The organism is Pseudoalteromonas sp. SG45-2 (assembly GCF_014164115.1).
In the GTDB taxonomy this organism is placed as follows: Bacteria; Pseudomonadota; Gammaproteobacteria; order Enterobacterales; family Alteromonadaceae; genus Pseudoalteromonas; species Pseudoalteromonas distincta.
In genome coordinates, this window is record NZ_JACJEO010000017.1 from 1 (window position 1) to 57,671 (window position 57,671).

At 38.5% G+C, this 57,671-nt stretch carries 47 protein-coding genes and 2 pseudogenes; 29 read left to right on the plus strand and 20 right to left on the minus strand.

The window, feature by feature from the left end; all coding sequences use genetic code 11:
* Positions 1 to 159: 159 nt before the first annotated feature.
* Entirely contained in the window at positions 160 to 612 is a 453-nt protein-coding gene (locus tag H5116_RS13150) for a hypothetical protein (RefSeq protein WP_182716359.1), read from the plus strand.
* 54 nt (positions 613 to 666) lie between these two features.
* Here the strand turns inward: H5116_RS13150 and glp are convergent, their stop codons facing one another.
* Positions 667 to 1,884 carry a gephyrin-like molybdotransferase Glp gene (glp, locus tag H5116_RS13155; protein WP_182716360.1) on the minus strand — a complete coding sequence of 406 codons (1,218 nt, stop codon included), beginning with the start codon at positions 1,882 to 1,884 and terminating at the stop codon, positions 667 to 669.
* Between the two features lie 96 nt (positions 1,885 to 1,980).
* Here glp and modA point away from each other — a divergent pair, with 96 nt between their 5' ends.
* From modA to H5116_RS13170, 3 genes are read left to right on the plus strand one after another with little or no spacing between them, the layout of a single operon-like run.
* Entirely contained in the window at positions 1,981 to 2,682 is a 702-nt protein-coding gene (gene modA, locus H5116_RS13160) for a molybdate ABC transporter substrate-binding protein (RefSeq protein WP_259398822.1), read from the plus strand.
* Positions 2,669 to 3,346 carry a molybdate ABC transporter permease subunit gene (gene modB, locus H5116_RS13165; protein ID WP_007375247.1) on the plus strand — a complete coding sequence of 226 codons (678 nt, stop codon included), beginning with the start codon at positions 2,669 to 2,671 and terminating at the stop codon, positions 3,344 to 3,346. The genes modA and modB overlap by 14 nt, the downstream gene beginning before the upstream one ends.
* Position 3,347: 1 nt before the next feature.
* Positions 3,348 to 4,376 (plus strand): ATP-binding cassette domain-containing protein, encoded by a 1,029-nt coding sequence (locus tag H5116_RS13170; RefSeq protein ID WP_182716362.1) that lies wholly within the window; start codon positions 3,348 to 3,350, stop codon positions 4,374 to 4,376.
* Here the strand turns inward: H5116_RS13170 and moeB are convergent, their stop codons facing one another.
* Positions 4,377 to 5,135 (minus strand): molybdopterin-synthase adenylyltransferase MoeB, encoded by a 759-nt coding sequence (moeB, locus tag H5116_RS13175; protein ID WP_182716363.1) that lies wholly within the window; start codon positions 5,133 to 5,135, stop codon positions 4,377 to 4,379.
* A 288-nt stretch (positions 5,136 to 5,423) separates the two neighbouring features.
* On the opposite strand from moeB, the gene H5116_RS13180 reads away from it, so the two are divergent.
* The 11 genes from H5116_RS13180 to moaE all read left to right on the plus strand — a co-directional run bounded on the left by H5116_RS13180 (position 5,424) and on the right by moaE (position 17,739).
* Positions 5,424 to 6,893 (plus strand): NarK family nitrate/nitrite MFS transporter, encoded by a 1,470-nt coding sequence (locus H5116_RS13180; RefSeq protein ID WP_024595623.1) that lies wholly within the window; start codon positions 5,424 to 5,426, stop codon positions 6,891 to 6,893.
* A 13-nt stretch (positions 6,894 to 6,906) separates the two neighbouring features.
* On the plus strand, positions 6,907 to 8,649 hold the full coding sequence (locus tag H5116_RS13185) for a bifunctional protein-serine/threonine kinase/phosphatase (RefSeq protein WP_024595624.1): 1,743 nt from the start codon (positions 6,907 to 6,909) through the stop codon (positions 8,647 to 8,649).
* A gap of 9 nt (positions 8,650 to 8,658) precedes the next feature.
* A complete protein-coding gene (locus H5116_RS13190) occupies positions 8,659 to 9,852 on the plus strand; it encodes an alginate export family protein (protein ID WP_182716364.1) in 1,194 nt (397 codons plus the stop codon).
* Between the two features lie 227 nt (positions 9,853 to 10,079).
* Positions 10,080 to 11,603, plus strand: a complete 1,524-nt coding sequence (locus H5116_RS13195) for an FAD-dependent oxidoreductase (protein WP_182716365.1) — start codon at positions 10,080 to 10,082, stop codon at positions 11,601 to 11,603.
* A 26-nt stretch (positions 11,604 to 11,629) separates the two neighbouring features.
* Positions 11,630 to 14,326, plus strand: a complete 2,697-nt coding sequence (locus H5116_RS13200) for a nitrate reductase (protein WP_182716366.1) — start codon at positions 11,630 to 11,632, stop codon at positions 14,324 to 14,326.
* 16 nt (positions 14,327 to 14,342) lie between these two features.
* Positions 14,343 to 15,314, plus strand: coding sequence for a GTP 3',8-cyclase MoaA (gene moaA, locus H5116_RS13205; protein WP_182716367.1), 972 nt, complete (start codon positions 14,343 to 14,345; stop codon positions 15,312 to 15,314).
* A 1-nt stretch (position 15,315) separates the two neighbouring features.
* Positions 15,316 to 15,996 (plus strand): molybdenum cofactor guanylyltransferase, encoded by a 681-nt coding sequence (locus H5116_RS13210; protein WP_182716368.1) that lies wholly within the window; start codon positions 15,316 to 15,318, stop codon positions 15,994 to 15,996.
* Entirely contained in the window at positions 15,993 to 16,532 is a 540-nt protein-coding gene (gene moaB, locus H5116_RS13215) for a molybdenum cofactor biosynthesis protein B (RefSeq protein WP_182716369.1), read from the plus strand. The genes H5116_RS13210 and moaB overlap by 4 nt, the downstream gene beginning before the upstream one ends.
* Before the next feature lies 1 nt (position 16,533).
* Positions 16,534 to 17,004: a cyclic pyranopterin monophosphate synthase MoaC gene (gene moaC, locus H5116_RS13220; protein WP_007375236.1), complete on the plus strand. Its 471-nt coding sequence runs from the start codon at positions 16,534 to 16,536 to the stop codon at positions 17,002 to 17,004.
* The gene (locus H5116_RS13225) at positions 16,982 to 17,281 is read left to right on the plus strand and encodes a MoaD/ThiS family protein (RefSeq protein ID WP_182716370.1); all 300 of its coding nucleotides are present in this window, start codon (positions 16,982 to 16,984) and stop codon (positions 17,279 to 17,281) included. The genes moaC and H5116_RS13225 overlap by 23 nt, the downstream gene beginning before the upstream one ends.
* Positions 17,281 to 17,739: a molybdopterin synthase catalytic subunit MoaE gene (moaE, locus tag H5116_RS13230; RefSeq protein ID WP_182716371.1), complete on the plus strand. Its 459-nt coding sequence runs from the start codon at positions 17,281 to 17,283 to the stop codon at positions 17,737 to 17,739. Before H5116_RS13225 ends, moaE begins: the two co-directional genes overlap by 1 nt.
* A 716-nt stretch (positions 17,740 to 18,455) precedes the next feature.
* Here moaE and H5116_RS13235 read toward each other — a convergent pair.
* Positions 18,456 to 19,616 (minus strand): putative zinc-binding metallopeptidase, encoded by a 1,161-nt coding sequence (locus H5116_RS13235; RefSeq protein ID WP_182711636.1) that lies wholly within the window; start codon positions 19,614 to 19,616, stop codon positions 18,456 to 18,458.
* Positions 19,617 to 19,685: 69 nt separating this feature from the next.
* Positions 19,686 to 20,459, minus strand: coding sequence for an SHOCT domain-containing protein (locus tag H5116_RS13240; protein WP_182716372.1), 774 nt, complete (start codon positions 20,457 to 20,459; stop codon positions 19,686 to 19,688).
* 1,020 nt (positions 20,460 to 21,479) lie between these two features.
* Between H5116_RS13240 and H5116_RS13245 the strand changes: the two genes are divergently transcribed.
* The 8 genes from H5116_RS13245 to H5116_RS13280 all read left to right on the plus strand — a co-directional run bounded on the left by H5116_RS13245 (position 21,480) and on the right by H5116_RS13280 (position 33,546).
* The gene (locus H5116_RS13245; RefSeq protein ID WP_182716373.1) at positions 21,480 to 24,791 is read left to right on the plus strand and encodes a DUF2126 domain-containing protein; all 3,312 of its coding nucleotides are present in this window, start codon (positions 21,480 to 21,482) and stop codon (positions 24,789 to 24,791) included.
* 112 nt (positions 24,792 to 24,903) lie between these two features.
* Positions 24,904 to 27,423: a circularly permuted type 2 ATP-grasp protein gene (locus H5116_RS13250; protein ID WP_182716374.1), complete on the plus strand. Its 2,520-nt coding sequence runs from the start codon at positions 24,904 to 24,906 to the stop codon at positions 27,421 to 27,423.
* On the plus strand, positions 27,420 to 28,298 hold the full coding sequence (locus tag H5116_RS13255) for a transglutaminase family protein (RefSeq protein WP_182716375.1): 879 nt from the start codon (positions 27,420 to 27,422) through the stop codon (positions 28,296 to 28,298). The genes H5116_RS13250 and H5116_RS13255 overlap by 4 nt, the downstream gene beginning before the upstream one ends.
* Positions 28,299 to 28,344: 46 nt before the next feature.
* Entirely contained in the window at positions 28,345 to 29,799 is a 1,455-nt protein-coding gene (locus tag H5116_RS13260) for a circularly permuted type 2 ATP-grasp protein (protein WP_024604870.1), read from the plus strand.
* Between the two features lies 1 nt (position 29,800).
* Positions 29,801 to 30,733, plus strand: coding sequence for an alpha-E domain-containing protein (locus H5116_RS13265; RefSeq protein ID WP_101216455.1), 933 nt, complete (start codon positions 29,801 to 29,803; stop codon positions 30,731 to 30,733).
* 123 nt (positions 30,734 to 30,856) lie between these two features.
* Positions 30,857 to 31,516 carry an MOSC domain-containing protein gene (locus H5116_RS13270; protein ID WP_024604871.1) on the plus strand — a complete coding sequence of 220 codons (660 nt, stop codon included), beginning with the start codon at positions 30,857 to 30,859 and terminating at the stop codon, positions 31,514 to 31,516.
* A gap of 129 nt (positions 31,517 to 31,645) precedes the next feature.
* Positions 31,646 to 33,100: an ATP-binding protein gene (locus tag H5116_RS13275; protein ID WP_182716376.1), complete on the plus strand. Its 1,455-nt coding sequence runs from the start codon at positions 31,646 to 31,648 to the stop codon at positions 33,098 to 33,100.
* A complete protein-coding gene (locus tag H5116_RS13280; RefSeq protein ID WP_024596059.1) occupies positions 33,097 to 33,546 on the plus strand; it encodes a response regulator in 450 nt (149 codons plus the stop codon). The genes H5116_RS13275 and H5116_RS13280 overlap by 4 nt, the downstream gene beginning before the upstream one ends.
* 146 nt (positions 33,547 to 33,692) lie before the next feature.
* Here H5116_RS13280 and H5116_RS13285 read toward each other — a convergent pair whose 3' ends face one another.
* The 6 genes from H5116_RS13285 to nirB all read right to left on the minus strand — a co-directional run bounded on the left by H5116_RS13285 (position 33,693) and on the right by nirB (position 42,268).
* Positions 33,693 to 35,417, minus strand: a complete 1,725-nt coding sequence (locus H5116_RS13285; RefSeq protein WP_182716377.1) for a GGDEF domain-containing response regulator — start codon at positions 35,415 to 35,417, stop codon at positions 33,693 to 33,695.
* Positions 35,418 to 35,475: 58 nt separating this feature from the next.
* On the minus strand, positions 35,476 to 36,669 hold the full coding sequence (locus H5116_RS13290) for an ATP-binding protein (RefSeq protein WP_182716378.1): 1,194 nt from the start codon (positions 36,667 to 36,669) through the stop codon (positions 35,476 to 35,478).
* Between the two features lie 275 nt (positions 36,670 to 36,944).
* Entirely contained in the window at positions 36,945 to 38,207 is a 1,263-nt protein-coding gene (locus tag H5116_RS13295; protein WP_182716379.1) for a nitrate- and nitrite sensing domain-containing protein, read from the minus strand.
* A gap of 274 nt (positions 38,208 to 38,481) precedes the next feature.
* A complete protein-coding gene (cobA, locus tag H5116_RS13300; RefSeq protein WP_182716380.1) occupies positions 38,482 to 39,345 on the minus strand; it encodes a uroporphyrinogen-III C-methyltransferase in 864 nt (287 codons plus the stop codon).
* 9 nt (positions 39,346 to 39,354) lie between these two features.
* Positions 39,355 to 39,708, minus strand: coding sequence for a nitrite reductase small subunit NirD (gene nirD / locus H5116_RS13305; protein WP_002959861.1), 354 nt, complete (start codon positions 39,706 to 39,708; stop codon positions 39,355 to 39,357).
* Positions 39,695 to 42,268, minus strand: coding sequence for a nitrite reductase large subunit NirB (nirB, locus tag H5116_RS13310; protein ID WP_182716381.1), 2,574 nt, complete (start codon positions 42,266 to 42,268; stop codon positions 39,695 to 39,697). The genes nirD and nirB overlap by 14 nt, the downstream gene beginning before the upstream one ends.
* A gap of 394 nt (positions 42,269 to 42,662) precedes the next feature.
* Between nirB and H5116_RS13315 the strand changes: the two genes are divergently transcribed.
* Entirely contained in the window at positions 42,663 to 42,893 is a 231-nt protein-coding gene (locus H5116_RS13315) for a hypothetical protein (RefSeq protein WP_182716408.1), read from the plus strand.
* 34 nt (positions 42,894 to 42,927) lie between these two features.
* On the opposite strand, the gene H5116_RS13320 is transcribed toward H5116_RS13315, so the two are convergent.
* The 3 genes from H5116_RS13320 to H5116_RS20380 form a co-directional block, all read right to left on the minus strand.
* A complete protein-coding gene (locus H5116_RS13320) occupies positions 42,928 to 43,779 on the minus strand; it encodes a universal stress protein (RefSeq protein WP_182716382.1) in 852 nt (283 codons plus the stop codon).
* A 10-nt stretch (positions 43,780 to 43,789) separates the two neighbouring features.
* A complete protein-coding gene (locus tag H5116_RS13325; RefSeq protein WP_182711647.1) occupies positions 43,790 to 45,280 on the minus strand; it encodes a SulP family inorganic anion transporter in 1,491 nt (496 codons plus the stop codon).
* Between the two features lie 271 nt (positions 45,281 to 45,551).
* Positions 45,552 to 45,920, minus strand: coding sequence for an NrtR DNA-binding winged helix domain-containing protein (locus H5116_RS20380; RefSeq protein ID WP_310735994.1), 369 nt, complete (start codon positions 45,918 to 45,920; stop codon positions 45,552 to 45,554).
* A 146-nt stretch (positions 45,921 to 46,066) separates the two neighbouring features.
* On the opposite strand from H5116_RS20380, the gene H5116_RS13335 reads away from it, so the two are divergent.
* A complete protein-coding gene (locus H5116_RS13335; protein ID WP_259398825.1) occupies positions 46,067 to 46,522 on the plus strand; it encodes a carbohydrate binding domain-containing protein in 456 nt (151 codons plus the stop codon).
* A gap of 185 nt (positions 46,523 to 46,707) precedes the next feature.
* On the opposite strand, the gene H5116_RS13340 is transcribed toward H5116_RS13335, so the two are convergent.
* Together H5116_RS13340 and H5116_RS13345 are read right to left on the minus strand one after the other, a co-directional pair.
* The gene (locus H5116_RS13340) at positions 46,708 to 47,661 is read right to left on the minus strand and encodes an MBL fold metallo-hydrolase (protein WP_182716383.1); all 954 of its coding nucleotides are present in this window, start codon (positions 47,659 to 47,661) and stop codon (positions 46,708 to 46,710) included.
* A gap of 278 nt (positions 47,662 to 47,939) precedes the next feature.
* Positions 47,940 to 48,272, minus strand: a complete 333-nt coding sequence (locus H5116_RS13345; RefSeq protein WP_240915869.1) for a DoxX family protein — start codon at positions 48,270 to 48,272, stop codon at positions 47,940 to 47,942.
* 164 nt (positions 48,273 to 48,436) lie between these two features.
* Here H5116_RS13345 and H5116_RS13350 point away from each other — a divergent pair, with 164 nt between their 5' ends.
* Positions 48,437 to 49,324: a LysR family transcriptional regulator gene (locus H5116_RS13350; RefSeq protein WP_182716384.1), complete on the plus strand. Its 888-nt coding sequence runs from the start codon at positions 48,437 to 48,439 to the stop codon at positions 49,322 to 49,324.
* 27 nt (positions 49,325 to 49,351) lie between these two features.
* Here H5116_RS13350 and H5116_RS13355 read toward each other — a convergent pair.
* The 4 genes and pseudogenes from H5116_RS13355 to H5116_RS13370 all read right to left on the minus strand — a co-directional run.
* A pseudogene (locus H5116_RS13355) lies at positions 49,352 to 49,504 on the minus strand (transaldolase family protein); the annotation flags it as partial.
* 36 nt (positions 49,505 to 49,540) lie between these two features.
* Positions 49,541 to 50,556 (minus strand): annotated as a pseudogene (locus H5116_RS13360) (xylose isomerase); the annotation flags it as partial.
* 282 nt (positions 50,557 to 50,838) lie between these two features.
* Positions 50,839 to 52,206: a TrkH family potassium uptake protein gene (locus tag H5116_RS13365; RefSeq protein WP_101163049.1), complete on the minus strand. Its 1,368-nt coding sequence runs from the start codon at positions 52,204 to 52,206 to the stop codon at positions 50,839 to 50,841.
* Positions 52,203 to 52,862, minus strand: a complete 660-nt coding sequence (locus H5116_RS13370; protein ID WP_024596486.1) for a TrkA family potassium uptake protein — start codon at positions 52,860 to 52,862, stop codon at positions 52,203 to 52,205. Before H5116_RS13370 ends, H5116_RS13365 begins: the two co-directional genes overlap by 4 nt.
* Positions 52,863 to 53,044: 182 nt before the next feature.
* Here H5116_RS13370 and H5116_RS13375 point away from each other — a divergent pair, with 182 nt between their 5' ends.
* Positions 53,045 to 54,349, plus strand: coding sequence for a DUF4118 domain-containing protein (locus H5116_RS13375; RefSeq protein WP_182716385.1), 1,305 nt, complete (start codon positions 53,045 to 53,047; stop codon positions 54,347 to 54,349).
* Positions 54,342 to 55,010 carry a response regulator gene (locus tag H5116_RS13380; RefSeq protein ID WP_101163047.1) on the plus strand — a complete coding sequence of 223 codons (669 nt, stop codon included), beginning with the start codon at positions 54,342 to 54,344 and terminating at the stop codon, positions 55,008 to 55,010. Before H5116_RS13375 ends, H5116_RS13380 begins: the two co-directional genes overlap by 8 nt.
* 47 nt (positions 55,011 to 55,057) lie before the next feature.
* On the opposite strand, the gene H5116_RS13385 is transcribed toward H5116_RS13380, so the two are convergent.
* Positions 55,058 to 55,285, minus strand: coding sequence for an MFS transporter (locus H5116_RS13385; protein WP_409074702.1), 228 nt, complete (start codon positions 55,283 to 55,285; stop codon positions 55,058 to 55,060).
* 326 nt (positions 55,286 to 55,611) lie between these two features.
* Between H5116_RS13385 and H5116_RS13390 the strand changes: the two genes are divergently transcribed.
* Positions 55,612 to 57,261 (plus strand): carboxylesterase/lipase family protein, encoded by a 1,650-nt coding sequence (locus H5116_RS13390; protein WP_182716386.1) that lies wholly within the window; start codon positions 55,612 to 55,614, stop codon positions 57,259 to 57,261.
* Positions 57,262 to 57,671 lie beyond the last annotated feature (410 nt).

The following is a 57,671-nucleotide window of genomic DNA, read 5'->3' on the forward strand; positions in this document are numbered from 1 at the left end:
ATCTTTGATCAATTTAACGAATTAAATTGCACTATAACGTCGTTAAAAATTTTTTATTTAGAACAACTAGATACAAAAATTTTTGCCTAGTTCTAGCGTAATTTTCTTAACGTTAAATAGACCCCATATATAAGCAGATTGGTATTAAAGAGATTTAAAATGAATAAAATTATTATTGGGTTTGCTTTTGCTATTTCATCATTTGGCGCATTTGCACAAAGCGCTGATGGTTGGCCAGAAGGCGGTGCAATGCATACTGGCAATATTTATAATTTAGAAGGCAATAGATACAAAACTAAAATTAGTAAAATGATGGATGAAATTTACCCGCAACTAACTGATGATTACCAAGTTGATGCAGTTAAAGCACAAATAAAAGCATGGGAGCAGTATATAGACGCTACATGTAACGTTGTTGGCATAGCAACCGGGGCAGGTGGCTCTTGGCCTTCAACGTATAGTGTTAAATGCGAAAGAAGCCTAAGTTATGATAGATACTTTGCGACTAAAAACGCGCTGAAGTGCGTTAATAGATTAAATAAAGAAGAGTTTGTAGGGCGTAGCGAAAAGTTAAATTGTTTAATTCAAACATTAAATATAAAAATATTTTAAGGTTTGCAGCAGTGCTACAGCTAAATTATACAGTTAGCTGTAGCACTTTAGGCTTTATAGCAACTCAATACTTACTGTTGCACCTTTTTCGATATTGCCGCTTTGTGCTGGCACTACAATTAGGCAGTTAGCTTTACTAAGCGACGAAAGTACACCCGAACCCTGTTTATTAAACGGGGCAACCACTAAGTCACCTTGCTCGTTAATTGTTGCAGTACCGCGTTGAAAGTCAGCTCTGCCAGGGCGCTTTTTAATAACGGATGTAGTAACCGCGTTAAAGCGCATTTTAGGATTTACTTCACCAAGCCCCGACAGCTTTTGCAGTGCAGGCTCTACTAACTGATTAAACGTAACAGCAGCCGACACAGGGTTACCTGGCAAGCCAAAAAAGTAACTGTTAGCTAGTTTACCAAAGGCAAAAGGTTTACCTGGTTTCATGGCTATTTTCCAAAAGTGAATTTCGCCAATTTCGTTGAGCACTTCTTTAGTAAAGTCGGCTTCACCAACCGATACACCGCCTGAGCTTATTACGGCATCGGCAAGTTCGTTCGCTTTCAAAAATGCATTAGTGATGAGTTCTTTGTCATCAGGGATTATTCCTAAATCGATCACGTCTATATTTTTTTGTTGCAGCGCACTAATAATAACAGCGCGGTTGCTTTCAAAAATAGCGCCTTGTTTAAGAGGCTGACCAGGTTCAATTAGCTCATCGCCTGTAGAAAGCACGGCTATTTTTAAGGTTCTTACCACGTCTATATTGGCAATCCCTAAAGATGCAAGTAATCCCACATCAACGGCTTTTAATTTATCGCCTGCTTTTAAAATAACATCGTCTATTGCAATATCTTCGCCAGCAAAACGTACGTTTTCATTTAGCTCTGGTTGCGCGGTAAACGTAATTTTATCGCCATCTACCGAGGCGTTTTCTTGCATTACAACGCCGTTAGCGCCAGGTGCAATGGCGGCGCCGGTCATTATTCTTACGCATTGACCAGGGGTAAGTGTTCCTTCAAAAATTTGCCCCGCAAACACACTACCTACTTGTGTGTAGGTTAAGCTTTTATCTGAAATACACAGCGCATAGCCATCCATTGCAGAGTTGTTATGAGCAGGTACGTTTATAGTTGACTTAACATCGCTTGCTAAAACGCGATCAACACTTTGCATTATAGAAATGGTTTCAACGTCTTTAACAGGCGTTATTGTGCCAAGTATATTTTGTATTGCAGTTTCAATTGGTAATAAACCGGGTGCATTGCAAACATCGTTCATATATATTGCTTACTTAAATCATTTTATTTTGAAACAATACTTATAATGTCAAAGCTTTACAATACATGGTTGGGTTATTTTTTGTGTGTGATATGCATGCTTTCGTGCAGCGTAAACGCAAAAGAAACGCTGCAAGTAGCCGTAGCGAGTAATTTTAAAACTGTATTGGAAACCCTACTAAAAAAATCCCCATTACCTAATGTTGACGTAAAAATATCAGCCGCTTCTAGCGGTGTTTTATATTCGCAAATAGTGCATGGCGCGCCATTTGATGTGTTTTTATCGGCCGACGATTTTCGCCCACAATCACTTATTAAAGAAGGCTATGCCGAGCAAAGCAGCTTAATCACTTACGCGTTAGGCGAACTTGCTTTGTGGCAACCCAAAGCTGAAAAAGTAAATGATAAAGTAGCCATTGCTAATCCGCGTTTTTCACCATACGGACGTGCCTCAGAGCACTACGCGAATAACCATTTTAAAAAACCAATAAATTATGTGTACGGGAATAATATTACGCATGCGTTTCAGTTTGTGCAAAGTGGTAATGTAGGAGTAGGGCTGGTGGCTGTTTCATCCCTAAAGGCGGCTTACCGTAACACGCAAGATCAAAAATATTTAGATTATACCGTGCTGCCTACCAATCAATATCCCGATATAATTCAACAAGGCGTTATTATTAGCTCGACTAAAAAACATGCTAGCGCTAAGCAACTTATGCAATTTTTAATGGCAGAAGCTACGCAGCAGCAGTTAATTGAATTAGGTTACAGAATAAAGGACAACAATGCTTCAAAGTGATTTAACCGCGCTGTGGTTAACTATAAAACTTGCCTTTATAACCGCAGTACTTCTTCTTATTTTTTGTATTCCTCTGGCTTACAAGCTCGCTGGCTATAACGGTAAATTTAAACCATTTTTAGAGGCATTAATTGCAATGCCTTTAGTGCTACCGCCTACGTTGTTAGGGTTTTATTTACTTGTTTTGTTTTCGCCTGATCACGCTTTTGGGCAGTTTTGGTTTTGGCTAACGGGTACGCAGCTTGCGTTTAGTTTTCAGGGCGTGGTTATTGGCTCGCTTTTTTATTCGCTGCCTTTTGTAATGCAGCCGCTTGTGGCTGGGTTTAAGCATATTAATCAAACCTATAACGAAGCTGCCATTGCGCTTGGATTAAGCCCATTTAAACGCTTTGTGCATTTAATTATTCCGCTTTTAAAACCCAGTATTGGTAGCGCATTTGCTTTAGGCTTTGCGCATACATTGGGTGAATTTGGTTTGGTATTAATGATTGGCGGTAATATTCAGGGGCAAACACAGGTGGTGTCTATTGCGCTTTATGACCATGTTGAATCGTTAAATTATACGGCGGCGCATCAGCTTTCACTTATTTTACTGGCTATTTCGTTTGCCTGTTTAGTGCTGTTATTTAAGTTTAATAAAAGCATTGTAGGGGTTAAGCAATAACATGATTAAGTTAAGCCTTTTTAAAGCACTCAATAATTTTGATTTAGATATAAACCTTGAGCTTGAGTCGTTTAATGTATTGGGTGTTTACGGTCCTTCAGGCTCCGGTAAGTCAACATTACTGCGTTGTATTAGTGGTTTAGAGCCTGCAAAAAGTGTTCATATTAATAATCAGCCAGTGCATGAGTTGCCAAGTGATAAACGCGGTATAACGCTTCAGTTGCAATCGTGCCCGTTGTTTCCTCATTTAGATGTGGCAGGTAATTTAGCGTTTACACAAAAACACTGCGAAAATAAGCAAACCAGCTTAACGCTTCAATACGTTGTTAAAACACTTGAATTACAAGATTTACTAAATCGTGATGTACAAAGCTTATCGGGTGGCGAGCGCCAGCGTGTAGTATTTGCGCGCACTTTGCTTGCCGGTCAAAAATTTATAATGCTTGATGAGCCTTTTAGTGCGCTTGATTGGTCATTGCGTTTTAAAACGCTCACTAAACTCAATGAGTTAGCCGTTAAGTTTAATATTAAATTTATAATAGTAAGTCACTCATTAAAAGAGCTGCTATTTTGCTGCGATACCCTTATTCAGCTTGATAAAGGTAAGGTGATAAACCAAGGTGCAAGTGCGCACGTTGCAAAGGCTATTTACGCAAACGACAGGCAAACACCGCTGAGCTTAATTAATTACGATGTGGTTAAATTTGATAAAGACTACGGGCTATATCAACTGCAATTACAGCAAAGTGAGCAACCGCTTTTTGTGCTTCCTGCACTTGTCGATAGCAGTAATAAGCTAATTATAGAAAGTGAGCAAATGTCGCTTAGTGTGTTAAAGCCTGAGCAAACAACGCACAGTAATGTTTTAAGGTCGGTATTAACTCAGGCTGAGCTTATTAATAATAAGTGGCAGTTAACGCTTAATGTAGATGGGCAAACTTTGTATTGCTTGGCTTCAAGACGAGTGTGGGACAAAAACGACTTTAAAGTGGGCGATGTGCTTTATACAACAATCAGTAATCTAGAATAACTAAATGCTGCACACTGCACATTGACTGTTTTTAGCTATTTTAAAACGATTAAATTCCATGCTTAAACCATCCACCAGCAATAAGTGCTCGCTTAAGCCACTTGGCAAACCAGCAAGCATTTTTAGCGCTTCAGTTGCCTGAATACTGCCTATTAGCCCCACAATAGGAGAAAGCACACCAGATTCGGAGCAGCTTTGTGTTTGTTCACTAAAAAATTGCGATAAACAACCATAACAATGGCTATTTTCATCCATAGTAAAACACGCGACTTGTCCTTCCATACGTATTGCAGAGCCAGACACAAGTGGAACTTTAGCTTTAAAACAAGTGCTATTAAGTGCGTTGCGCGTTGCTAGATTATCTGAGCAATCAATCACTATATCAATGTTATTAAATAGCTGTTCTGTAGAGGTATTTACATCAAAAAATGCTTCAATGGTGTTTATGTCTATTTCACTATTAAGTGCGTTAAGCTGTTTTTTTGCAGCACTGCATTTTGAGCTACCAATATCACTTTCTTTATACAGTATCTGCCTTTGCAGGTTGGTCACGTCTATTTCATCGTTATCAATTAAGGTGAGCGTGCCAACGCCTGATGCCGCTAAATATTGACTTACCGCACATCCAAGCCCACCCACACCAACAATTAATGCATGCGATTGCCATAGCTTCTCTTGTCCGTCTATATCAAGCTGCGGCAGCATAATGTGCCGAGAATAGCGTAGTTGCTGTAGGTACGTTAACGGTGCTTTTTGCATTTTTAAACATCTCATACTTTTTTTGAACAATACCAATTTGTTAAATCCTAGAGCAAGTAGTAACGCTTTTTATTTGCACTGTAACAGCCCATACCCCCTCACTCATATAGTGCAACTATAACGCATTAAAATAATAAATGCATATAACCAACTGAAATATATGGTTTTTAATTAGTGGCTCAGTAATTGCTCTATTGGGTTAACTAAAATTTAACAAAGTTTGGGCTGCTACTCATATAAAAGAGTGGGGCATTTATAAAACAATAATACGTTTACGAGGAAATAAACATGCAACCGAGTTCTGGATTTAACTTAATATCCTTTAAAGGAAAAATGAAAGTATTACATCTGAGTTGGATGGTCTTTTTTGTGTCATTTTTTGTATGGTTTAACCATGCTCCTTTATTAGGTGCAATTGCGGGCTCGCTTGGTATTACCATGGCACAAGTTAAAACATTACTAATTTTAAATGTAGCGTTAACTATTCCTGCCCGTGTTGTGGTGGGTATGCTGACCGATAAATTTGGTCCCCGGATTGTTTATGCCGCGCTACTTATTACCTGTAGTATTCCGTGTTTTATGTTTGCTATGGCAACCACATTTGAACAAGCCGCTATAGCGCGTTTTGCGCTAGGCTTTATTGGTGCTGGCTTTGTTGTGGGCATTCGTATGGTGAGTGAATGGTTTCCTGCTAACGAGCTGGGCATAGCAGAAGGTATTTATGGCGGCTGGGGTAACTTTGGTTCAGCAGCAGCGGCTATGTTATTGCCAATTATTGCACTTATGTTTGGTGGCGAAGATGGTTGGCGTTACGCAGTAGGTTTAACGGGTGTATTAAGCGTTATATTTGGTATTATTTGGTACTTAAATGTAACCGATACACCAAAAGGCGGTACATACTTTAAGCCTAAAAAAGTAGGCGCAATGGAAGTAACCAGTAAAGGCGACTTTGTATTACTTCTTATTATGAAAATCCCTATGTATGGTGCACTAGCATTACTTACTTGGAAGCTTTCACCAACCGGTGCTAACCTAATTTCGGCTAACTTTGTACTTGCCGTGTATGCTTTTTTAGTTCTGCTTTATATTTACGAAGTGTATAAAACCTTTGATGTAAATGGTCATATTTTTAAAGAGCCTGTACCTGAGTCGCATCGTTATGAGTTTAAGCAAGTGGCTGTTTTAAATATTTTATATTTCACAACCTTTGGTTCTGAACTTGCGGTTGTATCTATGTTACCGCTGTTTTTTATGGATGTATTTGCGCTTGATATGGTCTACGCGGGTATTTTAGCCTCTGCTTATGCATTTATGAACTTAGCATCTCGCCCTGGTGGCGGTTGGATTTCAGATAAATTAGGTCGTCGTATTACCCTTATTGTACTTACAACGGGTCTTGCTGTTGGTTATTTTGTAATGGGCTTGGTTGATGCATCTTGGCCTTTATGGCTTGCAGTTGTTGCGGCTATGGCGTGTTCGTTCTTTGTGCAAGCTGGTGAAGGCGCTGTATTTGCCGCAGTACCGCTAATTAAGCGTCGTTTAACTGGGCAAATAGCTGGAATGACAGGTGCTTACGGTAATGTAGGTGCAGTAGTGTACTTAACGGCATTGTCACTTGTTGATTATCAAACTTTCTTTTTCATTATTGCGGGTAGTGCATTACTTGGTCTAGCTGCACTGTTTTTTATGAGAGAACCAGATGGCCATATTACCGAAGTAAATGAAGACGGCACCGTTGAACTTATTTCAGTGACTTAAGGCATTATTGACTATGTTTGATGAAACACTCCACGCTAAATCGCTAAAAAATGAACTCAACGTTTCATTTGGCGGGCACAGTGCTAAAGGGTTAAAAGCAGAAAACCAAGATGCGTTTGCAGCTCTCAATACCAAAGCGCAAGAAAAAGAGTCTAAAGGCGTTATTGCTTGCTTAGCCGATGGGTGTTCATCAGCAAAAAATGCTAAACAAGCGTCTCAACTTTCGGTTACTCATTTTATAAATGAGTATTTAAATACCCCCGAAAGTTGGGCGGTTAAAAAGTCGGTGTCGAAGGTGTTAGCAAGTTTAAATCAGTGGCTTTATTCGCAATCGGTTAATTACAATCACTTAGGTCAGCGTCAAGCCGATTGGATGACGACTTTTACAGCACTTATTTTAAAGTCGGCAACGGGTTATATATTCCACTTAGGTGATACGCGTATTACTCGCTTGCGAGGAAATAAAATCGAGGCAATAACACGGGATCACAAAGTAAACGATACGCTAACGCGTGCTCTTGGCGCGCAACTTCATCAAGAAATAGATGTATACGAGGTTGACCTAAAAGCAGACGATATTTATATATTAACCTGCGATGGCGTACACGATGTGCTCCCAAGTAGTGATATAGCTAAATTAATTAACGAGTACACTAATTTAGAAAATGCAGCTAAAGCAATTACCGAACTTGCATTAGCACGAGGCAGTGACGACAACGTAAGTTGTTTACTGGTAAAAGTAGAAAATATTGCCGAGCAAAAGTTAGATGAACTTTACCATTCGCTAACACGACGAAAAATTCCACCTGCGCTTAATGTTGGGCAAAAAATTGATGACTACACGGTTATTCGTAAATTACATGCCAGTAGTCGCTCGCACATTTATTTAGTGCAACAAGCGCCCGATATACCGCCAGTGGTTTTAAAAGCACCTTCGGTTAATTTTGAAGACGATGTGCACTACCTTCAAGGCTTTATAAGAGAAGGCTGGGTAGGGCAACGCATAAACCATTTAAACGTGATGAAAGTGCTAAGTACGCAATCGCAGAGTCGTTTTTTGTATCATATTTGTGAGTACATGGACGGGCAAACACTCAGTGATTGGAAGCACGACGTGCCGCACCCAGAAATAACCCAAGTACGCAGTATTATTGAACAAATAGTACATGCACTAAGGGCGTTTCAGCGACTCGATATGGTACATCGTGATTTAAAACTCGATAACGTGATGATAGATGCGCACGGTAAAGTAACGCTAATAGATTACGGCACAGTAAGTGTTGCGGCTATGGACGAGTCGGTTAAACAAATTGCGGATGATTGCCCGCAAGGCACTGCCGACTACACCGCACCCGAAACACTTATTACTATGCACGCCGATTTTAAAAGTGATTTGTTTTCACTTGGCGTGATTGCATATGAGTTATTGTGCTCAAAATTGCCTTATAAACCACTGCCACTTAACCACGTAGCGCCAAAAGATTACAGCCATTGGCATTACACAAGTATTCGTAAATACAGAGCCGATATTCCGTTTTGGTTAGATCAAGCCCTTATGAAGGCGCTTGCCCCTAAACCTGAGCTCAGATACCAAGCTTTTTCTGAGTTTATAAACGATATCAACAAACCTAATCCTTATTTAGAAAGTACCGCTAATAAAAGTTCAATAATGAAACGCGATCCAGTTATGGTGTGGAAATGTATTTCGCTGTGTTTATTTATTGCTTTGGTATGTGTATTAATAATTAAAACTTAGAGAACCAAAATGCTTAATTACAAGAACAACTTACCTATTATTTTTATACTGGGTTGCTTCACTGCGCCTTTAATAAGCCAAGCTGCGCAAACTGATCTTGATTTTAGACTGCGTTTTGAAAGCGTTGATCAAGAAAATGCTCTAAAAGATGCAAGCGGCTTAACACTTAGAACCCGCTTAACGCATCAAACAGACGAGGTGAATGGTTTTTCAGCACTTATTGAAGTAGAAGACACTCGCAGCCTATTGGGCGTAGATGATTACAACAATACAGTGGGGAAAAACACTAATTATTCTGTTATTGCAGACCCAGAAAACACTGAGATAGACCAAGGCTTTGTTAAATATGTACGCGATGGTCTATCGCTAAAAGTAGGGCGCCAAATAATAGCTCTTGATGGGCAGCGTTTTGTTGGGCACGTAGGTTGGCGCCAAGACAGACAAACCTTTGATGCCGCGACCATTAATTACGCATTTAATAACATAAATTTACAGTACAGTTATTTAAATAAGCGTAACCGCATATTTGCTGACGATAAAGACATTAAATCGTCCGATCATTTAATTAATGCAAGCTTTAAAACAGACTACGGTAAAGTGGTTTTATACAGTTACTTATTAAGTGACGATGCACTACAAGATGACAGTTTAGATACTTATGGCGTTTCTTTTAACGGTAATAAAACCCTAAACGACATAAAATTTTATTACAAAGCGGAGTATGCAACGCAGTCTGCTTCAACAAGCGTGAGTGATTTTGATGCCGATTACTATGCACTTGAAGGCGCTGTCGATTTAAATGGGTTGGGCATAAAAACAGTAACATTAAAAGTTGGCATAGAGTCACTTGGCTCTGATAATGGCGATTACGGGTTTGCAACACCGCTTGCCACGTTACATAAATTTAATGGTTGGACAGATACGTTTTTAAATACACCCACACAAGGTTTGGACGACACTTACATAAGCTTAAACGGTAAAGCGTTTGACGGAAAATGGCTGGTGGCTTATCACAGTTTTGAAGCTAATGAGCAATCAAATGGGGTTGACGATTTAGGCAGTGAACTAAACGTACAATACGTTAAACCTATTAATAAACAATACGCAGTGGGTGTTAAATACGCTGATTACTCAGCGGGCGATACTGCTGCTAATAAAGTCGATACTCAAAAATTGTGGGTATGGATGAGCGCTAAATTTTAACCCTCTCTATCTTCTAATATTCACTTGTAATTTATAGCGACACACGATGGTGCAATTGCACCATCTTGTGGGACTTTATGCTTTTCACCTCTGCACCAATGTAGGCAACTTGCTGATTTTAAATGCTTATATATTTGGCTTACATATTGCTATAACAAACCTATAACAAATTATTCGATTTCAATTTTAGTCAATTACTAAAATAGGTATCACTTTAAGGTGGGTGAATGTTAAGCAAGCAGCGTGTTGTAGTGGTAGGAAACGGAATGGTCGGGCACCATTTTGTGCAGCAGCTAGTTTCTCAAAATCAAGCTGATGAGCAATTTGAAATTACGGTACTTAGCGGTGAAGACCGTTTAGCGTATGACCGTGTACAACTATCCTCTTTTTTTAAAGGCAAAACCGCAGACGACCTCGCACTTACATGTAATAAAACCTATGACGATTGGCAAGTACGCTTTCATACTCATTCTAAAGTGGTTGATATAAATCGTGATACGCAAACTGTAACGACCGCTAAAGGGGAATTGTTTGAATACGACAAACTTGTGCTTGCTACAGGTTCATTCCCATTTGTACCGCCTATACCGGGTAAAGATCGCGAGCATTGCCTTGTTTATCGCACCATTAACGATTTACACGCAATAAAAAATTCAGCCCACGGCAGCAAAGTAGGCGTGGTAATTGGTGGCGGTTTACTGGGGCTTGAAGCTGCAAACGCATTAAAGCAATTGGGTTTACATACTCACGTAATAGAATTTGCACCGCAACTTATGGGTGTACAAGTTGATGCTGGTGGCGGTCGGTTACTAAAAAACAAAATTACGGATTTGGGCGTTACTGTACATACAGCGGTAGCAACTGAGGAAATAGTAGAAGGTGAAAGTTGCCGTTATAAAATGTGTTTTAAAGGTGGCAAAACCCTTGAAACAGACATGATTGTATTTTCGGCGGGTATTCGCCCTTATGATAATTTAGCCCGCGAGTTTAATTTAGAGATAGGTGAGCGCGGCGGTATTGTAATTAATAACCACTGCCAAACGAGTGATAAAAACATATACGCTATTGGTGAATGTGCACTGTGGAATAATTTTATTTTTGGCTTAGTGGCACCCGGTTACGCCATGGCTAAAATAGCAGTTGGGCATATTTTACAAGATACGCAGCAAGGTACTTTGCAAAGTACTGGCTTAGACAATAAAGCCGATGAATTTAATGGTGCCGATATGAGCACCAAGCTTAAATTAATGGGTGTTGAAGTAGGCTCTATTGGCGATGCACATGCACGCAGCGAAGGCGCAATAAGCTATTACTTTGAAGACCAAGCCAATGGTATTTATAAAAAAATAGTCACTAACTCACAAAGTAATAAGCTGATTGGCGCGGTACTTGTTGGCGATACCAGCGATTACGACAATTTGCTGCAATATCATTTAAACGACATTGAACTTACCACCGCTCCCGAAGCGCTCATTATGCCCCTTGCCGGCGACATAGCAGAGCTAAGCGCCGATGACTTGCCTGATGACGCCATTATTTGCGCTTGTCATAAAGTAACTAAACACACTATTGAACAAACAGTCGCTAAAGGCTGCATAGATTTGGCAAGTGTGCAGCAAAGCACCAAAGCCAGTACAGGCTGTGGAGGGTGTGAAAAGCTCGTTCAAAACGTAATAAACAGCGCACTCGCTAAAGCAAGTAACACTATTAACGTAGTTACTATTAATGAGCCTGTAAAACAGCCTGCATAAATTAAAGCACACTAAAAGAGAGCAGTATGACAACCGCAAACACGTCACCAACTATAAATAAAACCAGTTTAAAACAAACAACATGTGCTTACTGTGGTGTAGGGTGCGGTGTTGATATTTCACTTTTTAATAATGTGCCAACCAAGCTTGAAGGCATGCGAGAGCATCCCGCAAACTTTGGTCGTTTATGTGTAAAAGGCACCCATTTGCTCGACACAACAGGCAGTGATAATCGCTTAACATCGCCCCTTATTAATAACCAAGCCGTTACGTGGGATGAAGCCACCGACCATGTTGCCAATAAATTTAACGACGTAATACAAAAGCACGGACCCGATGCTGTGGCTTTTTATGTATCGGGGCAGTTACTTACTGAGGATTACTACATCGCGAATAAATTAATGAAAGGCTACATAGGCTCAGGCAATATTGATACAAATTCGCGCCTGTGTATGTCATCTGCTGTGGCAGGTTACAAACGCGCTTTTGGTGAAGACGTAGTGCCGTGTACCTACGAGGATTTAGAGCAAACTGAGCTGCTTATTTTAATTGGCTCTAATGCCGCGTGGACTCATCCGGTTTTGTATCAGCGAATGGAGCGTGCAAAGCAGCTTAACCCAAATATGAAAGTGGTGGTTATTGATCCGCGCAAAACCGACACCGCTGAGCTTGCCGACACATTTTTAAATATAAAACCAGGCAGTGACGCTGCGCTTTATAACGGCTTGCTTAATTATTTAAATGAGCATAACCACCTCGATACGCAATTTATTGATCAGCACACAAACGGCTTTGAAAGCGCATTGCAAGAGGCACAAAAGTGGAACTGTGAGGCAGTTAGCGACTTTTGCGATATAGCAATTGAGCAAGTCACTGAGTTTTACGCGCTATTTGCTAACAGCCCAAGTGCGATTAGCTTTTATTCAATGGGTATAAATCAATCAAGCTCGGGTGTAGATAAATGCAACGCCATTATTAATGCACATTTAGCCTCAGGTAAATTACTTAAGCCAGGCAGTGGTCCGTTTTCGATTACGGGGCAACCTAATGCGATGGGCGGGCGCGAAGTAGGTGGTTTGGCTAATCAGTTAGCGGCGCATTTAGATATTGAAAACGAAGCGCATCAATCACTTGTACAACGTTTTTGGCTCTCGCCAACTATCGCTAAAAAAGCAGGCAGCAATGCCATTGATATGTTTGATGACATAGCCGCAGGCAAAATAAAAGCAGTGTGGATAATGGCAACAAACCCAATGGTGAGCTTGCCCAATAACGCCGCTATTAAAAAAGCATTAGAGAACTGCGAGCTGGTGGTTGTATCTGACTGTATTGCAAAAAGTGATACGTTAAAGTTTGCCGATGTTGCTTTTCCATCAACCGGATGGGGCGAAAAAAACGGCACAGTAACTAACTCAGAGCGCAGAATATCAAGGCAGCGCCCTTTAGTAGCGCCTTATTCGGGAGCTAAAAACGATTGGCAAATTATGTGCGAAGTCGCTAAAAAAATGGGCTTTGAAGGGTTTGATTTTACAGACCCAAGTGGCATTTTTGAAGAATGGGCACAATTAACCGACTTTGAAAATAACGGCAGCCGATTATTAAATCTCTCTGGTTTAGTTGGGCTCACAAAAAGCCAGTACGATAACTTAAAACCCATTATGTGGCCTGTTGTTAAAAATCAGCCTTATAAAAACGGTCAGGTTTTTACAGATAACCAATTTAGCACCGCTGATAAAAAGGCGCGTTTTATACCTATAACGCCGCAATTACCTGTGCAACAAACATCAAGTGATTATCCGTTTGTAATGAACTCGGGTCGTATACGTGACCAATGGCATACGATGAGCCGCACGGGTAAAAGCACTGCGCTTTCATCGCATATTACACGCCCGTACATTGAAATTAATCCGCTTGATGCCAGTAAATTAGCAATTAAACAAAACGATTTAATAAGCGCGATTGCCCAAACAGGGCAGGTTACCGCGCATGCCAAAGTAACCGATTCGGTGCGAAAAGGTGAATGCTTTATGCCTATTCATTGGAATAAGCAATTTGCATCATCCGCAACAGTAAGTGGGTTGTATCAATCGGTAGTTGACCCTCTATCTGGTCAGGCTGAGTGCAAACACGGTGCTGTTAATATAGTTAAAGCACCCTTTGTGCAATATATGCAGCTGTTTGCTAAAAACGAACTTGTTATAAACAGTGATTTTTGGCTCAAAGTTAATGCAAGCAATTGCTTTAATTACCAATTGGCGCTTAATGAACCACAAAGTGATTTACTGTATTACTGCCAAACCTTGACTGGTTTACAAGGGCAGTGGTCGGCTATGAATACGGCAAAAGCCATGCATGTGCAGTGTATTCAAAACGATCAATTAGCGTTCGTAGGTGTTATTTCTAATGAGCAAAAAGAAATATCACTTGAGTGGATAAACCATTTGTTTGCAGAGCCATTACTGACCTTTACACAGTTACAGTCTTTGCTTTATGCAACCCCAGATGAAGAATTTACTCAAGGCGTGCAAGTGTGTAGCTGCTTTAAAGTAAGAGAGCAGCCAATTATAAACGCCATTAAAAACGGTGCAAACACAGTCGAGCAATTGGGGTCTGAACTTAAATGTGGGACGAACTGTGGTTCGTGTAAAACGCAATTAAGCCAATTAATTAAGCAACATGCTACGCAAAAAGCGAACAGTATTAATGTTGCGGTTGAAATGTAAACAAACAAGGAAGCATATGCTTAATGATCAATTTGGTCGGCAGTTTAACTATTTGCGTCTCTCAATAACCGATGTATGTAATTTTAGTTGTAGTTATTGTTTACCAAACGGGTATCAGTGCGATACGCCGCGTAATTTTTTAAATAAAAACGAAATTAGCACGCTAGTAAATGCGTTTGCAGAGCTAGGTACTAAAAAAGTACGCATTACAGGTGGCGAACCGTGCTTGCGAAACGACGTAACCGATATTATAAAACTCTGTAAAAACACATCTGGCATAGAAAAAGTAGCCATTACTACCAACGGATTTAATTTATTAAAGAAAATTGATGAATTTGCAGAAGCTGGGCTTGATGCGCTTAATGTCAGTATTGATAGTTTAAATCCAAGTATGTTTAAACTCATAACAGGGCACGACAAACTTAACCTTATTTTAAAAGGAATAGAACGCGCGGTAGAGCTGGGCATAAAAGATATAAAAATAAATGCAGTGCTTGCAAAGCAGTTTAATAAAAACCAATTAAAGGATTTTTTAGCGTGGGTAAAACACCACAAAGTTACAGTGCGCTTTATAGAATTAATGGAAACCGGTGACGGCGCAACATTTTTTGAAGAAAACCACTTAAGTGGGCAAACGGTTAAAGCCCAATTACTCGACCAAGGTTGGTTACAAGTCGTTAGGGGGAAATTAAACGGACCCGCTGAGGAATTTTGTCATCCTGATTACGATGGTCGTATTGGTTTAATAATGCCTTACAGTAAAGACTTTTGTAAAAGTTGTAATCGCTTAAGGGTGTCAGCACTGGGTAAATTACACTTATGCTTGTTTGCCGAGCAAGGTATAGATTTACGCGAACTACTCAACGAGGACGATACTGCAGCGACCGTAAAGGCAATTCAAGCCGCTATGGGCAATAAAGAAATAAGCCATGAGCTAGATAAACGCTTAACAGGTGCGACAACTCACTTAGCCATGTTAGGTGGTTAATATGGAAGTAAAAGTTAAGCGAGATTTTACAGGTGTTGTGCTTGCTGGTGGTAAGTCATCAAGAATGGGCACAGACAAAGCCGATTTAGTTTTAAAAAATAAAACGCTATTGCACAATGCGTGTGATTTATTAAAAGACGTAGGCGCTAAAAACATACTAATAAGCCGCAACGTTACAAATCCAGTTAAATCATCGAGCCAATATTCTTCGAGCGATTATCCTTCAGAAAAGTACGTTAAAGATATATACCCAAATAGTGGACCCCTTGGCGGTATTTACTCAACATTAATAGCCACCGAGTATGACTTACTTATTACTGCGGTAGATATGCCTCTACTAACGAGTAGTTTGTTAAGCACAATTGTGCTGGCTTCTCAGTCAAATAAAGTACAAAGTGTGAGCAATCAATTAAATCAGTCACAAATACATGCTTGGCACTTTGAAAATGAACCACTACCGCTGTATATTCGTAATACAAGCAGTGTAAAAAATCATTTAAAACACATACTCACAAACGCAAACAGTCATAAGTCAATAAAACAGTTTACCCAAAGTATTGGTGTGCAAACGCTTTTATGTAATAAAACGCATGCATTAATAAACACCAATACGCCGGCGCAATTTAAAGCTGTAAATGAGCATTTTGACCAAAGCATTAATCAATTAAGAAGAACATTATGAGCCACACAACTGAGTCACAAATAGCATTAAACATTGCCGTAATGACGGTAAGCGATACACGCGATGCGATTACCGATACTTCTGGTCATTACTTAATTAAAGCGCTAACTGAAGCTGGTCATCACTTAGCTGATAAAGACATAGTTAAAGATGACATTTACCAAATGCGTGCAGTGGCATCGCAGTGGATAGCCGATGACACCATTCATGCTATTTTAGTGACTGGCGGTACAGGTTTTACTGAGCGCGATTCAACACCAGAGGCATTTGCGCCGCTGTTTGATAAAAGCGTAGACGGTTTTGGGGAGCTATTTAGGCACATATCGTACGGCGAAATTGGTAACTCTACTATTCAATCTCGTGCATTGGCAGGACTTGCTAATAACACCGTTATTTTTTGTATGCCAGGCTCTACAGGCGCATGTAAAACTGCGTGGACAGGCATAATAAAAGATCAACTTAACTCAATGCATAAACCGTGTAACTTTGTACCGCACATTACCATTGGTAAAAAGTGTGAATCGCGTGAGCAATAGTATGTTGAGTCACGTTGACGAAAACGGCCAAGCGAATATGGTTGATGTATCGCTCAAAGACGTAACCTTGCGCGATGCCTCAGCTGAAGCATTTATTAGCATGAGCAAGCTTGCCTTTGAACAAGTAATGCTTAATCAAAACAAAAAGGGTGATGTGTTAGGCGTGGCACGCATTGCAGGTATTCAAGGCGCTAAAAAATGCGCTGATTTAATTCCGCTTTGTCATCCGCTTGCACTTAGTAAAGTCGCTGTTGATTTTGAACTTGATGAAGCAAACAGCCAAATTAAAATAACCAGCTACTGCAAACTTGCAGGTAAAACGGGGGTTGAAATGGAAGCGTTAACAGCGGTATCTGTGGCTAGCCTTACTTTGTTTGATATGTGTAAAGCAGCCGACCCACTAATGGAAATTAGCGGCATGCGCGTTACTCAAAAAGCAGGGGGCAAAAATGGTAGTTGGCAACGCGATTAATCCAAACGATGCAATATCTAGCGCCGGGAAAGTAGAGTTATTGTTTTTTGGGCAACTAAAAGAGCGGTTAAAGTGCAGTAATTTAAGTCTTGAGATTACGCAGCCGCTTACTATTTCAGAGCTTAAATTAAAATTAGTGAGTCAATACCCGCACTGGCAACCGTGGCTGGAAGAGCGTGAGCTACTTGCAGCGCTTAACCAAACTATGTCATCAAGCGACGAAATAGTGAAAGCAGGGGATGAGCTTGCCTTTTTCCCGCCGGTTACAGGTGGCTAATGAGCATACATATTCAAGTACAAACCGATGATTTTAATGTAGGTGACGAGCATAATACGCTTTGTAGTAATAATAAAAGCGATGGCGCTGTTGTCACCTTCACAGGTTTGGTAAGAGAGTTCAGCAGTGGCGATAACGTTATTGCACTTGAGCTTGAACACTACCCTGGTATGACCGAGCAACTCCTTCAATCTATTGCAGAGCAAGCACAAACTCGCTGGCAACTGGCGCGAATATCTATTATTCACCGCGTTGGTTACTTAGCACTTGGCGAGCAAATTGTATTTGTAGGCGTAACGTCCCGCCATCGCCAAGCCGCGTTCGAAGGCGCACAATTTATAATGGATTATTTAAAAAACCACGCCACGTTTTGGAAAAAAGAGCACTTTAAAGACTCATCAAACTGGGTTGAGTTTAAACAAAGCGACAAACAAGCGCTGGGCAAGTGGCAAAAGTAGTTATAAATGTAATGTGTGAATAAAGATGCGTTCAAAATTTATCTCAAAAAGAGAGTCATTAGAGTCCGCTGCACTTTGGGTAGCGGCTCTATTAATTTTAGCTATTATGTTAGAGCTCATAACAGGCTGGTCTATAGGTGGAAAAAGCACTGCTGGTCACTCTATAAATATTGAGCCAGAACAGTTTTGGTTTGAAATAAAATTGCACTGCAGCTTAGTGTTATGGTTTATTTTTAGATCTTTTTTTACTTTTCCATTTTTTAGGGCGCAGTACAATAGCTTGCTTAGCTTCAGAGAAGAACACAAAATCATATCAAATATTCTTTTTTATATACTTACTCCCATTTTTGTAGTGTTTTTAATTTTAACTTTATTATTTATTAGCGACTTATAAATATTGTTCAGTTTCTTATTAAGAACGAGTGATTAAATTTATACGCTCTTACTATTAGCCATTTTTTACAGCCGTTCTATATTTACTTTTTGCCTTAGTTGGAACGTTAAGCCTTACTCATTTTACAGTGAAGTGTTTTAGGGGCATTTACATATCGTGATTATTTTATTGTCGCTTATAGCACCCAAAATTCTAAATTTAAAACTAATAGAATATAGTCTTTGAAAAGATCAACACGCCCTAATGTTTTCTGTCTCTTTAGCAGTTATTTTAATAGTTTACTGAGTAAAACAGTAAACTATCTTACTCAATTAATTACTTCTTATGTTAGTAAATCAGGCATTAAATTGAGCCTGTTATGGATAGCATGATGGATGAAAGATAACTTAGTTCGCACCGCTTGAGTAAGTACAAATGGGTAGGCATCGGCAAGTCCCATGCTGCGATTTAGCGAATTTAGAATGATCGAAAATTCCATCCAAGTATCTAAAATAGCATCAATCGATGTTTGTGAATTAAAGTAATATGCACTTTGTGGCAATCTAAGCTCGTCTGCTTCATCTAATTCAAACTCATTACCCGTTGTTGAGCCTGTAATTGAAAAGTTTTTGGCTGTTTCTAAAGTATCGATAATATGCATGTAATGCGCCCATGTTTCCGCCCAGTCTTCATAAGGGTGCATAGTAGCGTATTCACTGATAAAGGTTTCATGCCAGTTAGCTGGCGCGCCTTGCTTGTAATGAGTATCGAGCGCTTGCTGGTAATCTAATTCGTCATCACCAAAATATTGCTTACATAAAGCATGTTTTTTTGATGAATTTGCGATTAGTTGATCAAAATAATAATGACCGAGTTCATGGCGAAAATGGCCAAGTAAAGTACGGTAACGCTCGCCCATTGCTATTTTAGCTTGAGAGCGTGCTACGTCGTCTGCTTCAGCTAGGTTTATAGTGATATGCCCGCAATCGTGTCCTGTAAATACAACGTCTTGACCTATAATAGGGCTTACAAAGTGATCGCTTACGTTACGGTCTGCTATAAAATCGAAGCTTAATCCGCTTTCAGGTTCTTGAATCGTGGTATTTAAAGGGAGTGATAATGATTTTAATGTATACAAAGCGCGACGTTTTGCTGTCTCCATTTTTTTCCATAATGGAATATGTTCAACAATACTTAAATCGGGCACCGTTTCATTAAAGCGGCACGAAAAACACAGCACTTCGTCTTTATCGGCAACAGGTATAAATGTGTCTAAATTAACCATACCATTGCATACGTGATACTGAGCGTTGTTATCACATTTTTTATAAAAAACTTCAGGCGCTTCTGCTTTGTAAAATAACCCCGATTGCTCATCAATTTCATAGGGTTCAACTTGGTCGAACTCATCATCAATACCCACGGTTCTGCCGCAAGCCAAACAATGGCTGCTTTCAAAAAATAAAATAAGTTGATCTGTGCAATTACATTTAAATGTTTTCATATGTTACCGAATAAAAAAGAGACCGTATAAACCACTTTTACTTAGCGCTATGCTATTGGAGGATAGTGGTTAAATCCTTTTTAAAAGTTCAGACTTTTTAATATTAAATTCATCATCACTCAACGCATTAGAGTCGCGAAGTTGTGCTAACTTTTCAATAATTTGAAGTGTTTCGTCTACCGAGTATTGCCCCACAGTATTATTAGCCGGTGCTTCAACTTGGTTTGGTGTTGACGATGCAAAATTCGGCTGCGTTACTTGCTGCGTAAAATCTTTTTGTGGTTCTGGAGGCGTTGGCGTTTGCCCTGAAATTAATGGCAGGGTATTTACATTAATTGTCCCCCACTGACTGTTAAATGTAAGAGAGGTATTATTGCCTTGCTGTTGGCTTACACCACCAATATTATGATCTAACGTGTCGTATACGCTCACTTGTCCATTTAATTCAACGGCTAAGCGATTAGGGAATATAGCGTAGCGAATATTATTTTGCGCACCACTGCTAAATGGGCTGCCTAGATTACCTGGCCACCACTGATTGCTGCCAGGCGATCCTACAGGAATAACCGGAAATATTTGGTTATTGCTCAATATATTAGCAAGTTCGTTGCACAAGTTATCAACGGTTGATTTTAAACCGTTGTTAAACATGTCGCCAACCATTGTCATTCCGCCACGCATCCATTGACCAGAACCACCAAGTTCTGGGCAATTAAACTGTGCCATTGAGCAACCGCCGTTATTAACGCTAACTAACATGTGAATTACTGCATCGTGACTGAGGTTATAACGAGATGCTATACCATTAACTAAGTTTTCACCGACATCTGTTAGCTTTTGCATAAGAGAATATCCTATTAGGTAGATTGGGTTGATTTAAAAAATCTTAAATACGCTAGGGCGTGTTGATTTTTGGGATTGAAATTTGTTCAATCTAGGGGCGATTTAATCGCGGCGCGAGGTTTGTAACCTAGTGGGCTAAGTAAAAACCGAGCAACAAAGAGTCAATCGTCCCTAGAAAGAACCCAGAGGCAGCGCATGTTTGGCATTTATGCTGCGTTATCGCCTATGTATGGGGAACAACCACACATCATAGACTCTGCCTTGCTTAAATACCAAACACACTGCTGCAAATTCAACCACCAAAGAACAACACGCCCTAGTGCTGCATTACCTTTAGCATTGATGATAATGAAAAATTAACAGGTTAGTGAGGTGTGCTGGTTTTTCAAATTGGACGTGTTCTGTTTTGTTTGAAATTAAAACACACCACTGCAAAACTAATCTTTAAAGTAAGCATCTATGTATTAAAAGTTGCTTGTTTTATCTCATCGAGATTGTTAGTTTTACTGTAACGTAAGCGGTTAAAAATCGATCTAGTATAGCACCGTTACTTACTTTAACAGCAGCTTTATTGTGAACTATTTCTTACTATTTAATGATTATTTTTAATGATTTTTAAACTCTAAATAAATACTTTTAATTATAACCGTTTAGCGTTATAAATAATGGAGTAAGTATTTTGAAAAATTAACTTTATTTGTTTTATTTCAATATTTTAAATTAATTAGCTTTAATCGTAAGTTATTTTAAAGCACTATTTTGGTGCATTTTCTGCACCATTAAAAATCTAAAATTGATGGTTTAAATTACACTAAGTTTACTATTTATTGAATTGGTGTGTTTTTCCTATTAATTAGGTCAAAACCTTTATGCATAACGTTGCTTTGTGCAAGAGCCGCGAGTGGATGAACAGTACTACTTAAGCAAGTCTTTTGGTATAAAAATTGCACAAGTGAATTAGTCCAAATAATATTTTCAGCGTTATATTGTGGCCATACATTATTAAAGGGGAATTAATAGATGACAATTACAGTTGGGATTTCGCACCATACTCAGTATAAATACGACCGGTCAGTTAATATGGGGCCGCATATATTCCGATTACGTCCAGCGCCACATAGCCGTACAAAAATTAAAAGTTATTCTTTAAAAATAGTTCCAGAAGATCACTATATAAATTGGCAACAAGACCCTTTTGGTAATTACCAAGCGAGGGTGGTGTTTAACAAGCCAACTACCGAATTTAGTTTTACAGTTGATTTGGTCGCCGAACTAACGGTTATTAATCCTTTTGATTTCTTTTTAGAAGATTACGCCGAAAACTTCCCGTTTGTTTACGATGCTATTTCAAAGTCAGAACTCACTCCTTATTTAAAAAAACGCAAAGCCAGTCCAAAATTTAAAGAATTAATTGAATCTTTAAATCCTAAAGAGCCGCTCAGAAGCGTTGATTTTTTAGTGGCTGTTAATCAAGCTATTTATGAATTAGTAGGTTATGGCATTCGGCTAGAACCAGGTGTGCAAACGGCAAACGAAACAATAAGTAAAAAAACAGGTTCGTGTCGTGATTCTGCTTGGTTGTTAGTACAATTGTTTCGTCATTTAGGGTTGGCATCTCGATTTGTATCGGGCTACCTAGTACAGCTAACCTCAGATCAAAAATCACTAGATGGCCCAAGCGGTCCAGAAGAAGACTTTACCGATTTGCATGCATGGACCGAGGTGTATATTCCGGGTGCAGGTTGGATAGGGCTTGATCCTACCTCGGGTTTATTTGCTGGTGAAGGTCATATTCCATTGGCGTGTACGCCAGAGCCAAGCTCGGCAGCGCCGGTAACAGGCGGCATAGACGACTGTAAATCTGAGTTTAGCTTTTATAATAAAGTAACGCGTGTACACGAAGACCCACGTGTTACTAAGCCGTATTCTGAGGCGCAGTGGGCGGCAATTAACCGCTTAGGTCAGCACGTTGACAATGTTTACAATGAAGAAAACATACATTTAACTATGGGCGGCGAACCTACGTTTATTTCTATTGACGATATGGAACATCCTCAGTGGAATACTGATGCCGATGGTAAAGAAAAAAGAATATTAGCTCAAAATTTATTTGTAGAAATGAATAAAGTATACACAAAAGGTGGCTTTACTCATTACGGACAAGGTAAATGGTATCCGGGTGAGCCATTACCACGTTGGCAATACGCATGTTATTGGCGCAAAGATGGTGAGCCTTTATGGCAAGATGCCGCACTATTAGCCGATCCTAATAAAGACTATAAATTTGATCATACCGATACTAAAAAGTTTGCTGATAAACTGTGTGACTCACTTGGTCTTGAAACCAAGGCACTTACTACAGCTTATGAAGATATTTTATATCACATGTGGCAAGAAGCCTCATTACCTACCGAAATAAAGCCAGATCAACCAGAACTTCTCCATGCAATGAGCCGAAAAGGCTTTTTAGCTAAAATGGATAAAGGTATAGAAAAGCCAGTTGGCTATGTTCTCCCTTTAAAATGGAACGATAGCAAAAACTGCTGGCAGTCGTGTACGTGGGAGTTTAAACGAGGCAATTGTTTCTTATTACCTGGTGAATCCCCAATGGGGTATCGCTTGCCCTTAGACAGCCTTGAGTGGAGCGGCAACATTATTGACCGCGACCCGTTTGATATTCCTGAAAACTTTGGCAAAGCTAAAAAGCTTAAAAAAGGCTTTATTGGCAAAGAAATGGTTAAAACTGCCCTTGTAATGGAAGTGAGAGAGGGGCGTTTATACATATTTATGCCACCAACAAGTCATTTTGAACATTACATGGGTTTAATAAGTAGTATAGAAAGTGTGGCTAAAGCACTTAAAATGCCGCTTGTTATTGAAGGCTATAGCCCACCTAAAGATAGCCGCGTAGAAAAATACGCTGTAACGCCAGATCCAGGTGTTATTGAAGTAAATATTCATCCTTCAACATCGTGGGATCAATTAGTCAGTCGAACTACAACGCTATATGGTTTAGCAAAAGAATGCCGATTAGGTACCGATAAGTTTATGGCAGATGGTCGTCATACTGGTACTGGTGGTGGTAACCACGTAACGCTGGGTGGCGAAACACCTGAGCAAAGCCCATTTTTACGCAGACCCGATATTTTAAGAAGTTTTATTACCTATTGGCAGCATCATCCTGGTTTATCGTATTTATTTTCGGGGCTTTTTATTGGTCCTACAAGCCAAGCACCGCGAGTGGATGAAGCCCGTGATGAAGTTTTATACGAGCTAGAAATTGCCTTTTCGCATATGCCCGAAGGTGAGGTGCCTGAACCTTGGTTAGTTGATAGGCTACTTCGTAATTTATTAGTGGATTTAACGGGTAATACGCACAGAGCAGAGTTTTGTATAGATAAGCTCTATTCACCCGACTCAGCCACAGGTCGTTTAGGGATTGTAGAATTTAGAGGCTTTGAAATGCCTCCGCATTCACAAATGAGCTTAGTGCAAATGCTGCTGTTGCGTACTTTACTTGCTTGGTTTTGGAAAAAACCTTACCACAAGCCATTAATACGTTGGGGTACTGAGTTACACGATAAGTTTTTATTGCCACAATATGTAGAAAACGATTTAGCTGAAGTAAGCCGCGATTTACAACAGGCAGGTTTTCAATTTCAGTTAAGTTGGTTAAATCCATTTTTTGAATTTAGGTTTCCGGTATGTGGTACGCGAGAACTTGATAACGTTACACTTGAGCTTAGAACCGCAATCGAGCCTTGGCATGTACTGGGCGAAGAGGCGAGTGCGTCGGGTACGGCGCGCTATGTGGATTCGTCATTAGAAAGAGTACAGATAAAAGTACAAGGAACAATGAGCGACCGCTATGTTGTAACGTGTAATGGTCGAAGAGTGCCGCTTAAACCGGTTAAAGGTAAAGCAAAAGATGAAATGGTCGCGGGTATACGATACAGAGCTTGGCAACCACCTACAGCGCTTCACCCAACTATTGGCGTACATGCACCATTAGTTTTTGATTTAATCGATACGTGGGAAGGACGTTCAGTTGGAGGCTTTGTATATCATGTGAGCCATGCTGGTGGGCGTAATCCTGAAACGCTACCGGTTAATGCATTTGAAGCAGAAGGGCGCAGAGTCGCAAGATTTTGGGAGCATGGGCATACACCATCTTTACTTGCATCAGCAGAACCAAGCTGGAGCCCATCGGCGGTTACGCATAGTTTTCAGTCGGCGCAAAGCTCAAGTGAATACGTGGTACCTGATGAAGAAAGTAGTAATCCTGATTATCCAAATACCTTGGATTTACGCCGGCAGCCTAACTTTAAATAATAATTGATAGTTGTGTCATTCCACTTTGAAATTATTTAAAGTGGAATGACTAAATATTTTTAAAGCATCATTATGAACACGGCTATTTACTATAAATTGGAGCGCTTTCAGCTTGTATATTAACAATAACGCGATGCCGGAATTGCCTGAGTGGTTGTCTTTATACCTTGATAAATCACATGGACATGATGAACTAGCAAACCACAGTGGTTTAAACCCAGACCATTGGGATACTTTATTTAAGCGTTTAGCTAGTCTAACAGCAGATGATGTTAGTAGCCGCGCTACAGAAATTAGCCAATTGCTACAAAATGGCAATATTAAAAATGAAAGCAATAAGCAGTGGCACTTCGACCCATTGCCATTTATGTTATCTAAAGCCGATTGGGCATTGCTCGAAGAGGGAATAAAACAAAGAACCCTTTTATTAAATAAAATTCAGCAAGATATTTACGGTGACCAAACATTATTAGTCGATGGTCATATTCCTGCAAAGCAGCTTTTTCAAGACCCTAATTACTTACGCGAAGGTTTTAGCTTACCTAGTAACGAATTAACACTCTTTTTTACTGCATTAGATGTTTACCGCACGCCAACAGGCGAATTTAAAGTATTAAGCGATCATTGTCAGTGCCCGTTAGGCTTAGGGCTATTAATTAAAAGCCGTATTATTGCAAGGCGTGTAATGGCTGAAGAATTTGCCGAATGTAATGTTCAGCAAATTAAAGAATTTTTAAATTTATTCCAAGAGGGTATTAACGAATATACCCATTATATGGATGACCCACGAATTGTAATCCTTACCCAAGGAATTGATGACCCTAACTACAACGAGCATGCATTCCTATCTACCTACTTTGGCTATACATTAGTACAAAGCGCCGACTTAACCGTACGTGGTGGTGACGTTTGTTTAAAATCGTTACAAGGCTTGGGTAAAATTAATGTCATTTTACGCTGGGTTTCTGATCGTTGTATTGACTCTTTAGAGCAAACTGAATATTCACTTCATGGTATTCCGGGCTTATTACAATCGGTTCGACAAGGGTCGGTTAAGGTTTTAAACCCGTTTGGTAGCGGTGTGCTCTCGTCACCTTCAATAAAGTGCAACTTAGAAAAGTTATCGCAGCAAATTTTAAAACAACCCCTGTTGTTAGGTGAGCCAAATTATTTAAGTGTAAAAGAAGCGCAAGCCGTTGATTGGAATAACCTCGAACTACTATCTGCTATAGACCCTACACTCAAGTTAGATGGAGTGTTAGACGAGCAAGAAATAAAGCTACTTATTAGCAAAGAACCCGATAATTACTTTTTCCAAGAAAAACCTTCTTTTAGCAGTGCACCATTTTGGCATGACGGGCAATTAATCTCCAAGCCAGTGGTGTTTAGATGCTATGCATTAACCACTGAAAATGGCGTAGAAGTACTTCCTTCAGCACTGTGTTTTTCGAACGAAAAAAGTAACAACCCGAGAATATCTGGTTGGATCAAAGATACATGGATAAATACAGCCGATAGAGTTGATTTAGGCGAGCATAATCCACCGGTGCCAATTAGAAAAAGAATGGATGTAACGCTACTCGAAGGGGTTATTTCGAGCCGTACGGCTGAGCACCTTTTTTGGTTGGGCCGATACTTAGAGCGCTGCGAAAACACCATCCGTATATTGCGTATTTTTATAGACAAGTACACCGAATTTTCTGTTTACCCAGATTCAATACGAAAAAGTATAGTTGCACGGCTTTCAAATGCTATTAAGTCGCAATATATTGTTTATCCATATGTAGAACCTGATTTAAAACTAGATGGCATTGATGTAAATCTGTCGAAAGAAACCGCTTTTCAACTGCTTGCAGACGAGCAATGCGCTGGCAGTATTATTAATACATTAAAATATATTGCGAATGCATCGGTGCAAATTCAAGAATTACTGTCCCATGATAGTCGCCGAATAATTGATGATATTAATGAGCAAATTAAGATATTTAAAAATGTAAATATTAATATTCCAACGCGTGCAATGCAAAGCAGCCTAGATAGAGTTATAGGCTCTATTATGGCTTTTAATGGCTCAATCACAGATTGTATGCCAAATAGTAACGGCTGGTTTTTACTCGAAATGGGTAGACGAGTAGAGCGTAGCTTACAAATTACATCACTAAGCACGGCTTTATTAACCAAAGAGTTAGACGAGCCCGAAGAGCTAGGCTTACTTGAGGCTGTGCTTAGCTGCCAAGTTAGTCTAGTTACCCATAAGCGCCGATACAGAATGTATCAAACCATTGGTACAGGGCTTGAGTTATTACTTTTAGATGCAGAATACCCACGTTCTTTATTATTTCAGTTAGAGGAAATTAATAAGTTGTGTAAGCATTTACCCACAAAACGTAGACAAGGTGTAATTGCGGCACACGAAAAAGCAATTTTACTATCTAAAACAAGTTGTTATGTAACCGAAAAAGATTACCTACAAAAAAGTGAAAATGGACAACGTAACCAGTTAATCGAATTTAACCATAATACGCGTATGAACTTAGATACATTTTGTGATGTATTATTACTACAGTATTTTTCTCATACCCAAACGGCAAATAAATTGAACTGGACTAATATTGAGCAAGCTCAATCGTGAAATATAAAATTAAGCATTCAACTACTTACAACTATTCTGACTTTGTGAGTTTGTGTCAAAACCAAGCGCGATTAACGCCAAAAACAAATCGTGGGCAAATATGCCACAGTAGTCGTGTAGAAATTGAACCGACACCGACTTACTTACAAACATTTACTGATTATTTTAATAATCAAGTAACAGCGTTTGAAATAGCAATACAGCATAAAAAACTTAAAGTTACGATGATCAGCGAGGTAGAACTGTTAGTCGGCGCTAATAGCAATTTAGAGAGCGTTGATATTGCTTGGCGAAAAGTACGAGATTTATTGGTTAAACCAAATACAGCGGAATTATTAAAAACGTCTGAATTTGTACTACCTTCACAGCTTATTCCAATAGATATAGGGATTAAGGAATACGCGTTGATTTCGTTTGATGCACACAAAAATATAATTTCTGCATGCAAAGATTTAATGGCACGAATTTTTCATGAATTTCATTATGATCCTGGTTTTACAACGATTAGTACGCCTCTGAGTACTGTTTTTGCACAAAAAAGGGGCGTTTGCCAAGACTTTGCACACTTTGCGCTTGCATGCATACGCAGTATGGGGTTAGCGGGTCGATACGTTAGTGGGTACATAGAAACCATGCCGCCAGAAGGCGAAGAAAAGCTAGAAGGTGCTGATGCAACTCATGCATGGTTTGCGGTATTTGTGCCAAACTTTGGTTGGGTTGATTTTGATCCTACAAATAATGTTTTACCACGCGATCAGCATATTACTCTAGCCGTAGGGCGAGACTTTTCTGACGTAACTCCTTTAAAAGGCGTGGTATTTGGTGGCGGTAGCCAATTGCTGGATGTAGCGGTTGATATGATTCGAATGGAATAGCAGTTTAACTACGTCATATATGATGATGGATAAGGTGAAAGAGTGTATGAAAATTGATTGGAAAGCGTACCAAACAAAAGGTTTCTTTGATGAATTAATTGATGCACAAGGAAACGTTAGATCGCATGGAACACAATTAGCACAATTTTTTGCTAATTTATCAGCAGAAGAATTAGTAAAAGCCAGAGCGGTTGCTGATTTAGCAATTAAAGAAATGGGTATTACTTTCACGGTTTACAACGAAGGTAATATGATTGATAGAGCCTGGCCGTTTGATATTATTCCTCGAACTATTGGTAAAAAAGAATGGCAAAGCGTAGAGGTTGGTTTAAAGCAACGTGTTGAAGCGCTAAACCTTTTTATAGATGATTTATACCACGACCAAAAAATAATAAAAGATGGTGTTTTTCCAAAAGGGTTACTAGAAAAATCAGTTAACTTTCGCGAGCAATGCGTGGGAATAAACCCGCCAAATAAGATATGGGCGCATATTTGTGGCTCAGATTTAGTACGCGATGGTAGCGGTACAATGTATGTGCTTGAGGATAACCTGCGTGTTCCTTCTGGTGTATCTTATATGCTTGAAAATCGCTCTGTAATGAAGCGTGTATTCCCTGAATTATTTGAGCAAGTATCGATTTTACCTGTTGATGATTACCCTTCACAATTATTTGATATGCTAGCGGCAATGTCGCCTCGTCCACAAGATAAACCAGAAGTCGTGGTACTTACTCCTGGGGTATTTAACTCCGCTTATTTTGAGCATTGTTACCTTGCCCAAGAAATGGGTTGCGAACTGGTAGAAGGACGGGACTTAGTTGTTGAAAAAGATGACTGTGTATACATGAGAACAATCACAGGGCTACAACGAGTTGATGTTATTTATCGTCGTATAGATGATTTATTTTTAGACCCAGAAGCCTTTTTACCAGAATCCCAACTTGGCGTTCCTGGATTAATGCGTGCTTGGTCTAAAGGTAATGTGGCTTTAGTTAATGCACCAGGCGCAGGTGTTGCTGATGACAAAGTAGTTTACGCCTATGTACCTGAGATGATTAAGTACTACTTAGGCGAGGAAGCTAAACTTGCTAATGTCCCAACGTTCAAATGTTTAGATCCGAAAGAATGCGACCATGTGATTAAAAATATCGATAAGCTTGTTGTTAAACCTGCAAATGAATCTGGCGGATATGGATTATTAATTGGTCCTAAATCGACTAAAAAAGAACAAGAAGCGTGTATTGCTCAAATTAAAGCGGACCCACGAAATTGGGTAGCTCAACCAACATTAGATTTATCAACAGTACCAACATTTGATGGTAATAAACCAGATGGTCGACATACCGATTTAAGACCGTTTATTTTATCATCAGGTAAAGATACGCAAGTTACCACTGGTGGATTAACGCGTGTTGCTATGGTTAAAGGCTCTTTGGTGGTTAATTCATCACAAGGTGGTGGCAGTAAAGATACTTGGATTGTTGACGAAGAGGCTAAATAATATGTTATCAAGAGTAGGCGAAACTTTATATTGGGTATCTCGATACATTGAGCGCGCGGAGAATGTGGCTCGTTTAATCAACGTTAACAATTTACTGATGATGGACTTACCCAAAGGCGTATGTACCGGCTGGGAGCCATTAATTGATATTATTGGTGTACGCAAAGCGTATTCAGAAAACCATACTGATTTTTCTGAGCAAAAAGCATTAAGGTATTTACTTGTTGGTAGTGATAATAGCTCGTCAATTTTAAACTCTATCACTTCTGCCAGAGAAAGCGCGCGTACAATTCGTGATGTAATACCGCGAGACGTATGGGAAGAAATAAACTCTCTGTATTATTATGTAAAAGACAATCAAAAAGAAGGGATAACAAAGCGCGGGCGTTTTGAGTATTTAAAAAAGATTATAGATTCAGCCCATCAAATATTTGGGGCGTTAGATGCCACAATTAATCATGATCAGGGCTATGTTTTTATCCGCTTTGGTTCGATTATAGAGCGCGCAGACATGACATCGCGAATTTTAGATATTCGCTCTGCTACGTTAATTACTAATGAAGAAGAAGTGAAGCCGTTTGATAATATTCAGTGGATCAGTTTATTGCGCTCATTAAGTGCTTATCAAATGTATCGCCAAGAAATGGGCGTTAGAGTACAGCGTGCAGATGTAATAGAATTTGTAATGCACAGCAAAGTATTCCCACGATCTATTTTATTTTGTATGAATGAATTAAAAGCATTGGTTTTACCTTTGCCAAACTCAACAGAAATTATTAAATCAATTGATGATGCAATTGTTGAGTTAGAAAATAAAGACGTGCGAGTACTTAAAAACGGTCTGTTGCATGACTTTATCGATGAAATACAAATAGACTTAGCTGGAATACATAACGGACTGGCCGAAACGTATTTTTTAAAACAAGCAGAATAATAAAAACTGTATATTGTGAGATGACTGCTTAGTCTTAAGCGGTCATTTTTTTGCTTAAATTTATTTATAATAATTTTAAAACCTGCATAATTAATCTTTACTTCCTCATCCGTTGGTATCGCAATGAAAATCATCTCGACTAATATCTCTAAAATTAAAACTCTTATTCATAATGGTAAAGAGGTGAAAACGGGAATATTCAAAACGCCAACTAACGAACCTGTTGTTATTGAAAAGCTAAATATTATAGGGGATGAGCAAGCTGATTTAGTTAATCACGGCGGGGTTGATAAAGCGGTTTACGCGTTTTCGCACAATCATTATGATTATTGGAAACAAACCCTCGAGAATGATGATTTGGCAGTAGGTGCCTTTGGCGAAAACTTCACGATTTCTGACCTTGATGAAGCGAATATACACATAGGTGACCATATTCGAATTGGTACTGCATTACTTGAAGTAAGCCAGCCTCGTGTGCCTTGTTTTAAATTAGCTATCGCCCTTAATAATAAAAACAGCCTTAAACTGTTTACGCAGCATTACTGCACTGGCGTGTATTTTAGGGTACTAGAGCAGGGCGTTGCAAAAACGGGTGATAGTGTTGTTATCGAGAAGAAAGCCTCGCACGACATATCAGTAAAAAAACTGTTCCAGGCTTTTTTTGATAAAAAATATCCAGATTATGAAAGTGTATTATTAGCAGCACTCGAATTGCCGGAGCTTGCTCTTGAGTGGCAAACTAAAATTAAAAAGAAGCTTTGTATTAAAAATGAACTAAGTTAAGCGTAAATTGTTATTTATAGAGGAGCTAGTAAAAAAGATAAAACCTGCTATACCTAATGTGATAAATACTATAATTATTATAGTGTTATTAAAAAACTGTTGGGTTAGTAGCTAAAATAGGTGTCGTATATGAATATCTCCAGAAAACTGATGCTTATTGTGATTTTAACAGCTGCAGAGGTAAGTATTACTGTTTACTCAGCTTTTGAAATAGCTAAAGGGGCCAAGTTTCACCAACTTAATTTTCTTCACTTAAAATATACTCATCAACTTACTAAGTCAGTTAAAAAAATAGAAAATGATCTCCCCATAGATATAAATACCATTGAGTCAGATATATTGTTAATTAGGCAGCAACCAATTGACTGTATTGAAGAAATAAATCCATTAAATTATGCTGTTATGAAATTTATTAACACAGAGAAAACTTTAACAATTTGTGAAAAAGATATAGAAATTGCGGATAAAACACTACTGTCAGTTACTCAGTATGAAAAAGGTGAGCTCAGTAGAGCTGATTTTTTACTAAACCTTAATCTTGCACTTGTCAGCTTTAACAAACACTCTGAGATGTTTGAAGAACCAATCAGAAAAACAGTATCGTTTATACTAATGACGTTAATTCCACTTGTTATCGTCATATCTTTTTTTAATATTATTTTTATAAGTTACCTTTCTCGTACTATATCCAGCTCTATTCGAAATCTTACCCTGCTCTTATCAAGTAAACCCGAAAGCAATATTAACCTAGATGATGAGCTTGATATAAAAACGTCGGGTGAATTAAAAGCACTCGTTATCGCGGCCAGGCAGCGGATTAAAAATGATCTTTTAAATATTGAAAACAGTATTGAACTCAAAGAGATTATAAATAGCCAAACAGCCTCCCTGCAGCAAGCAAATGACGAACTTGCACAGTTTGCTTATCGAGCTTCTCATGACCTGAAATCACCGTTGTCAGGGGCTAAATCCCTAGCGCATTTTGTTATTGAAGATATAAAAGCAGGAGATACTGAAGAGGCAAGTCGAAATGCATTGGTTATCTATCAACAAATGGAAAAGTTAGAGACACTTGTTGTTGATATTTTACTATTAGCTAAAGCTGAAATTGGTAGTGAAGATAGAGATGTAATTGATTTTAATCAGTTGATTATTGATATGAAAGAGCGACTCACTTGGCTTATGAAAGACAACCCTTGTAAGCTCGAGACAACAATTAATCTATCAGTACCTATAAAGTCAGAAAAAGCGCGTTTTGCTCAAATTATTGAAAACTTAATTTCAAACGGGTTGAAGTATTACGACAGAAATAAAGACTCCCCTTATGTCCGCTGTGATATTTTCAATGAGCAAGAGACGTTTTTTATTACTGTTACAGATAACGGAATGGGAATACCACAAAAGCATCAAGGTGAAGTGTTTGATATGTTTAAGCGATTTCATGCACAGACGAGTACGGGCTCTGGTTTAGGGATGGCGTTGGTTAAAAAACATATTGAGTACTTAAACGGTGAAATATTACTGCAAAGCTCTGATAAAGGCACAACATTTAAAATAGTAATACCATTGGATAAGCTAATATGACAAAAATTAAACCCCCTATATTAATTGTCGATGACAACGAAGTTGACCGGTATATTCTTAAAAGGCTAATAAAAGAAGCCAAGTTAGATCTTACAATTTTTGAAAAAAAAGATGGTCAAGAAGCATTAGAATTTTTAGAAAATTATGAATCTAATAGAATAAAGTACCCTGATGGATTTCCTCCAATTCTTATATTTTTAGACATTAATATGCCAAAAGTTAATGGCATTCAATTTTTAGAGAAGTTCTCTAAACTCAGAAAAATGATAGAGATAAGCTCGTGTGTAGTTATGATGTTTAGCTCATCTGAAAGAGAAGAAGAAAAAAAGATTATAATGTCACACGACTTTGTAAAAGGTTACCTTGTAAAAGGAAGTTTTCAGGCAGCAGAGTTAAAAGAAAAAGTCATGGCTGTTATTGGTCAGCATTTAGATAAATACAGCTGATGTGCATGTATTTTAAGTTTTAACCTATTAGGCTGTGCCAATTGAAGAGCCTTTAGTTTGAGTATGTGGCTCAAACCAAAGGTTTTTAGCTTAAAGTTATATAGGTGTCTGATTTAACCTTCAATTTTACAGAGGCTCAAAATAACCTATTTATTTAAGGATGATTTTTTACAATAGTCATCGAGTATCAAGTTAATCTCGTTTGCAGGCATAGGTTTTGAAAATAGAAAACCTTGCAAGTAGTCTATGTTTAGTTTTTTACATAGCTGATGTTGGGCTTTCGTTTCGATTCCTTCAGCTACCACAAAAAAATCTAATTTTTTTAGCATTAAAGATAAACTCTCGATTATTTTTAATCGCTTATTATTTTCTCCATCCAACGACTGCATGCTTTTGTCTAATTTTACTATATCAATAGGGTAAGATATTAGATGAGATATGGATGAGTACCCCATACCAAAATCGTCCAAAGCAATCCTAAATCCCTTGTTAGACAAAGAAGTTAATATCTCAATCACTTCTTTACTATTTTCCATAAAAGCTGTTTCTGTTATTTCAAGAATAATACTGTTGGTTTTTAAGTTGTATGTTTTGACTGTCTCTAATAAATAGCTCTCTAAAATCTCTTTTTGTAGCTGAATAGGTGAAATATTGATAGATAGTGTTAAGGGAGTTTCATAGCTTTGCTGCCATAAAGATAACTGCTCTAAAGCGCTCGCAATTATCCATTTTCCAAGAGGGGCTATTAATCGGCACTCTTCAGCAATAGGAATAAATTCATCAGGAGTATAATGAATGGTTGTACCTGGCCAACGGATAAGGGCTTCGACACCTGTCATTATTTGTGTTTTTGAACAATAAACAGGTTGATAAAATAGCCTAAAGTTTTTTTCCTCTATATGCTCTTTTATACTATTTTGGATATCTACTCGGCGACTAAATTCGTACTGATATTGCTCTTTGTAAAAGCTAATTCTACTTTTACCACTTTGCTTTGAGCGATACATTGCAATGTCAGCACATTTTAGCAGTTCATGAGATTCAGTAGCATCATTTGGGTATAAAGCACTTCCTATACTAACACTGCAATTTAAAGTTCTACCTTCATGCAAAAAGGGTTTAGAAACTTCTGCTAAAATTCTATTTGCTATCATACCTATTTGATTAATATTGCAAATTCCACCTATTATAACTGCAAATTCATCGCCTCCTAAGCGTGCAAATCCTTCATTTTGCCTCAGGCAACTATGAATCCTTTCTACTGTTTGTATTAAAATTTCGTCGCCGACACTATGGCCAAGCGTATCATTAATATTTTTGAAGTTATCTAAATCTAAAGCAAGTAACGCCACGCAGTTTTTAGCACGTTTATTGTTAGCTATCATTACTTTTAGTATTTCTTCAAAATGATATCGATTAGACAAACCAGTAAGCTGATCCCGTTCTGCCATATGCTTTACAGCAAGATAACTGTTGTGCATACGTTGTTCTGCCTCGAAGCGTTTTTTGGCATATATAAGTGCTTTATTTAAACTATCCCTCGTTATATCACCTTTTGGTAAAAAGTCTTGAGCGCCTGCTTCTATACACTCAATAGCCAAAGCTGAGTTCTCTGAGGAGCTAATCATTATAATTGCGGTGTTACCGAGTTTAGGCTTTGCACGCATTTCAATTAGCATTTCAATGCCATCTTCTTTAGGCATATTATAATCGAGTAGTATTATATCAAAGTGCGTGTCTTCAATGGCTTTCAAGCCCTCGGGTACGCACGTTACTTCGGTAATGTCATGATGATGAGAGCCATCAGAAATAAGCATTTTTTTAATTAATTTGCGATCAACTAAGTCATCATCAACAATTAAAATATTCATAAGTTCCTTCTAAGAGCAGCATCTACATGATGCTCGTTTATAATTGATAATTTCATAGTTAAACTTTGGGCCAAAAAATAGTGAATGTACTGCCGAGTTCCCCATCGGAGGCTACTTCAATTTTGCCCCCATAATTAATAATGAGCTTATTGGCAATACAGAGTCCGATGCCGCTCCCTTCAACATCATCTCGAGATTGCAATGTCTGAAATAACTTAAATATGAGTGAAAAATATTTAGGGTTAATTCCAGGACCATTATCTTTTATTTCAATAATGTAATATTGATTAGAGGGGATAAGTGAAATGTCGATAACCGAGTGCTCTTTATTGTTATGTTTTATTGCATTACTAATAAGATTTTGAAAAACAGTTTTAAAAGGGATCAGTGGTATATCGAGTACTTCGTTATTGGCGTGTATATCAACAGTGACAGCTTGTGGAACTTCTAAAATTTTTTCTATATCTTGGTAAAGACTTTCTAAAGATATGTTTGCACGAGTTGAATCACAGCTATTTATTCTCGAGTAGCTTAGTAAATCTTCTAGGAGTACTTGCATTCTATTAGCTCTGCTGAACACAAGCTGAAAATTTTCTAGGTGCTCTTGAGGGAGTAAATCTATGCAATCATCATAAACCCATTCTAATAAACGTTTTATAGCATTTAATGGTGACTTGAGATCGTGTGAAGCAATACTGGTAAATTCATCAAGTTCATCGCTCATTTTTTGTAATTTTTTAATTAAGCGATCTTTTTCAGTTTCGTCTTTTTTGTTTTGCTCGCAAATTGTTGAATTATACTTAGCACTGTTTATTTTATCTAATAAGTTTTTACGTTGGACTAACTGATTTACAATGTTTTTTTGTAAACTATTTAAAATTGATTTTTCTTTTTCTGTAAGTAGTGAATCACTTGCTCGCTCGAATATCAACCATCCAAACTTAAGGTTTGAGGGCAATATAATAGGCGATATAACTCTAAATATTTTAAGGTCATGCTCAATAATCGATTCATTAAAAATATCATCAGCTAGTTGCTCTTTAGCTACTGCTATTTCTGAACCTGATTTATATAGCTCAACGACACCTGAAGGCTGATTAGCAACAATAGAAAATGAGCTCGCATCAAAAATGTTTAAAATTAGCTCAGCAATGTTTTTTATGTTTGTTTGAATGTCATTATCAAGAGAAGTTGTTAATTGCTGCTCATCTATTAATGATACACCTTCTATATAACTCTCTACATTGGGCATTCAAACTCCTACAACAGTATTAAATATACCTCATTAAAATGAGATGCAACAAATGATTAACTTATTGTAGTTGATTATTTTGAATGCGTTGAATAATTTGCATTATAAATAGACCTCAAATTAGGGTTTTACCTTATTATAGTCAGCAGGTTATGAATCAACTTTAAAATAAGGCAAAACTCAATATGGGTGTGAAATTTGTAACTTAATAAATAACTATTATTTAGGGTAGTGGTATTACTAAAGATCAACATGCCCAAGTAAAAACAGCATATTTAATCGCTCATTTGTACAATTGTTTGCGCTACGCTAAATAAGGTTTTATGCGTATCCATTGCTTGTTTTTGTAGCTGTTTATGGGCTTGCTCTTCGGTGAGCTTTAACTGCTCAATAAGTATGTACTTGGCTTGGTGAATTACCTTTTGCTCACTAATAACTTTTTTAGCGTCAAGTAACGCTTGGTTTATTTGTTTTATATGCTGGCTTTGCTCGATAATTAAATCATACATAGTTTTATTACTGTTGAGCTTATCGGCCGCTATATTTTGGTTTACTTCTGGCTCTGGTTGCTTAATGGCTAATTGGCCAAAAGTAGGGGCTATGTGTTGCTCTGCCATATTGTTAAGTACTTGCTTATTTGTATTTAAACTACGTTGAGCACAGGCTATTTGCATTGCTGCGGTATCAATTAATTGATCTGCTATATTTTGTTCAATTTTGTGCATTATATCTATGCGCGTAGTGGTTACTTCGTACCATACTTCGCTTAGTTGCGAGAGCGGTTGAGCATTCTCGTCATCGAGTTTTTGCAGTAAACTTCTAAGTTGGTCTACCTGATTATTCACCTGATGTGTTGTTAACGTGGCAAAGCATTTTAAAAGGTGCGCATCGGCGTACTCATTAAAAAAGTCAAAGCTGTGGTTTTGCTCTTGTACGAAATGCGCGAGTTGTTGTTTTTGCTCAGTGGTAAATTTACTCGCTGCAAATGCTTGAGCACCACATGCTCGCTCTTGTCCTGCGTATTCTTTACCTTGCATAAAATTAAAAAAGGCAACTAACAAACGCGTTATTTTGGGATCGCTTGCGCCATCGGCCGCCTCTAAAATAATATTGAGTAAACTAGCAATTAACTGAGTGAATGACTGAGTAGCATGCACTGCACTAATATTTTGTTGTGCTATTTGGTTTCGCAAGACGGGTAATGCGTCGAGTGCTTGCAAGCTATACGTAATTAAATTAAATAACCGAGTATGGCCAGTATCGGCGTTGTCGTTTATAAATGTTTGCTTAAGTGAATCATAAAAATCAGTTTGTGCGCTGCTGCTTAAAGGGATCTGCTCTTGTAATTGGCTTTTGAATCGCTCGCGATTTGAGGCCAAAAATATATTACTCATTGCACGTTCTTTTTGTAACTGGTGTACAAAATCGCCTAATTTAGTAAGCGAGGCACAACTGTTTTGTAATTGCTTTAGGGCATGTATTTCTTGATATTTAGCCGCTAATAAAAACTGTTTTGTGAGAGGATTGCTTGTCGCCATTGGTATTATTCCACACTTTTTTGTTTTTAAAGTGCAACCACTGTTCCAATCATTAATAAATTTCATCATTGAATTTAAAATCAAGCTAATACAATTGCTTAAAGTATAATTTTTGTTTATCACTGTATTTCTATAATTTAAATTGCCATTACTTTTAACTTATTTGGTGCATTTAAGTATGTTATTGCACACAACTTGAACCCAAATTAAAAACAAAAAAAGCGCCTACTCCTGGGGAGGTAGTAAGCGCGAAAAGTGCATTATTCATTTTACGTCATGCGTTAACATTTACACTGTTTAGTAACTCAGGACTAATAGCCATTTTATGATTTATTACTTCACCAATCATAATTAGGGTAGGGCCTTGAAGGTTGTGTTTAGCATGCTCATTTACTATTTTCTCAAGCGTACTGGTAATTACTTTTTGCTTAGTAGTAGTGGCATTCTCTATTAGTGCGATGGGTGTATTACTTGGCCAGCCCACTGATTGCAAACCGCAGCTTAGCGTTTGTAAGCGCGAAAGCCCCATATAAACCACTAAAGTGGGGTTGTTGTTTGCAGGCATAAACGCGTAATTTTGCCAATGAGGTTGCTTGTTAGGATCGGCAAACTGCGCTGTTAAAAATGTAACACTACGCGCTACATCGCGTGCAGTGAGCGGAATACCCGTATAAGCGGACGTAGCACAAGCCGTTGTCACACCCGGAACAATAGCAAAATTAATATTATGCTCACTAAGCGCATCGGCTTCTTCGTTAATACGTGCAAATATACTCGGATCGCCGCCTTTTAAACGCACTACGTTTAAGCCTTGTTGTGCGTATTTAACCAGTAGTTCGCAAATGTTAGCTTGGGTCATCGAATGTTTACCCGCACGTTTACCCACAAATACTCGCTGTGCTTTTTTAGGAAGCGTTTTTAATAAATCATCGCTTACTAACCAATCGTATAAAACAACATCGGTGGTATTAATTAAACGCTGCGCTTTTACTGTAATTAGCTCTGCGTCTCCTGGGCCCGCACCAATTATATAAACGTTGCCGCTTTTGACGCTGCGACTATTTGAGCTTGTTAGCTTAGTAACAAGCTTATTTAGCCACACGTTTTCAATACCCGAAAAATAAGACAATACACTCATACTATTCCCTTAAGCCACAGCTGTTGTAACTTTTGGTTCAGAGCTTATAAATACACTTCCATCTTCAATTTTTGCATTAAAAACCGGTAAGTGTATTGCTTCTGCTTCTAAACATTCGCCTGTTTCTAGGCAAAAGTGTTGCTTATATAAAGGCGATGCGACAACTAATTTATTGTCGATTGAGCCAATAATGCCACGTGATAATACATTAGCTTTGCCAATTGGGTCGTAGTTACTAATAGCAAACACAGCCGTTGGATTTTGTGGAATGTAAAAAATAGCCACTTGCTGATTATTAACTAATGCACATACGCCGCTATTTGCCACTAGGTTGTCGATTGTTCCAATATTATGCCAAGACATCAGCTTGCTCCTCTTCAACTTCCATTACTGGAATACGGTTTTGTGTATTACGTTGCTCACGTTTTTCGGCTTCTGTAGCAGGGCGAATTTGGTTACGCTCTTGCACAAATAGAATGTTGTCGTCGGTTTCGGGGCTATTAACAAACTGGCGGAATCGTTTGGCAGCATCTGGGCTTTCAATCGCTTTTTTCCATTCACACGCATAGGTTTGTGTAATTAATTCCATTTGCGCTTCTAGCTCGTCGCAAATGCCTAAGCTGTCGTCAATTACTACGCTTTTAAGGTAGTCTAAACCGCCTTCAAGGTTTTCCATCCATACCGACGTACGCTGTAATTTGTCAGCCGTTTTAATGTAAAACATAATTACGCGGTCAATGTATTTAATTAGTGTTGGTGTGTCTAAATCGGTCGCAAATAAATCAGCATGGCGAGGGCGCATACCGCCATTACCACACACGTATAAGTTCCAGCCATTTTCGGTGGCTATAATGCCAATATCTTTACTTTGTGCTTCGGCGCATTCGCGGGTACAACCCGATACCGCCATTTTAAATTTATGCGGTGCGCGTAACCCTTTGTAGCGGTTTTCAATTTCTATTGCGTGTCCAACGCTATCTTGCACACCATAACGACACCACGTACTACCTACACACGATTTAACAGTTCTAAGAGACTTACCATAGGCATGACCGGTCTCAAATCCGGCTTCTATAAGTCGCTCCCAAATAACAGGAAGCTCTTCTAAGCGCGCACCAAATAAATCAATACGTTGACCGCCAGTTACTTTGCAGTACAGGTTAAAATCTTTGGCTACTTGTCCAATTACAATGAGTTTGTCGGGTGTTATTTCGCCACCCGCAATACGCGGTACCACAGAGTACGAACCATCTTTTTGCATATTTGCTAGGTACGTATCGTTAGTGTCTTGTAAGCCAACATGAGCGGGCTCTAAAATGAAGTCGTTCCATGTTGAAGCTAAAATAGAGGCAATGGCAGGTTTACATATTTCACAGCCATGACCGCTACCGTGTTTAGTTAGTAAGTCATCAAAGCTTTTAATGCTTTCTACTTTTACCATGTGCAGTAGTTCTTGGCGTGAATACGCAAAGTGCTCACATACATGGTTGTTTACTTCAACACCGCGGCTTGCTAATTCGTTATCAACAACTGATTTTAATAACGCTGCACAACCACCACAGCCACTTGCTGCTTTAGTACATGATTTTACTGAGGCTAAATCGCATGAGCCGCCATCAATGGCACCTACAATGTCGCCTTTACTCACATTGTGACACGAACAAATAGTGGCTGTGTCGGGTAGGGCACTGCCCGATAACGAGGGTGCGCCGCCGCTGTCCGGTAAAATTAAACACTCAGGGTTTTCTGGTAAGTCCATATCGTTAAGCATGTACTGCAATAAAGTATCGTAATCGCTGGTATCGCCAACAAGTACAGCGCCCAGTAATTTATCGCCTTTTTCACTTAGTATTATTTTTTTATAACAGCCGCGAATAGCGTCTTGGTATATAAGTTCTTTACAGTCTGGCGTTTTTGCATGAGCGTCGCCAATTGAGCCTACTTCTACGCCTAATAACTTAAGTTTGGTGCTCATATCGGCACCTAAAAACTCAAGCTCGCCACCACTTAATTGGCTCGCTGCAACGCGCGCCATGTTGTAACCCGGCGCTACTAAGCCAAATAGTTTTTTGTCCCACAGGGCACATTCACCAATAGCTAAAATATCAGGATCTGACGTTTGGCATTGGTTATTAATAATAATACCGCCGCGCTCACCGAGTTCTAAATCAGCAATTTTGCCGAGTTGGTCATACGGGCGAATACCAGCAGAAAACAAAATTAGGTCTGTTTCTAAAAATGACTCATCCGAAAAATTTAATCTAAAGCGACTGGTTTCGCCTTTTACTATTTCACTGGTTGCCTTTGATGTGTGTACCGTTACGCCAAGTTCTTCTATTTTATTTTTTAGAAGCGTACCGCCTTGCCCATCAAGTTGAACAGCCATAAGCTGCGGTGCAAATTCAACTACGTGGGTATCAAGCCCTAGTTGCTTAATGGCGTTTGCGGCTTCAAGCCCCAACAAACCACCACCAATAACAACACCGCTTTTACTTACAGCGGCACTGGCTTTTATTTGTTCTAAATCTTCTAATGTGCGATACACCAAACAATGAGGTTGGTCGTTACCTTTTATAGGCGGCACAAATGGAAATGAACCTGTTGCCAATATAAGCTTATCGTACGGGTATTGCTCACCAGTTAGCGTGGTTACTATTTTTGCTGTTCTATCAATGCCTTCAACCCACTGGCTGGTATGCACATTAATATTAAGTTGTTTGTAGTTGTCGTGAGTGGTAAGTGCTAAATCGGCGGCTGTTTTGCCATCAAATACACTTGATAAGTACACGCGATCGTATGCAAGATTTGCTTCTCCGCAAAGTACGGTAATGTCTGCGTTGGCATCGCTTTGGCGCATTTGCTCAACAAAGTGGTGTCCGACCATACCATTACCAATAATGAGTATTTTTTGCGAGGTTTGCATAGGGCATTCCTTAAAGTGACGGTTTAGATACAAATAACAAAAAAGCCCGCCACAAATACGCAATATGCATAACTGTGTGCGGGCTTCTTTGCCGATGGTTGCTAATAGCTATTGTGCTCACAACCTAAATTTTTGCCGTAAGTAAAACGGGCTTGTTGATAGAATGTTTGCAAAAATACAGCCAGTTTTTTAAGTTATTGTTTAAATAGTATTTAATGTGTTTTTAGAGTGAGGATAAAACCTATTTTGTTATATGTTGGTGCGCGCCTGGCACTAAGAGGGTGCAAGTATTGTCATTGTTTTGTGCATTATCAGTCAATAAAACACCCATTATCATTCATTGTGTATTGAGTTAAATTTAACCCATGAAATACGCACACGAATTACGAGCAAAATGATAAATACAAACTCAATAGATGCTTCCCCTTTTCATGAAGGCGAGCTGGCAGTACAAGACAAACTCGGTAAACGAGAAATAATGGCCACATTTGGCAAACGTGCCGTGCGCTCATTTATGCCAGAGCAGCATAGAAAGTTTGTGGCTCAAAAGGTTACGTCGTTTATTCAGTTTTTATTTGAAAAGTTTGAAGCTAAGCCAAAAACAAAAAAGCCTAAAATCAGTTAAGTGATTTTAGGCTTTTTGGTGCAGGTTATTAAATTTATTTTAAAATAACCACAGGCACATCGCTGTTCTCGAGCATTTTAATGGTGTTACTGCCCACAAAAAACTGCCTTAGTTTAGAGTGCCCAAATGCACCCATTACAATTAGTTCTACATTATTTTGTTCTTTATATTGCATTAACGAGTCGAAAATATTGCCCTCTAAAAAGCTTGCCGATACTTCGAAGTCCATACTGATAAGCTTGTGCTGTGCATTAACAAATTTTTCTTCAAGGTCTTTTTCGTTGTTTTTAATACTCACTAAATGACAATGCAAACCATGTAACAAGCCGCCATCAATCACTTGTTGTAGCGCTTTGTCGGCTGTTTCGCGGCCGTCATACGCAATCAGAAATGATTTAGGTTGTTTAAATGTTTCAGGAATAAGCAAAATAGGTTGTGTTGCATTACGCACTAAGGTTTCTATATGTGAGCCCAGCACCGCGAAGCTATTACTATGTCCAGCACCATTTTGGCCAATAACAATAAGGCGTGTATCGTCTTTTAAGTCTATAACGGTATCGAGCAAATCACCGTGGCGCTTAATTAGTTCAAAATTAGTAACACCTGCCGATTTAGCATGCTCACTTACTGAATTTAATAATTCGTCAGCCATTTTTAAACTTACTTTGCAGCGTTGTTCGTCAAGCTTAGTCATTTCATCAAGAAGTGTTGACTGTGCACCAAGCCCAATACTACCAGAGTAGTCGCCGATATTAGTTTGCTGCGTTTTTTCAATTGTATGCACAAAGCTAATTGGTTTATTTAGCTTTTTTGAAGCCCAAATAGCAGCATCGGTTACATTTTTAGTAATGGCTGAGCCATCTACATAGGTAATTATTTTAGTCATTGCATTCTCCTTAATGTCCGCCAAGTAGTTTTTCGACTTCTTCAGGGTTGTTATGCACACCAAATTTATCAATTACAGTTTCGGTTGCGCTATTCATACCAATAATACTAACCGTTGCGCCTTCACGCCTAAATTTAATAACCACCTTGTCGAGTGACGATACACCAGTTATATCCCAAAAATGTGCATGGGTTAAATCAATTACCACGTTAGAAACCGCATTTTTAAAATCGAACGATGCAATAAATTGCTCAGCTGAGGCAAAAAACACTTGGCCAACTACTTCATAGGTTATTTTATCGTTGCTTTCATCATGCTTGGTTTTAACCACCATAAAGCGACCAATTTTATTGGCAAAAAACAACGTAGCTAACAACACACCAACTAAAACGCCAATGGCTAGGTTATGCGTGGCAACAACCACAATAACGGTGGAAATCATCACTACATTTGATGAAAGCGGGTTCTTTCTTAAATCCTTAACAGATGTCCACGAAAACGTACCAATCGATACCATAATCATTACCGCAACTAATGCTGCCATAGGAATTAAACGCAGCCACTCATCTAAAAACACCACCATGATGATTAAAAATAAACCTGCAATAAAGGTAGAAAGCCTGCCGCGACCACCCGATTTAACATTAATAATTGATTGCCCAATCATAGCGCAACCCGCCATACCACCAAATAAGCCTGCGCCAATATTAGCAATACCTTGGCCCTTACATTCTTTATTACGATCGCTCGTTGTATCAGTTAAGTCATCAACAATAGTGGCGGTCATCATTGACTCAAGTAAGCCCACAACAGCAAGACCAATTGAATACGGTAATACAATTTGCAGTGTTTCGAGTGTTAGCGGTACATCGGGCCATAAAAATATAGGTAGAGTGTCTGGTAGTTCGCCCATGTCGCCAACGGTTCTTATATCAAGACCCAAAAATATTGAAATCAGTGTAATAACAACAATACACACTAAAGGAGAGGGAAGTATTTTGCCAATAGTTGGAATATACGGAAATAAGTAAATAATACCTAAGCCCGCTGCGGTCATCGCATAAACATGCCAAGTAACATTAGTCAGCTCAGGTAACTGCGCCATAAATATTAAAATCGCCAGCGCGTTTACAAACCCTGTTACAACAGAGCGCGATACAAAGCGCATTAATTCACCGAGCTTTAAAAAGCCTGCAAATATTTGTAGTACACCAGTGAGTAAGGTAGCAACCAGTAAGTATTCCAAACCATGGTCTTTAACTAGCGTCACCATTAACAGTGCCATTGCACCGGTGGCCGCCGATATCATGCCAGGACGTCCGCCTACAAAGGCAATAATAACCGCAATACAAAATGAGGCGTATAAACCTACTTTTGGATCAACACCGGCAATAATAGAAAAGGCAATCGCTTCAGGTATTAGGGCAAGCGCCACAACAATACCAGCAAGCACATCGCCACGAACATTAGAGAGCCAATCTCTTTTTACGTGATCAAACATGTAATAAACCTAATTAGTTAGTTTCCCAAAGTATAGGGGAGTATTTTATTTAAATAACAGTGATTCTCGCGCAGGCGGCGATTAAGGTTGCACGTAACGTGCTGATGAAAAAGGGGAGTGGTTGCCTAGGGCGGCGTAAGTTTCAAGAAAAAAGCTCCTTTTGATTAGTTTATATTAATAATGCGGACGAATTATAAACATCACATATATATTAGCAATATGTTATTTGGCCTTAAAGACCAAACATTAATTTAATTATGCATTTGCTTATTTAAAACTCAAATGTAAAACCAAACTCTCTTAGTTTTTCGTATACGTTTATATCAAAACGGTACAAAGTAGCAGCTCGGTGAGCTACGTTGATTTGTTTTTCTTTGCAGTTTATTAGTAAGTTTATTTTTTGGAACTTACGTCTAAAGTTAGGCTTATCGAGTGATTTATTTAAAATCGACTCGTAAATTCCTTGTAGCTCAAGCAAGGTAAACTTTTCAGGGAGCAGGCTAAAACCAATCGGCTCGTGCCTTACTTTATAGCGTAAGTAATCTAAGCCACTTTTCAAAATGTCGGCGTGGTCAAACATTAAAGGGGGAACGTTATTTACATCAAACCATTCACATTCTAAAGCATTGTCGCCGCTCACAAGATTGGTTTCTTCAAAGCGTACGAGCGAATAGTAAACAATGGTTATAATACGTCTAGCAGGGTAGCGGTCAACGTTACCAAACGCACCTAACTGATCTAAATAAAGGTTTTCAACACCGGTCGTACTTTTAACAACACGCAGAGCTGCTAACTAATGGTGACTTTGAAGCCGGTCTTGATTCATGGCAATCACGAGGCAGTGCTACTATTTCACTTGAAACAACCCAAGCTCACAGCGGAAATAATGGTGCATTAGTACAAGGGCGAGCTGAAACGTGGAATGGGTTACAAAAAGATGTAAAAGGCCTATTTACAGCGGGCAAAACCTATAATGTATCTGCGTGGGTTAAGTTATCTGACGATAACACAGCGGTATCGCCAGGAATTAAACTTACACTGCAAATTGAGCATGCGAGCACTGAATACCTCGAGCTAACCACTGTTACAAACGTAGTTGCAGGCGATTGGGTACAGCTTTCTGGCACTTATACCCATTCAATAACAACCGAGGAAAGTGCGGCTTTACTTTATGTGGAGTCAAACGAACTGACTGCTGATTTTTATGTAGACGACGTATCGGTCACTTTGGTAGAACAATAAACCAAACTAACAGTAATTAACCCCACATTTGATAGTCTGTATTTTTATACAGACTATTTTTTTGAGGGCTTTCATAAAAAGAAGTGCACTATGCTTTTATATTAGTAATGAGTATCGCTTTAAAGCGACACATACCGTCATTATAAATACATTAGCACGATAACACCGGTGCGTGAAAAGCTATATTAGTTTGACTCAAATGACGAAAGTTTCTTTTGAACGTTATTTCGTAATACATCGTCTATGTACTCATTAAATGCCTTATTACCGGTTACCACGGGGTTTTGTTGATCAGATTTACGATTTTTTAATGTATTAATTTGATTAATGAGATCATGTGAAAACGGGTGGTTTGAGATACTTCCATCAACATCGTTTTTGTTTGCAATTTTTTGAAAATAATTTAAAGAGTGCAAATAAGTTTGATTTGCTGCTTTAGTATCCGGTAAACCGGTACCTCCCCAAAGTGCAACTGTATGAGGTATGCCATTATCTGTAACAGGTATTATCAAAGACAACCCACCAGGCGTATGCCCTGGTGTAGCAAGTACCGTTAAATTAGTTTTACCTAAACTTATTTTTTCACCATCGATAACTTGGGTGTAAGTGCTAGGTAATGGTATTTCGGTAGAAAAATTACCGAAAGGATCAGTTAATACAGGTGCATTTGGATTATAGATGTAGTCCCACTCATTTTTTCTCATTAAAATTTTAGCGCCATAATGTGATTCAAAGTAGTGAGCGCCACCATAATGGTCGCTGTGGCCGTGAGTAACTATCACGTATTTAATATCTTCAGGATTTAAGCCTAACTCTTTTAGTCCAGGAACAATCACATGTTTGGCATCGTGCGGGGTCCACATGGTATCGATTAAAATAATGCCCTCAGTTGTAGTGATAACAAAAGTACCTACGCTGACATATCCTACAAAATAAAGGTTATCAAATAGCTGAGTGGGTTCAATAACAGTGGTATTGAACAAATCACTAGAGGTTAGCGAGGAAGGTAATTTATTTAATCTAGTACTTATTTTATCTTCACTCAATTTTGTAATATTACCGTTATTTGATGTTGTGCAGCCGCTCAGTAAGTAAGTTATTACTGTAATCGAGAAAATGCCTAAAAATGTTTTTTTCATATTTTACACCTTAGTTAATTAGGCATATTAAAAGCCCAAGTAATAAACTTTAGTACGTCGTATATTTAATTATTAAATACAGGGTATGAACTCAAAATTAAAATTTAATGGATAAAACAACCTTAGCCTTTGTTTGTTTAGAGATCGAGTTTGTTATCTTTATCCTAAATGAGAGATGCGAAAGCATTTGTCATTTTGTAAATGAGGGTTTGAATAACGATAGAAGCGAATATATCGTTATTCATTGTATTTAAAATAGCTCTAGGTTACTTACTATCCTAGGCGTTTATATCATTGACTCGGTTAATTATGATATTAATTAAAAAAGCACATAAAATAACGGCAGGTATTGCATTGGCAACACTGTCGTAAACTACATGAAAAAATGTTGCACCAGCCATAATAACTAACAAACCACTTGCAGCTATAATGCTTAGTTTTTTTATCCAAATAGCAACAGCACCTGCAAGTTCACTTGCACCAATAAAATAGCCAAACCAAGCAGGTAAACCCATGAGTGCAAAAGATAAGTGCATTTGCTCAACTCCTGCTAGTTTTGCAGAGCCTGCAGCTATAAAGGCAAGTGTTGTTAATCCTAGTGATGTATACATAAAAATTCTTTTTACTTTTGTGCTCATGTTATTCCCAACTTTAATAAGAGTGATTTAAGCAGATGCTTAGCTTTTGACGTTAGAATAATCACAGTTCTTATTAATTAATATTGAATGTTTTTTTATAAGATATAAACTTTAGCTTTACATGTTTGGCGTAAATTATGAAATTAGAACAGCTTAGTATGTTTGTTACTGTTGCTCAGGTTGGATCATTGAGTGAAGCAAGTGCTCTTTTACACAAAACTCAACCAGCTATAAGCCAAGGTATTAAGCAACTAGAAAATACCCTTAACTTTGCCTTATTTAGTCGTAATGGTTATCGGTTAGAGCTTACCAGTGCAGGAAAAACTATGTTTCATAAGGCTATGAAATTGCTAGATGATGCAGCACAACTTAAACAAGTTGCACACCACATAGCACAGGGGAACGAGGTAAGTATAACGATTGCAATTGAAGCATCATTTAATTTAAAAGGTATTTTACCATTACTAAAAAATATGCAAAATCAGTTCCCTGAAACTCAAATAATAATCAGGCAAGAGTACATAACAGGTGCAATTGAAGCCTTACTTGATGGCGGTGCCGATCTGTGTATAACACCAATAATGGAATTTTCTGCACAAGAAGAGAAAATTGAAAAGCATTTGTTAAATAGCGGCTCATTAATCAATGTAGCTTCCCCTTTGTTGTTAAAGCGAAATCCAAACCTAAGGCAAGCCACTGATTTGTTGAACGAATACCAAATAATTGTGCAGGACTCAGGCACTGGTTCAAAAAACATAGAGTGGGGTGTACAGCAAGGTCAGCGACGATGGTATGTAAATGACTTTCCAACTAAAAAAATGCTTATCGAAAGTGCAATGGGTTGGGGCAAATTACCAGGTTATTTAGCTGATGAAGGTATTGCAAATAATACTCTGAAAATGCTGTCACTTAGTGATGTGCAAAATATAACGCCTCTAAAATATTACATTATTAAGAAAAGGGGAGAAGTGTTGGGACCTGTAGCAGAGGCCGTGTGGGAGCAATTTAAAAACTATCAGATATAACAATTACATATATGTGAAAAACGTATTTAAGTGTTTATATTGAGGTAATTTTGCAGCTTGTAAAATTAACGAAGGATTGGTTGTTGCATCAACCGGTTGTAGGGCTTTGATTGACTCTACATCGCCACTGTCGGCAACGACCGTGGTTACTTTTTTGAGTTGTTCTAACAAGTTCATAATGATGTACGCCTCGGCTTTAAAACCGAGGCGATGTCCTTATACGTAGCGGTTAACAATATTCTCAAGCAGCTCTTGTCGGCCAGAAACTTGCTTAGGATAGATGTCGTTTTCGTGTACTAACGCAGCAAGGCTCTCAAGTGATTGTTCACCTTTTAAAATGCTTTGGCCTAGGTCTTCTTTCCAACCTGCGTAACGTTTTTCTACAAAGTCAGAAAGCTCGCCGCCTTCAATCATTGCTGCTGCATTGAGTAATGCTTTTGCCATCGTATCCATACCACCAATGTGACCGATGAATAAATCATCACGTTCACACGATTGACGACGAAGTTTAGTATCAAAGTTAAAGCCACAGGTTGTAAAACCGCCATTCTTTAAAATTTCGTAAACGACAAGTGTTCACTCAGCTACATCGTTAGGGAATTGATCTGTATCCCATCCGTTTTGCATATCACCACGGTTAGCATCAATACTACCCATAATACCTTTAGCGCAAGCAACGGCAATTTCGTGGTGGAAGCTATGACCTGCAAGTGTTGCGTGGTTTGCTTCAATGTTTACTTTAATTTCGTCTTGTAAGCCGTGCTTGTGTAAAAAGCCTGCAACCGTTGCTGTATCGTAATCGTACTGGTGCTTAGTTGGCTCTTGTGGTTTTGGCTCAATTAATAATGTGCCTTTAAAACCAATTTTTTCTTGTGTTCTACAACCATTTTCAAAAAGCGTGCGTACTGCTCGCTTTCTTGCGCAAGGTCTTTATTTAGTAGTGTGTCGTAACCTTCACGACCACCCCAAAGTACGTAGTTTTCGCCGCCTAAACGATGCGTAATTTCCATTGCATGTTTAACTTGCGCTGCTGCATATGCATACGTATTAGGATTAGGGTTTGTTGCACCACCGGCACAAAAACGTTTGTTTGAGAACAAGTTAGCAGTACCCCACAGTGGCTTTACACCAGTGCGTTGCATTTCTTTTTAGATAATGTTAGCTATGTGCGTTACGTTATCGAGGCTTTCTTGTAGTGTTTTGCCTTCAGGGGCAATATCAACATCATGAAAAATATTTGTATTTAAGTTTTTACACGAAACCAAAGGCAAAGAGCTTGAACAAATGAAAGGGTAAATATTACCCCTTTAATAAGCGCCAAAACTATTGTAATAGTTTGGCGCTTATTTTATTTATTTTCATATCTACAATGAAAAAGAGTGCTTATATTCATTTTTATTTTTCTATAAAAGACTCCTAATAGATAAAGTTATATTTAGGAGTCATTAATTTTCTAACTTGCACCGCAATAGTACCTTACATAAATTATGCTGGCTAAGTGGCCTTAATAATAGTTACCCTATTTGTATGGTTGTTTTAGCAAATTTAAGAGGTTGTAATTTAGGTTTTGCAAAACAATAAGCAAATGTCAGTGGACCTACTCTGCCAATCAGCATAAGTAAAATTATTATTAGCTGGCTTGGCATACTTAAATTACTAGTAAAATCACGAGATAGCCCTACAGTGCTCAATGCCGAAATTACTTCAAAAGTAATATCTAAAAGAGACGCTTGCTCGATTTTACTCATAATCATGATGCTTAAAAAAGCCGTAAATAAGTATAAAATTACAACACTCAATGCTTTTATCACAAGTTTGTCGCTTAGCTCTCTGTTAAATATGGTTACCTGTGGTTTTTGGCGTAAATAACTATACATAGCAAGTAGTAAAATAACAAAAGTTCCTATTTTAATGCCGCTTGCTGTACTTACCGAACCGCCACCTATTACCATTAATAACAATGTAAGCAATGTCGAGTCGGAACTGAGCTGGCTAATAGGTAAAGTATTAAAGCCTGCAGTACGTGGTGTAACTGCTTGAAACCAAGCAGCAATTACTTGCTCGTTAATAGGTAGGTTGGCAAGTGTGGCTGGATTTGAATATTCAAATAAAAAAATAAGCAAAAATGCACTGCAATTTATTACAGCACTTGCAATTAATACAATACGTGTATTAGTTGCTAATTTATGCCAGCGACGTTGTTGATATATATCTATTAAAACGGTAAACCCTAAGCCACCGATTATAAATAATGCACTGATAATAAGATTAACAGATACATCACTTTTAAAAGCCATTAAGCTATTACTGTCGAGTGCAAACCCGGCATTGTTAAAAGCCGAAATAGTATAAAATAGACTTTGATAGGCGCTACCCGCAATACCATAGTCATCTACCCAGCTAATAAAAAGTAAGCAAAATGCTATAGTCTGAATTATTAGCGAGTAAGTTATTACACATCTAGCTACATGGATCACTCCATTTAAATCGCTTGTATCGAATGCTTGGCTTGCAAGTAAACGTTGTTTTAATCCTAAGTTTTTACCAATACTTAAAAATGAAATAACGGCTACGGTCATAAAGCCGATTCCTCCAATTTGAATAAGTACCATAACAACACATTGCCCAAATGTGGTTAGCGCAGTACCTGTATCAATAACAACTAAGCCTGTAACTGTAACCGCAGAGGATGCAGTAAAAAAAGCTTGAATAAAGCTAAGCGATTCAACACTTGCAAAAGGTAATAGTAATAAGCAAGTGCCTAAAATAATGAGAGCAAAAAAACCAGCAGTTAAAATTAAAGGGGGGTTAACAGGCCTTTTGAAATTTTTTAAACGGCGATTAAATTGCTTTGGAAGTACGTGTGCTTGCCAGTTAATCATAAAGCTTTAAACCGTTTGGTGAGTTTTGTTAGGTAATGTTTAGAGCCCAGTAATACAAGGCTATCACCATGGCGTAACTCGGTGTCGAGTGTTAGGTCTGTATTGAAATTATCATCTCGGCGTAAGGTGAGCGGTTTTATATCTGAGTTACGCTCTTTTAGAAGCCAGCCAATATTGCGCCCTGATAAATGTAAATCTATGGCAAGCTCAACAATAAATGTAGATTGTGTAAGCGCAAAGTACTGGTTAACCATAGGGTAGTTAAGTGCATGTGCTACTCTGATCCCCATTTCTTCTTCGGGGTGAATAATACGAGATACGCCAAGTTTACTTAAAATTTGATGGTGACTTTTAGAGCACGCCTTAACCCATATTTGTTTAACACCAAGGTTTTTTAAATGCAGCACGCATAAAATACTCGCTTCTATGTTTTCACCAATTGCAACTAATACAGCTTGGCAGCTGGTTAAGTCGAGTCGAGCAAGCTGTGTTTCATCACTAGCATCTAAAATGACAGTGTAATTTAACTGATTAGCAAACGTGTTAATGGTGCTTTCGCTTATATCGGCTGCGCAAACGTGATGCCCCTGATTAGCAAGCTCAAGCGAGGCGGTAACACCAAAACTACCTAATCCAATTACTGCAAACTGTGCCATGTGCGTTCCTATTTAAAAAATACTACATAGCAAAGACTATGGAATTTTAAAAAAGAGTCACCCCATATCAATTAAGCTTTATAAACATTTAACACTACAGCCAAAAATCTTTATAAAAACTTTATACACAACGTATTAAAAAGCAGTAACCTATAAAAAGAGAATTTTATGGGAGTGCACAAATGGGTATTAATAAATGGCTTAAGCCGCTTTTATTGACAACAATTGCGCCTATTTTTATTGTGCTGGCTATTTTTCCAGTTCGAGAGTGGCTAACGACCACCGACATTGTGATGTTGCAATTACTTTGGGTAGCATGGGTTGCGGTGCGTCAAAATGCCGCCTTAGCGGGGATTACAACGTTAGTTAGTGTGGCATGTACCGACTGGTTTTTTGTACTGCCGTACTTTACATTTCATATCGAAAAAATTGAATACTTAGTCACTTTTACTGTCATGCTTATAGTTGGCTTGATGATAAGCAAATTGGCGGGCGAGCTAAGTAAAAACGTTCGTGATACCCAGTTACATGCCAGTAATATACGATGTTTATATGAGTTAGCTAAGGCGCTTAATGGGCTTGATGATATAAACGATCAGCGCCAAGTATTTACAACATCGATTAAAAACCATCTAGGTATTACACTTCGTTGGAACAATAATACAATGGATAATGGAGAGTACTTCAATATCGAACAAAACACACAATGGGGCGGCTTTATTTCAGATGCCGAACTTAGTCCTGAAAACCGTGCATTTATAGATACGGCACTGTCTTTGTTGTTTCAGGTCCACGAAAACTCAAATCTTAGAAACCAGTCGGCATCGATGAAAGTACAAGCAGAGTTAGAACGTGCTAAAAACGCATTGCTGCGTAGTTTATCTCATGATCTACGCACGCCTTTAGCTACTATTATGGGTTCATCAAGCATGTTAGCTGACGAAAATATTGAGCTAAGTAAGGCATCAATTACAGAACAAGCAAAAAATATATATGAGCAAAGTGAAATCTTAAATCAGCATTTTAATAAAGTGATGGAGCTTAGCCGGGTAAATAAAATAGGAGAGCAGCTAGCGTGGCAAGCTATCAACGTACATACACTTGTTACTGAGGCTAAAGCACGCAGGCAGCAGCAATTAAGTGGTTTTAACTTAGCGTTAGTATTTGATAAAGCTACTTGTTGTATAGGTGATATAACACTTTTAGAAATCGCGCTTGCGAATATATTCGAAAACGCGGCACGTTACGGTGATGGAGTGGCGACAGTGGACTTTAATACTGAACGAATTGGTAATATAACACACTATAAAATAGCCGTAAGCAATCTCATAGTTACTCATCCAAGCAGTTCGGATGAAGGAGTTGGTCTTGGTAGCGTAATTTGCGATGTAGTTGCTCAGTTTCATCAAGGCGAATTTGTATTAGCTATTGATGAGCTGACCCAAGTAGCGACAGCAATACTTAGCTGGAGTGCAAAGAATGATTAATGTATTGGTGCTAGAAGACTCACCTGCATTGCAAAGTTTTTTAAAAACATTACTAGGTGCCAGTGGCTATAACGTATCAATTAGTGCGAAAGGGCTTGATGGTTTTTCATTAATGAGTGAGCAAAGCTTTGACTTAGTGTTACTTGATTTGGGTTTGCTTGATATGGATGGACAGGCTTGGTTACTTGAAGTACGACAATGGAGCCAAATACCAATATTAGTGCTTTCGGCTCGCGATGGCGAGGTGGAAAAGGTTACAGCCCTTGATAATGGGGCAAACGATTATATAACCAAACCTTTTAGTGCAAACGAACTTCTGGCAAGAATGCGTGTGCTACTAAGAGTAAATACACAGCCCAGTTTGGCACTACAATGCGGTAACATCATTATAGATCCGCATAAGCACACAGTTACGCTTAACAGCAGCGATGTAAAGCTCACTAATAAAGAATATAAAATTTTGCTTATGTTATTTCAAAATAAAGATAAAGTGCTTACTCATAATGCTATTTTAAGTCAGGTATGGGGGGAGCAATACATTAATAGACCTGAGTATATTCGTGTACATGTAGCGCAACTAAGACAAAAGCTTGAGGTAAACCCTGCAAGCCCTATTCATATCTTAACTGAGCCAGCGGTAGGTTATAGATTAGTTGGGTAGGCACTAAAAAATTATCGTCCTAAATTTAGCTATTTAGGACGATAAAGTTACACGTTTTCTAGTTTCGTTCCTTTGGTTTCTGTTACTAAATAAATAACAAAAAGCACCGATATTAATGCAAAAAATGCATAGAGCGAATATGCGAGTACAAGCCCTCCAGCGGCTAGCAATATGGGAAAGGTAATAGTGACTAAAAAATTAGCCAGCCATTGAGCAAGCCCTGCAACCCCTAAGCCTAATCCTCTCATGCTATTTGGAAATATCTCGCCGAGCATTACCTACATTACGGGACTCCATTAAAGGTTAAAAAAGAATACATATAAGTTGGCCTTTACAAGAAAACCAAAGCAGCCAAATCTTGATTACATACAAAAAATTAGTAATAACCGCTCATGGACATAGCCGAAGTTGATATAAAAGCTGAACATTCAGCTAACCCAATACAAAGCGAATTAAACCTGCTCTACAGAGTAGTGCTCTTTTTATTTCAGTGTGAGATACCCAAGTTAGTAATACTTATATAATGCGGCTTTTTCATGTGGCTGCATTAATCAATAAGCAATTGCTTAATAAGGCAACCTGCTTAATTCAGGAATTTAATATGAATACCTTAAAACGAATTCGCTTTATCATTGCAATGTTTATGAGCATAAGTATTTGTGCGAACGGGCAAGACTCAGCTGAACTTAATGAGCAAGCAAAAGCCACACATAATGTGATTGCAAAAACACAATTAGGGCTTGTTAAAGGGGTGTCTGTACTAGATACAAAAATGCCAGTTAATAAATTTTTGGGGATCCCTTATGCACAAGCACCTATTGCTAATTTACGCTGGCAGGGACCTAAAAGTGCGACTCAGTGGCGAGACGTGCTTGATGCAACTCAATATGCCCCTGACTGTATGCAAACCACATTTCCTGGTGATTCGGCGCCCCTAAAAGGCTCATTGAGTGAAGACTGCCTTTACTTAAATATATGGGCACCAGCACAAGATATCACTCAAAAGCGCCCAGTTATGGTGTGGATACACGGTGGAGGCTTTGTCAATGGTGGTTCGTCAGCGGCTATTTATAGTGGTCAGTCGTTTGCCGAATCGGGCGTTGTATTTGTTAGTTTTAACTACAGGTTAGGGCGTTTTGGTTTCTTTGCTCATCCTGGGTTGAGTGAACAAAGCAAAAATACACCGCTTGGAAATTACGGCTTAATGGATCAAATCGCGGCCCTAAAATGGGTTAAAAATAACATTACCCATTTTGGTGGAGACGCTGATAATGTAACACTTTTTGGTGAGTCAGCTGGTGGTCGCTCGGTGAATTTTCATATGTTATCGCCCCAATCTAAAGGGCTTTTTCACAAAGCGATTGTGCAATCAGGGGGTGGTAGAAGTGATTCGACAGAGACGGTCGTATACTTAAATAAAAAAGGCACTAAAGGTAACCCTTCAGCTGAGGATGCTGGCATTCAATTTGCTAGAAGTGTGGGAATTAATACCAATGATATAAAAGCACTCGCAAAACTACGTGCTTTACCTGCAGAAAAGGTATTGAGCGGTTTGAATATGATGAACGCAAATACGCCTACTTACAGCGGGCCTATGATTGACTCATCTATTGTATTAACAAGTGACGAGGAGGGGTTTGCTCAAGCTCTACAAACAAAAGTTCCACTTTTTATTGGCAGTACGGATTTTGAGTGGGGATTTTTAAAAGACTACAATCCGAAAGGTGCTATTGCAATAGCCACAGAAACGCTCGAATCAGTGAACAATAAAGCTCAGTTTACTAAAGCGTATGCGCCATTTGTGCTAGCTAAAAATGGGGAGTTAAATTATCCACTGCTAGGCTCTATGATATTCGGTGATAAGCGTTTTGTAGAACCTGCGCGCTATATTGCAAGCAAAGCGAGTATGAGTGAACAGCCTACATGGCTTTATCGTTTTAATTACGTCCCTAGCCACTTAAAAGGCAAAGTTGATGGCGCATACCATGCCACTGAAATATCTTTTGTATTTAATACTCTTGCGCAAAATCCGTTAACATCGCAAAACGATTTTAAAATTGCCAGTGCAATGCACGCTGCATGGGTAAGGTTTGCTAAATACAGCAACCCGTCACCTAAGCAAGGCATTGCTTGGCCTAATTACAATGCTAAAGATAATAGAATAATTGAATTTAACGAGAACGGAAGTGAGGTAAAACAAGACCCACTTGAGAATCGCTTAAATGAGATAACCAATCTAATTAGCCAATAAACATTTATAGAGCCCGTATATATACGGGCTTTTATTGGCATAAATATTAAATTTTCATAACTAAAATTTATATTTTTAGAGCGTGTTGATATGTGTTTATTAAAAAATTAAACAAAGCATGTTTAGTGCATTTTAAGCATGATATTAGATTTTAATGTATTAACCATTTGGTCCGTCTGTTAGGCTGATTCAGTATGCTAAAAGCTGCATATGTGCCATTTAAATTAAACTCAAATACCACACAATAGCATTAAATCAAGGCGCAAACCCTGACCAAAGCGTTGCTGTTTACTTTTTGATCATTACGAAAAATTTCATTGATTCAGTAAAATTGTAGCTAGGTAAGCCGTATTTATTGGGTAGCAGACATGGCCTTAACGATTCAAATACATAGCTTATAGCTTAAAAGG

Bases quoted from the DNA above. Each gene is read 5' to 3' on its own strand.
- H5116_RS13390 (WP_182716386.1), top strand. From the start codon at position 55,612: ATGAATACCTTAAAACGAATTCGCTTTATCATTGCAATGTTTATGAGC.
- H5116_RS13235 (WP_182711636.1), bottom strand. From the start codon at position 19,616: ATGAAAACATTTAAATGTAATTGCACAGATCAACTTATTTTATTTTTT.
- H5116_RS13210 (WP_182716368.1), top strand. From the start codon at position 15,316: ATGGAAGTAAAAGTTAAGCGAGATTTTACAGGTGTTGTGCTTGCTGGT.
- H5116_RS13345 (WP_240915869.1), bottom strand. From the start codon at position 48,272: ATGTATACATCACTAGGATTAACAACACTTGCCTTTATAGCTGCAGGC.
- moaA (WP_182716367.1), top strand. From the start codon at position 14,343: ATGCTTAATGATCAATTTGGTCGGCAGTTTAACTATTTGCGTCTCTCA.
- H5116_RS13290 (WP_182716378.1), bottom strand. From the start codon at position 36,669: ATGCCCAATGTAGAGAGTTATATAGAAGGTGTATCATTAATAGATGAG.
- H5116_RS13225 (WP_182716370.1), top strand. From the start codon at position 16,982: ATGGTAGTTGGCAACGCGATTAATCCAAACGATGCAATATCTAGCGCC.
- H5116_RS13350 (WP_182716384.1), top strand. From the start codon at position 48,437: ATGAAATTAGAACAGCTTAGTATGTTTGTTACTGTTGCTCAGGTTGGA.
- moeB (WP_182716363.1), bottom strand. From the start codon at position 5,135: ATGCAAAAAGCACCGTTAACGTACCTACAGCAACTACGCTATTCTCGG.
- nirD (WP_002959861.1), bottom strand. From the start codon at position 39,708: ATGTCTTGGCATAATATTGGAACAATCGACAACCTAGTGGCAAATAGC.
- H5116_RS13320 (WP_182716382.1), bottom strand. From the start codon at position 43,779: ATGACTAAAATAATTACCTATGTAGATGGCTCAGCCATTACTAAAAAT.
- H5116_RS13170 (WP_182716362.1), top strand. From the start codon at position 3,348: ATGATTAAGTTAAGCCTTTTTAAAGCACTCAATAATTTTGATTTAGAT.
- H5116_RS13315 (WP_182716408.1), top strand. From the start codon at position 42,663: ATGATAAATACAAACTCAATAGATGCTTCCCCTTTTCATGAAGGCGAG.
- H5116_RS13150 (WP_182716359.1), top strand. From the start codon at position 160: ATGAATAAAATTATTATTGGGTTTGCTTTTGCTATTTCATCATTTGGC.
- modA (WP_259398822.1), top strand. From the start codon at position 1,981: ATGCTTTCGTGCAGCGTAAACGCAAAAGAAACGCTGCAAGTAGCCGTA.
- modB (WP_007375247.1), top strand. From the start codon at position 2,669: ATGCTTCAAAGTGATTTAACCGCGCTGTGGTTAACTATAAAACTTGCC.
- H5116_RS13365 (WP_101163049.1), bottom strand. From the start codon at position 52,206: ATGATTAACTGGCAAGCACACGTACTTCCAAAGCAATTTAATCGCCGT.
- moaE (WP_182716371.1), top strand. From the start codon at position 17,281: ATGAGCATACATATTCAAGTACAAACCGATGATTTTAATGTAGGTGAC.
- H5116_RS13260 (WP_024604870.1), top strand. From the start codon at position 28,345: ATGAAAATTGATTGGAAAGCGTACCAAACAAAAGGTTTCTTTGATGAA.
- H5116_RS13375 (WP_182716385.1), top strand. From the start codon at position 53,045: ATGGGTATTAATAAATGGCTTAAGCCGCTTTTATTGACAACAATTGCG.
- H5116_RS13185 (WP_024595624.1), top strand. From the start codon at position 6,907: ATGTTTGATGAAACACTCCACGCTAAATCGCTAAAAAATGAACTCAAC.
- H5116_RS13340 (WP_182716383.1), bottom strand. From the start codon at position 47,661: ATGAAAAAAACATTTTTAGGCATTTTCTCGATTACAGTAATAACTTAC.
- H5116_RS13325 (WP_182711647.1), bottom strand. From the start codon at position 45,280: ATGTTTGATCACGTAAAAAGAGATTGGCTCTCTAATGTTCGTGGCGAT.
- H5116_RS13280 (WP_024596059.1), top strand. From the start codon at position 33,097: ATGACAAAAATTAAACCCCCTATATTAATTGTCGATGACAACGAAGTT.
- glp (WP_182716360.1), bottom strand. From the start codon at position 1,884: ATGAACGATGTTTGCAATGCACCCGGTTTATTACCAATTGAAACTGCA.
- H5116_RS13180 (WP_024595623.1), top strand. From the start codon at position 5,424: ATGCAACCGAGTTCTGGATTTAACTTAATATCCTTTAAAGGAAAAATG.
- H5116_RS13240 (WP_182716372.1), bottom strand. From the start codon at position 20,459: ATGCAAAAGCTAACAGATGTCGGTGAAAACTTAGTTAATGGTATAGCA.
- H5116_RS13275 (WP_182716376.1), top strand. From the start codon at position 31,646: ATGAATATCTCCAGAAAACTGATGCTTATTGTGATTTTAACAGCTGCA.
- H5116_RS13380 (WP_101163047.1), top strand. From the start codon at position 54,342: ATGATTAATGTATTGGTGCTAGAAGACTCACCTGCATTGCAAAGTTTT.
- H5116_RS13200 (WP_182716366.1), top strand. From the start codon at position 11,630: ATGACAACCGCAAACACGTCACCAACTATAAATAAAACCAGTTTAAAA.
- nirB (WP_182716381.1), bottom strand. From the start codon at position 42,268: ATGCAAACCTCGCAAAAAATACTCATTATTGGTAATGGTATGGTCGGA.
- H5116_RS13245 (WP_182716373.1), top strand. From the start codon at position 21,480: ATGACAATTACAGTTGGGATTTCGCACCATACTCAGTATAAATACGAC.
- moaB (WP_182716369.1), top strand. From the start codon at position 15,993: ATGAGCCACACAACTGAGTCACAAATAGCATTAAACATTGCCGTAATG.
- H5116_RS13265 (WP_101216455.1), top strand. From the start codon at position 29,801: ATGTTATCAAGAGTAGGCGAAACTTTATATTGGGTATCTCGATACATT.
- cobA (WP_182716380.1), bottom strand. From the start codon at position 39,345: ATGAGTGTATTGTCTTATTTTTCGGGTATTGAAAACGTGTGGCTAAAT.
- H5116_RS13295 (WP_182716379.1), bottom strand. From the start codon at position 38,207: ATGGCGACAAGCAATCCTCTCACAAAACAGTTTTTATTAGCGGCTAAA.
- moaC (WP_007375236.1), top strand. From the start codon at position 16,534: ATGTTGAGTCACGTTGACGAAAACGGCCAAGCGAATATGGTTGATGTA.
- H5116_RS13190 (WP_182716364.1), top strand. From the start codon at position 8,659: ATGCTTAATTACAAGAACAACTTACCTATTATTTTTATACTGGGTTGC.
- H5116_RS13370 (WP_024596486.1), bottom strand. From the start codon at position 52,862: ATGGCACAGTTTGCAGTAATTGGATTAGGTAGTTTTGGTGTTACCGCC.
- H5116_RS13270 (WP_024604871.1), top strand. From the start codon at position 30,857: ATGAAAATCATCTCGACTAATATCTCTAAAATTAAAACTCTTATTCAT.
- H5116_RS13385 (WP_409074702.1), bottom strand. From the start codon at position 55,285: ATGCTCGGCGAGATATTTCCAAATAGCATGAGAGGATTAGGCTTAGGG.
- H5116_RS13195 (WP_182716365.1), top strand. From the start codon at position 10,080: ATGTTAAGCAAGCAGCGTGTTGTAGTGGTAGGAAACGGAATGGTCGGG.
- H5116_RS13285 (WP_182716377.1), bottom strand. From the start codon at position 35,417: ATGAATATTTTAATTGTTGATGATGACTTAGTTGATCGCAAATTAATT.